This is a genomic window from Paenibacillus sp. QJM3NY_38 (assembly GCF_056173265.1).
This window is the reverse complement of record NZ_CM149665.1, coordinates 1,100,172-1,157,842: the sequence shown is the minus strand read 5'-3', so window position 1 is coordinate 1,157,842 and position 57,671 is coordinate 1,100,172. Positions and strand designations below refer to the sequence as shown.

Sequence of the window (57,671 nt, the reverse complement as noted above, 5' to 3'; positions counted from 1 at the left end):
TAACACTATTAATATCACTATTATGGATTAACTCCCAATCCCCCTTAGGATTAAAAAGTTTCATTGTAATGTGACCTGGGCTTTCAGGGATTATTGTGAATGTATACACACCTCTTAATAAAACAAATTGCACTGTGATATCTACGTTTTGCCCCTCGAACTCTGTTGGAAGTTCTGTTGGTTTACCCATAATGTAATTAAGCTCATATAGTTTGTGTTTGATTCTTTTATACCTACTTATCTCCTTATCCATCTTGTCGATTATTCTCTTTGCATGATTGAGATTTTGGTTCATTAACTTTTCAACATCAGATAAATCATCCTCGATTACTTGCAAATCCACTTCACCTTTTAAATAATCTACTGAGCATCCATATAATTTCGAAAATTTTACAAGTAACTCATCATCAGGGAGCAATTCACCACTTTCTATCTTCTTCACTTCTGACTGTTTAAGATGTAATATATCTGCTACTGTGGTAATCGTATACTTTTTTTCTTCACGACGCACTTTAATTGTTTCACCAACGGTTAAACTCAAATTTTTCACTCTCACTTTTTGAACAGAATATAGTATATATCGGAATAAATATCATCTATTAATATATCCAGTGAGTGTTTAATTGGTTGTTACTAAACTCTTACCCTTCTGAATCACTTTTCTCTCCCTACTATGTCAAAGTCCTAAATAGTCTTCTCACCCATGTCACTTTTCCAATATCCCAATAACAATCAACTCTCCAGTTATTCGTAATCTACCTTCTTTTTGAATCCCTACTTTGATAACGAACAATAAAGTTCAACGCCCCTTCCAATTCCCCAAATCCCACGCCCCACAAGGATTCTCAACCCCCTCCTCCAATTCCCTCTCCTTCATACCTGCACGCCATGTTTGACGGAAAATCTGGGGAAATCATCGGCAATTTTATCGGGGAAAATCATGAATCGAACCGTAAAAGTTTGACGGAAGATCAGAAATAGAAACGGGGGAAACAAGGGGTTAGGGAAACAGGAATATGACCAGGGAAAAGGGTTGAATCGAGAAAGACCAGAGCTCGCAAGGGATCGTCAGTGTAATGATCGGGGAAAACAATCGGGGAATAAACGAAAAAGCCGAGTGAGATCAGGAGAAAATGCCTGAAATCAGATCGGCTTGCAGTTAAACTTTATAAGCTTTGTGCAGAGTTTATATGGTGGGCGTTAAAGTTTGTTAGATGTAGACAATATTGCTTATTGCTCAGGATGGTAATATACATGATGTTACGAACAGACAAAGGAGAGAGATAGGATTGGAGAGTTTGACTGATCTTGAACATCTAATAAAAGAATTTGCCCATGCAATTAAGGCAGTGGAGGATACAGACACCACTGGACTGCGGAGTTCCGAGGGTGTACAACGTGCAACAATCGTTTTTGTCGACAATACCAAGCTATATGTTACCGAGCGTCTCAATGAAGGCTATTCGTATGATTGGATTTCGAAAAATGGAAAGTTGCTGTTTCATCACGACAATGAGGGTAAGGCACCGAACTATTACCATAGGGATGTATATTCCATAGTAAGAGGGATCGTCACTTTTCACCTCATGATAAGTAACGACCAGAAGAAATAAGGAATCAATTGTCTAAGAAAAAAAGCCGATTGAAATTAAGAGAAACTTCCTAATTCAACTCGGCTTACTTCTATTAACATATTTATGAAAATTGATAATCTGTCTGATCAATTAATGTGACCAGCAGAGTCTCTTCCAAGTAATTATTATATAATCTCATCGCTGACCCTCTCTGCTTAATCAAATTAAACCAATCTCTATCGATATTCAGCTCCGCCACCCCAGAGTACTCGTCCGCCCGTGTGAGCAGAATTGGCATGCTCCTCTTCAGCAACTAATTCCATATGTCCTGGTTCCTCAGCATGATGCCATACATAACCTTCAGGTATTTCACCGTTCTGTATCTCTGCTATCTGTTCGGAAGTAAAATTAGCCGCCAGATCAGGATCATTCGCAATGTCATTAGCTAATTGATCGTTCAAATAAGAAAACTGAACATCATCGGTTTGAAGATAAAGGCTTTCGGGAAGATCATAGCCGTACACCTCATTAAAGTCAGGGAAAACACCTTCGATCCATTGTCCATGGGGTAGCTGAATTGTTTTAGTTTCGTATGGCACACCCGTTTCTGAATGCTCCATACCTGCTAAATCTGAGTTAATGGTATCAATCACTTCGACATTCGATGGTATCCCGGTTGTGTCAGCCAAACCGTCTATGCCCACTTCTGAATGCCCCGTAACGAATGTATTAGCATTTATACTATCGGCATCCGTTGGGGTTTCTGCCGCTTCCGCCAAGCCATCTACGCCATCAACCACTTCGATTATTCCGACAGCTAACACACTTACTGCCGCAACCATTCCAATCCTTTTCGCACCATCTTTAACCTGATCCATATTCCCTTCTTTGAATCCAACTGCAACATTTTTACCGTTCTCATAGACATAGCCAATACCCTCTCCAACGCCTTTTGCTGTGGTTACTACTGCATCTCCAAGTTCATTGAACCCTTGTTTAACCTTGTATTCATCCTTCTGGAACAGTCCAACTCCAACATCAACTGTACCGCTTGCTACCTTTCCAAGAAGCTCTCCTGTTTTTGCCGTTGCCCGCTCTGCTCCATCTCCAATTTCCTTAATCGTCTGGCTATTGGTTATCTCTCCTACAACTCGAACAGAGCCTCCAATTACTTTTCCAGTTACTTTACCAGCGATTGACCCCAATTCATTTAAGAATCCCATGTGATGCTCCTCATTTTATTTCATATGTTTTAAACGGAATATTTTGAGAGTAACTGTTATAATTTGATAGCCATGTAGAACTAATTCTAATTCGTTATGTTATGATCTACTCAAAAAACCGAACGAAAATCAGGAGTTGATCCTAATAATCGTTCGGCTTGGTGTCAAACTAATTTGATTAAGAAGCAACTTTTTGTCATACCTGAAGAACTAATATAACTTTCAATAAGTTATCTATTAGAAATTAGGACTTTTGAACCGATTAGTATTTCCTTTGCCATTCAGAACAGCTACTCCAAGCCTTCATATTAAACGATCTTTTAAAACATACTTGAACTTCCTCTGGATCATACTCCATCACATTTCTCATTCCAACTTTAGGTATAACTCTAATGGCACCCTTATAACCATTCCAATGCTGACACATTGCACAAATTCTTGTAGTCGGAGAACAATTTTTTATAATCACTAAATCAATCTTCTTCTCTCAGCTTCTTCACGTGCAAGATTACGAGCATATTCCTCGGTAGCATTATATACAGCATGAAGAACTTGTTCATCTGTCATACCTCTTAATCGTGATCTTAATCTTCTTTCACGTTCTTCTGCCTGTTGTTGAAGATATTCTCCTGTAGCTTTAGCAAAATTTCCTGCCTTTTCCCAGAAACTCATATTACACGCCCTCTATTCTTAGATTTAGCATTTTCGACAAGCCTTAAATCCACCCTTCTGGGTCACACACGACTTGCATACGAATTTATCACAATACGAGCAAGAATCTAAATCGGATACGAAATACTTTTTTCTACACTCAGTACAAAGAGCGTATCCTTTTTCATCCAAGTGATTTGAATTCAATGATATAGTCCCCCCTCTCTCAGCAATAGTTCCAACTATGTATTAGATATAGTTCCATATTACTATAAACACCTTTCCAAATTCCAGAATTTCTTATTACTTATGGAGATTCGACAGTTATTATAGACTCCCTTCATCCTGCTACCTGCGAATAAATTTGTACGCCACTAATTTTTGATAGGACTTTTTGTATCACCATAGTGACCATTATTATGAAGATGTTTTACTACCCCTGAAAAGATTGACTCCACGACTGAGTTTTACGACTATAAATTATGAAACCCCCTCCGATAACTAACGGAGGGGTCCTGGATCATCTTCTATTTTATTTATCATTTATTGTCAAAGGCTTAGTAGCAAACTTATTTTGGGTGAGTGTGTGGGATAGTTGGAGGCTAATTTTATAGCTAAATTTATGAAATGCTATTAACAATATTGATTGATCTTATCAGCCAATACTTTACGATCCCATAAGGTGACTTTATTGGAGTTAGCTAATTCAATCGCAGAAGTCGTGAAGTAATTATTAGTAACCACAATTCCTTTATTTGCTTGCTCAAGGGCAACATAAAAGTGTTGCCCCTTTTTAAAACTTCCGAAAAGGTATCTTTTCAGAAGTTTATTTAATGGTTACTTTTAAAAACTCATAACCAAAAAATACGAGAAAATTTTTATTTCGCTCAGCTCTATTTTATTATTCATCTATGATAAGGCATTTTTATTGCTTGTATTTCGAAACTGCAATAGGACTTCAACATTATCCTTTTTCTCTTCATTCAAAGTCCCCTTTTCGAGATTAAGCAAATATTCGGCAATATCTTGTGTAAGATTTAATCCATCAGCTTCAATAATATCCTTGGGTCTCAATATATCAGCCTTTAGTAGCATATCCACCGCTTTATTAATTAACTTTGGTCGTGGAACGCTAAGAATATCATCCAGGGGTTCTTTCTTACGCATATTTTTTTGATTCATTTGCTTCATAAGATAGGTGTACTGATTGTAGTTGATCGCCTCTAAGTGAAATGCTCTAACTATCATCGCTTGAATAGATACTTTCCATTTTTTCTTCAAGTCAATGTAGAAGCTAAGATTATTAGGATAATGAAGATCTTTCAAAAATGCATTTTTGGGTAAAAGGAATGCCCCTGCAAATGAATCTGCTTGATGCTCAATTAAGCGATGCTCTTCAAGATAAATGTCATTGCAATCGGTGTTCCAATTGTGAAGAAGCATGTGTCCTAATTCATGGGCTGTATCAAACTGTCTCCTACTTGCTGATTGCTTTCCGTCCCCAAGAATAATCACATATCTCTCGCGATTATTAATCATCTGCCTTTGACTGAAAGCATCTATTTTATGCGTATCCGTTGCTAACGAAGTTATAACAAATCCATTTTTCTCTAACAAGAAGACAATATTAGATATCGGATCTTCATTTATTCCCCAATGTTTTCTTAATGATAATGCGATTTCTTCGATATCTTCACGCTCCAATAAGCTGGGGGTGTCTAATTTATCTTCAGGCAAGTTAACAAGATCTCTAACATTAGGCAAGTTTATTAGAGGAAAATCAATGTACTTTTCGAGGTAATCACAAAGTTTAGAAAAGTATCTTGTTTTTTCAATTTGTGATAATCGTTCCTTTTTAGACGTTGATACTAACGATCTAAAAAATGTGTTTCCAACCTGTATTTCCTCAAGGGTATCTGATTCATAAAAATACTCTCTTGGAAATTTAAGAACATACATCAACTTCATGAGTGTTTCTAAAGTAGGTTTAGTTTTACCATTCTCAAATTGTGAAATCGCTTGTTTAGATACACCCAAGAGTTCTGCCAACTCGGATATCGTAAATCCTGAGAATACTCTTGCTGATTTTAATCTGTCCTTGTTAAAGGTACTTACGATAGCCATAGCTAACTCCTTTCTCAGATTTTATTTTTCACTCATCTTGATCCTTGTGTTTTCTTTTGAGTTTAAGTAAGCCTTGAATCTCCTGATCTTGTTTTTGATCCGAAATGCCTGAATAATTTGATTCAACTACAAAACCAACAGTATCATCTTCGTTGTTGTATCCAACAATGTAGTGACTTAAGTCTTCTTCATAAATTGGGGTTAAAGTTATGTCTGGATGAAGAACCCTACTCTTAGCTGAAGTAACTTTTCCATGAACAACATTGTAGGTAATAAGTTGCACTACTTCTACCTCCATATTCTTCATGACCATATTAGCTTTATTTTGAATAAGCACATCTCTTGCTGAGACTATTTCCCCTTCAAACATTTCTAATTGACCTCTTACTGGAAGAGGTTCATTAATTAAGTACTTGTTTTTTATGGCATAAGCATACAAGTAATGAATACTTTCATTTTCATCGTCAGCCCTATCAATTTGTTCCTGAAATGTACTCTCTCTCAAGATTACATACAAGTGTTTGTTGGAAGTTGAGTAAAGCCGTATATGGTCGTACCCATTTTCTCTATAAGTATCAATGATATACATATCTTTGAATACTTCATATACAAGTTGATTAACTTCATCGGAGTTGGAGTTTCTATACTTATTTTTGGTTATACTATTGTCTGCATTCTTTTTTTCACTGTTCACTAAAGTTCCATTTACAAAACACTCAACCAATTTTCTCTTCTCATTAAAATCGTGCAAGGTAACAGTCTCCAAAAAATACCACTCCTCTCGTATATATATAACTTACTATTTTACTCTATTTTTGTCCAGTGTTTTCCGATATCTTCTAAAAAACATCTATAATATTAAAGATTTTTCTTTACATACCCAATCGTGATTCTATTCAAAATAGATACGTTATCATTTTAATTCATTCGCTATTTTAAAAGACAAGGAGCCTTGCTAACTTAACAATAAGCTCATTCTTCAATACAGATATTTAGACACGGATTGGTACTTCCACTCTTCCTCTCGCCACAAACTTTCCCTGTTTAAATATAGTGATCAATCCACCGTTGACTTTATTCTTTCCTAATACTTATCAAATAGTGTTCAAAAAAGGCTGAATTTATTCCGAAAAGTCTTTTCTACATAAATCCAAATAGCCGAGTAAAAACAGGAGTGGATACCTGAATTTTCTCGGCTTTTAGGCTGACTGTTTAGGGTTGGAGTGAACTTTGATAGCTATTTACAGTTAGTGCGTCAAATATGTAGAGATTTCGATGTAAGACCTAAAGAGTAGCACATCAAAAGGTGCAACAATTGCGAAAAACCTTAAACTGTGAGAGGAAATAGTAAAAAGTTTATTGGTACAGTAGAGGATCAGATTGAGGATGAATCCGGCGACACACGAGAGCAGGGTGATAACTTTGTGTAACTTTAATAATTAGTACGTCAAAATGGGATAGACTCAACGAAAAAGCGTCTTTGATTGTTGTTTGATTTAATTTACCCCAAAAAAAGTACGACGAAATGGGATAACTCAACGAAAAAGCACCTTTGGCCGTTGTTTGATTTAATTTACCCCAAAAAAGTACGACGAAATGGGATAAACTCAATGAAAATGCACCTTTGGCCGTTGTTTGATTTAATTTACCCAAAAAAAGTACGACGAAATGGGATAAACTCAATGAAAACGCACCTTTAGCTGTTGTTTGAATTAATCTACCCCAACAAAGACCTTTAGCTTGGATAAAACCGTTACTCAAGGCAGAAATACATGATAATAACAATCGTCTATAAATTTCCGAATAGACATGTTTTCAAAATGTCTGTTTCCTTTTTCCATCCCTAAGCTAACAGACTCATTACAATCAAAAACACTTTTGCTTTCCCTACTATGTCAAATTCCTAAATAGTCTGTCCACGCATGTCAGCTTCCCAAAACTCTCTCGACCTCACAGTCACAAGGCTCCCAGCCATTTCTGCCCCTTTCACCAAATTTCCTGAGTAATTAAAGTTTGCAGAAGAACAGAAAAGAAATAATGTCTGCCTAATGGCAAAGGTAAAAAAGGAAGCAAATAGTGGATGGAGAAGTCGAGAAAAAGCCTGGTATAACAAGAAATTGGAGTGGTTTAGGACCTTCCCTTCCCCCTAATCCCTCTCCCCTGTATATAAAAAAATCCGAGAAAAACAGGAATGATACCTGATTATCGCTCGGCTCTTAGGCAGACTTTTTAGACTTTGGGTATACTTTATTTGCTATTTACATCAACCTCAATTTCTCCCTACTCCCTTTTTTCCCCTATTCCATCCCTACTATGTTCAGAATAAATAAACTCCTGCTAAAAAAAACTCCTCAAACCCGCATTCCACCGTTGCTCTCATAAATAAACTCTTGCCACAAAACAGTCATTCCCCCTATTATTCACTCAACTTTTTCTGTCACAACTTTATTAAAATCTGAATAATGTCTTGATAGAAAAACAGGGGAAAGGCTTGATGGATCTGGGTATCCCCCTTCTCCATTCTTCCTCTCCCCGATTTCATCACGTCTTTATTCAATTTTTAGCACAGGTTTATTATGAATAGCAGCGGTTTATTTTGGGGTTACAGTATTTCTTATAAGCGACACACAGCTCTCCACATGCACCGTATGCGGAAACATATCCACCGGCGTAACCTCTACCGTCCGGTACCCGCCCTCTTCCAACACCCGCAAATCTCTCGCGAGCGTAGAAGGATTACAGCTCACGTACACCACGCGCTCCGGCTTCATCTCAAGTATCGTCTCCAGCAAACGAGGATCGCACCCTTTACGTGGCGGATCGACCACGATCACATCCGCCTCAATCCCCTGCTCTTTCCAGCGCGGAATCACGTCTTCGGACGCGCCGACTTCAAACTCCACATGCTTCATACCGTTCAGTTCTGCATTGGCACGCGCATCCTCGATCGCTTCCTTCACGATCTCGACCCCATACACCTTCTTGGCATGCTGGGCCAAGAACAGGGATATCGTCCCGATGCCGCAATAGGCGTCGATCACGGTCTCCTTACCCGTCAATCCCGCATATTCCACCGTCTTGCCGTACAGCACTTCGGTCTGGGCCGGGTTTACCTGATAGAAAGAACGCGCTGAAATGGCGAACTTCACATCGCCTATATAGTCATGGATGACCTCACGTCCCCACAGGACACGAGTTACATCCCCGAAAATAACGTTCGTTTTACGTGTATTCACGTTCTGGCAGATACTCACCACAGCCGGGAGCTCCTCACGGATCGCAGAGATCCACTCGTTCACCCGTGGAATGCTCTCGCCATTCGTAACGAGCACAATCATCATTTCCCGGGTAGCAAAACCGATCTTCACCACCACATGACGAAGCAGGCCTTGGCCTGTCTCTTCATTGTAGGCGGTGATGCCTAGCTTCCGCCCTATGGCTTTGACGCGGCTGACGACCTCGTCGTTCTGTTCGTGCTGGATGAGGCATGTCTCCATGTCCACGATCCGGTGGCTGCCGCGGGCATAGAAGCCGCCGACCAGGCCGCCTTCCGTTACGCCAATAGGCACCTGGGACTTGTTGCGGTAGCGCCAAGGCTCGTTCATGCCGAGTGTCGGACGCACGAGGATCCCCTCTTGATCTGAATCAACGCCGGACACAGCAGGATTCGCCCCATTGGTTTTAGTATTCTCAATGTCCCTTCCACCATCTGTGCCACTCCGCTCATCGTCCACACGCGTCTCTCCAGCACCTTCCGCCTCATGCACCACCCGCAGCTTCCCGATCCGCTCCAGGTTGTCCACCACCAGCTGGCGCTTCCACTCCAGCTGACCGGCATAATTCATATGCTGCAGCTGGCAGCCGCCGCATTGGTCGTATATCGGGCATGGAGCCACGATGCGGTTCGGGCTTTGCTCGACCAGCTCCAGCAGCTTGGCGTAGCCATACTGCTTCTTGGTCTTGAGCACCTTCACCCGGGCCTTCTCGCCCGGCAGGGCGCCCTGAACGAACAGGGTATAGCCGTCGGCACGGCCGACCCCTTCCCCGTCATGGTTCATTCCTATAATATCGATCACGACCTCGTCGTTCTTGGCCACCGGCAGGTCCAGGAGGGCCGCCGAAGCCGCCGGCTTGCCGCTGCGGCGCGTGTCGCTTCCCTTGCGGTTCTTCTTCATGATGTGCTGTTCACTTCTTTCCGTTCAACTTGTCCCTTACCACTCTATATTCCCAATCGGAACACCATCCATAATAGAAGTTGTTCAAAAAGCTCGCTTTTGATCACGAAGTGAATCAGGAAGCCACTCGGCATCGAATCTTGAATTCAGCCGGGCCTTCCGGTGCTCACGTACTCAAGCGTACGCTCCACTCCTCAGTCCCTAGCTTCATCCAACCTTCTCGGTGCTGAAAACCGACCTTTTTGAACACGCACTTAATAGCGGATGATCTTCCGTTAACCTTCATTCGCTTAAACAACAAAAAGCTCCCCCAAGGGAGCTTAGCGCACAAGCTCACGTCCATCATTATACGGGAGCCTCGTATGTTATTCAATCCATTCAGCCTGCAAATCCAATCATTTACTTACAACAACGTAAAGCCTAAGTGGCGATCCTCGGCCTGTTCCATCTCGATCCATGGCCCATCGCCCCAATCGCCTATCCATCGCTAATGCGATCAGTCCCCGCTGAGCCATCGGCAGCAACCACCACGCCTTACGCGCGCCCCATGCCTTCCGCCTCTCTACCATCCACCATCTCAGCCAAAAATCCGCAAATGCTGCGGCAGAACACGGAACGTGCCCGGCAGGACGCCGCCGAACTCGCCGTCCAGGTTCAGCTGAACCGGTCCCGGAGAGACGACCTCCATATAGTCGGTGCGGAAATGCACGACCCGCTTGTCGTTGATGTGCTCGCCACGCAGGGCGAGCGTAGCCACGCGTACGAACTCCGCCAGATTGCACTTGCGCAGCGCAATGACGTCGAACAGGCCGTCGTCGATGCTTGCGCCCGGCGCGATTTTGTCGAAGCCGCCGACCGAGTTGCTGTTGGCAATGAGGAACACCATGAATTCGTCATGGATCGCCGGATGGCCGCTAGCATTGATGATGAGCTCCTGCGGCGCGAGGCTGACCATTTTCTCGATCCCCTTCAAATAATACGCCAGCTGCCCGATCATCGTCTTCAGCTTGCTTGGTACCTCATATGTGAGCTCGGTCAGCGTACCGCCGCCCGCAATATTGATGAAGTAACGATCATTCGCTTTGCCCACATCAATCGGACGCGTCTCGCCCCGAATGACCAGATCGCAGTACTCCTCCCAGTTCTTCGAGATGCCGAGCGCCCGCGCAAAATCGTTCGTGGTCCCCAGCGGGAAAATACCCAGCGGAGGGAGATTATCCCTGCCGGCCATCCCGTTGATGACCTCATTGAGCGTACCGTCTCCACCGGCTGCGATCACAAGATCGTATCCGCGTTCGACGGCATCTGCCGCTTCACGGGTCGCATCCCCCTCTCCGGTCGTTGCATGACAGGAGGTTTCGATGCCAGCACTGTCCAGACGGTGCAATATATCAGCAAGCCGACGCTTCATTTCCTCCCGGCCGGAGGTTGGGTTATAGATTAACCTTGCATTTCTCATTAACGATACGCCACCTACTTATGATTTCAAGGATAGAAGAAGAAGTTTGGCCTGCGACTCCATCCACTGCGGCAGCAGCGGGTGCGGAAGCAAGGTTCTGCCGGAATATCGACAATCCAGCCCCTCGAGCCGATCGGGTATAACCTTCTCCGTAAAATACCCCTCACTCAAAAAAAGCGGAGCTACGATCACATCGCAGCCGCGCTCCATCCATGCTGTCACCTTGTCCCGAACATTGCCGGGACTGAGTAAAGCATAATCCGCGCTTGTTCCGCTTATCTCGCTAACTCGCTGTGCCAAAGAGTTAATACCCTTTTCCCAGCGGCTGCGAAACAGATCATGCCGGCTGCCGTGTCCGACAAGAAGAATAACCTCCTGCGCCGGGTTCACGGACAGCTCTCTCACCTTATCCCATACCATGGCCGCAATCTCGGGGGCGTCGTCCATCGGCGTGCCAAAATGAACCCGGGACCGGACCCGAAACGGCGCCAGGTCCGTCTCCATGTCCGGAACGGCCTTCGCTCCTATAGCATAAGCTATTTCGTCGACATGTGTGCTGCCGGACGAGACAAATAGAGGAATGACCACAATGTCGGTGACACCCTGGTCTTCCAAGGCCGTGATGCCGTCCTGAATCAGACGGCCCTCTACCAGTTCCAGGTACGAAGAGACGACCGGTATATCCATACGGGACGCCAATCTGTGGACGGCTTCGTCCACAAGCGACACCCATTTCTGTTCACGCGAACCATGACTAATAACCAGCACACCCGGCTTCGTCATAAGTTTAACGTCCTAAACGCTCCAGCGTCATTTTATAACCGTCATTGCCGTAGTTCAGGCAACGCTTCACGCGCGAAATCGTTGCGGTGCTGGCTCCCGTTTCTGCTTCAATCTGGTTGTATGTGCATCCCTTGCCCAGCATGCGCGCCACTTCCAGCCGCTGCGACAAGGACTGAATTTCGTTAACGGTGCAGAGATCATCGAAGAATACATAGCACTCTTCCACACTGCCCAGGGTTAATATCGCTTCGAATAATTGATCGATGCTTTTATCATTTAGCTTCTTTAATTGCACTGGATGATCATCCCCTATTGTTACTGTGTATAACACTCGCACTCCCATTGTACCCGAGCGGAACTAGTATTTTCAAGCATTAACGATTTCACGCACTACAGGACAACCATCACCCAGAGGCAGCATCCCTTATATACGCTCACATTTCACCGCCCCAGCACTCGCCAAAATCTTCCTGGGCTACCGCCCGATTCCGCTCCTATCCCGAAAATCGGGACATCCGCCTAAACCCATCGCCCGCCCGTATCATACAGTATAGTATCTTAACTCAAAAAGGAAAGTGATATCATGACGCGTCATTCTCACTATTATCACCGCCGACCCACTAATAACCAGCGCTCCCTCAATGAATATGAATCACTGCCGCAGACGCCATCGCCATACCCTGGCATCACGCCATACACCGATTATCCGGAAGTGGGTGAAACCGCGTTATATCCATATACCGACGGCGTAACCGACATGGAAGCTTCAGCTTCGGCTCTGGCTCCATCCACGAATTCCGGCGGCAGCGGTCTGGCAGGTCTCCTTGGCGGAGGAGGCGGCAGCGGCGGTGGAGGCGGATTAGGCAAGCTCCTCGGCGGGCTCGGGGTCAACAATATGAGCGACATCAAGGGCCTCATCGATCGGATGGGGGGCATCGACGGCATCGTCAACAACATTGGCAAGGTACAAAAGGTCATGCAGGGCTTCCAGCAGCTTGCGCCTATGGTTTCTCTGCTTGCAGGCGCTCTCGGCAAGAAGAAAGGCGGAGGCGGCAGCGGATCCTCTCCAAGCGCATTTACGGACCAGAATGAAGACGGCTACGAATATAAACCGCGAAGACGCCGTTCCTCGGGAAGCCGGCGCCGCTCTGGCTCGCGCAGAACATCCGGCTCTGGCAAAAAACGTCGTCGTTGACCTATGTAAATGGGTAAACTTTAAACCTACCGTGCGTTTCACAAAACACGGCAGCCTCTGATCATCAAAGGATATGTGCCTCGATGGGTTTAGCAGATAAGTCCCTAAAACTCACCATAGGCGGAATCATCCGAAACATCATACATCATGCAGTTGGCTCCAGTCGGTTACCCAAGACTGGAGCCATATCCTTTTATCAACCTATGATATCCTCATCAGCGCGTCCAGTCCCCTTCGGGACCGGCTTCTTTATTCTCGGCGCTTTCGAGTGATTTTAACCGAAACCAATAGGATCCGCGCAGACCGGAACGCAGCAGCATCATGATGCTGCCCATCAGATACAGCACGGTCGGGATCCGTTTCATATGGGGATAGAACATGAGTATGCTGCCAGTGATGAACAACAGGCCGGTCGCAATCTCGCTGATGACCATGCCCACCTCATAGCGGTTCGTCACGGCGAGCTTTCGTTTTCGTTTCCAAGCCAAGCGAAGCATCCGGCGCAGCAGCCGGGAACGCAAAGGCTCATCTGGTTGATGCGATGAACGCTTCTTGGGATGTGGTCTGAGCCTGAGTTTCATATGCAGTCCCTCCTCTGCAAGCCTTTACCCCTTACGGAGGAACAAGAAACGACAGCGATTTAGCATTCGCCTTATGATGCAGGACAACCTTACCACATTTTAGGTAACCGAATGGCAGGGACTTGGGCCGACAGATACTCCCGGCTGGCATCCTCTACCTTACGAATCGCATCACCATTTTTCACGTTAACCTATACTCAACAATGAACCTCTCTATTTAAACCAGCCTCTGCGCATAAACCACAACACCATGCCCCCGCCAAGCACGAACATGAGAAGGAGCACGAAGAAGTATCCATAATGCCACTCCAGCTCCGGCATGTTCTCGAAATTCATCCCGTAAATCCCGGCAATCAAGGTAAGCGGCATGAAGATGGTCGTGATGACCGTCAGTGTCTTCATGATGGTGTTCATCCGGTTCGAATTCACCGATATGTAGCTGTCCCGAAGGTCCGCCGTCATCTCGCGGTCGGCTTCGATCATGTCCGCCAGCTTCAGCAGATGGTCATAAATGTCGGAAAAATAAGCATGGTGCGCGTGATGCTGCAAATGCTGCGAGTTCACGATCCGGTACAGCAGATCCCTCATCGGCACGACCGTCCTCCGCAGGCGAAGCAGTCTGGAACGAAGCGCGAACACCTGATTCATAAGATCCTCGACCGAATCCTTTTCCCCATGGCTTTCCAGCTCGGCCAGCTCATCCTCGATGGCAAACAGGCTTGGAAAGTACTGATCCACCAGCTTATCCATGATCGTATAGGCCGTGAAGCTCGGGCCATCTTGACCCAGCGGTCCCTTACCGGCGACCGAGAGCACGCGGTCCCAAGCTTCATCCATTTCGCGCATGGCTTTCTCGTGAAATGAGACAATATACGAAGGTGCCAGAAACAGATCCACCTCGACGACACCCAGCGTATCCGGCTGTAGGGCATGTAAGACTAAGAACTGCATCTGTTCGTAATAATCCAGCTTCGGCCGCTGCAGGATGTGCATGCAGTCCTCCACCGCCAGCGGATGAAAATGAAAATAGCTATCCAGCATCCGCGCCTCCTCCGGCGTCGGCTCACTGAAATCGACCCAGATCCAGATATAGTCCTCCATTCGAATCTCTTCGAGTGGAAGCCCGATTACCGCTTCATAGCTTGGGGTAATGGCTAACGTGCGAATCATGATAAGCTCTCCTTCCAGCACCTTCGGTTTCGTTCAATAAAAAAAGCCAATCGATTCCTGATTGGCCCCACAACTATCCATGATCTATGTGTAATTACGTTTTTAGAAAAGAATTTTAAAGATGACTCCTGCCAGTACGGCCGTAATCGGAATCGTAATAAACCAGGTCACTACGATGCGTCCTGCAAGGGACCATTTCACAGCGGAGAAGCGTTTCGCTGAGCCTACGCCGAGAATCGCCGACGTAATGGCATGCGTCGTACTGATTGGCAAGTGAAGCAGCGTAGCCGAGAAGATGACGGATGCAGCCGAGAAATCCGCTGCGAAGCCGTTGATCGGCTCGATTTTGAAAATTTTCGTACCCATGGTTTTGATGATCTTCCAGCCGCCTACCGACGTACCGAGTGCCATCGCTGTCGCTGCCGAAATTTTAACCCAGAGCGGAACTTCCATCTCAGTCAATTGACCGGAAGTAACCAGAGCAAAGGTGATAATCCCCATCGCCTTCTGTGCATCGTTGGTACCGTGCGTGAAGGATTGCAGTGCTGCCGTAAAGATCTGCATCGTACGGAAGCCTTTATTCACCGTATGCGGACTGCGCTTGGCAAAGATGAACTTCAGCAGCTGCATAACCACATAACCGATCACAAACGCAAGGATAGGCGACAGAATCAGCGCTAATACGATATCCTTAAATCCGCCATAATTCAGCATGTCGCTTCCCGCGCCGACAAATACCGCACCGGCCAATGCCCCGATTAGAGCATGGGAAGAGGATGATGGCAATCCGAACCACCAGGTAACCAGGTTCCAGATGATGGCTGCAAGCAATGTTGCAATAACTACCTCGATCCCGTTATCCAGCTTGGTCGGATCCGCGACGCTGCCGCCGATGGTTTTGGCAACGCCCGTGAACATCATCGCGCCGACGAAGTTCATGCTCGCTGCAAGCAGTATGGCTACCCGCGGCTTCAGGGCCCGGGTCGAAACCGACGTTGCGATAGCATTCGCCGTATCGTGAAACCCGTTGATGAAGTCAAATGCAAGCGCCAAAAAAACAACAATTACTAATACTAACATCGTTGTATCCATTGTTCAAAGACTCCCTTACGAGTTGCGCATAATGATGGATTCCAGCATATTTGCCACGTCTTCGCAGGTGTCCGTGGTCGTTTCAAGACGTTCGTAAATCTCTTTTTTCTTGATCAGCAGAATCGGGTCAGAGACGGTGGCGAACAGATCCTTGATACAGATGCGCAGCAGCTCGTCGCCTTGGTTCTCCAGATCGTTCAAGCGGATCGTGTACTCACGAATAGCCAGAAGTTTTTTCTGAGAGAGCAAATGAATGGCCTTCTGAATTTCGTAAGCCGATTGACGCAAAATTTCGGCAAACTGTACCATGTACTCGTCAGGTTTCCCCAAATTGTACATATAGAAACGGGATGCCGTTGCTTCCAATCCGTCCATCACATCGTCCATGCTGGTTGTCAGGTCCATAATATCGTCGCGTTCGATTGGCGTGATAAACGTTTTGTTGAGCTCAGTGATGATGGTATGTGTATAGGTATCACACTGGGACTCGTATTTTTTCATTTCATTGGCAAATTCAAGCACTTCTTGAAGATTGGAAACGTGCTGCGAAAAATAATCTGCGGCTTGTACCACCGTATCGGCCATATTCTCCAACGTTTGGAAGAATATATCCTTCTTCTTCAATTTCATACTCTTAACCCCTTTTTTCGATAAATTGCCGCGAACGCCCTTATAAGATAGACAACCTTGACTATCTTATCACATCCATGGCAGGGTGTGTATAGAAAAGTAACACTCAAAAATGTAAGGAACTAACAAAATAGAAGATGCATGGATATCGCTTCATTTCCCTTGCCTATTAACATCTCCGTCTGCGTGCAAATTATCCCGATATGCATCCAACATCCACCTCTTACACATCAAGGATTCGTAATGGTCACATGGCTTTCAAAAGAAGGCGAATTCGGCACAATATTGAAATACGTCGTTCCCGGCACCAACGGCACTTCCTTGCCGTCCTTCACAAAACGGATCGCATCGCCCGCTGCGCGTACCCACTGCCCCTCGATGGCCTCTCCGCGCTGGAACAGCATCGCTTTCCCGCCCGCTTCCACATTCACGGCAAGCCGGCCCACATCATCCAGCACCTTATGATCCGCCCCCAGCACGATGACATTCGCGGCTTCAAGCTGGACATTATCGTTAAGATCCACATGCGGCGATCCATTGACCCACCGTTTGTACGTATTGGACGAACCGTCATACTGATAAGCCACCACATAACTGTCTAGTAAAAATTTGATTTCTACCTTCTCTCCGGGTTCACCGGAAATAACCTCCACAGGCGCCGTTCCTTCTGCACCTTCGCCGCTTGCAGCCGTCGGCTCCGAATAGAACGAATATTGCGGCACCTTCACGTCATTGCCATAGTTAAGCTTGGCCGCTCCTTCACGAAGCTTCTCGTCGCTGGAATACAGATTATGCGGCGCTTTGCGTTCCTTGTCTCTCCAGAAGAAGGAGCCGGCATTTCCGATCTCGTCCATATCCTGCTTGCCTTGCTTCTGGATGATGCTATAAGCTTCAGGGCTGCCGCCCGCGTGGACCAGAACGCCGCCGTAGCTCTCGCCAAGATTGATGAGATAAGGACGAATGCTGCGAATCGGCCCGATCTTCTCAATGCCGCTCTGGCTTTGGAAAATGCCGATCAGTCGCGTGATCCCTCCCTCCGCCAGCACTTCATATACCATATCCGCTTGTCCCAGACCCGACTGCGGCCTTGCCGCCGGTGCGTTATTGATCATAACGGCCAGCGGCCGCTGCGTCAGAGACGCTTCTAACGGCAATCCTGTCAGCGGTGCCTTATATGGAGAGGACGTTTCCTCTTGAGGCGCTTCGACCGGCTGCTCGATCGGAGCCTCCACCACCGGTGCCGGAGCAGGCTCCGCCTGCTGCTTATCGCCGCCGCAGCCCGACAGCATAAGAACTGTCGCCATCGACATTAAGCTTGTCCTCCAGGCGAATTTTTGGAAAGACAAAGACCCTTTGCTAAACATATGGTTTCCCCCTATGAACGCTCCCATTACTTATTACCCTAAATTTCCAACCTATTTCCCCAAAATTTCCAACCAACAATCAACTTTAGTTTACATTTAATCACAAAATCCGTGCTTTGTCTGTATATAGAAGGGATACAATCCTTTCATGAATAACCTTGGCAGCAGTTCCAACTCAAACCATGATGAGGTTCTTAACGACCCGGTTTGTGACATAAAAAAGTCTCTTAGAAGGCATACGTATAGTGTGTATGCCTTTAAGAGACTTCCTGCTTCCATGAATTTATTTTAGCCGCAGAAGTTTCCGAAGGGAAACGAGATGCCGATTGTCATCCGATCCGCAAACCAATATTGCCAAACTGCTCGCCCGCCGTCATCCGCCGGAACGCATCCAGAATCTCATCCAGCGGGTACATCCGGTCGATCAGGGGCGCAATGGTGTGCTCCTCCATGAACCGAAGCATCTCTCCGAACTCCTCGCGGCTCCCCATCGACGTACCGATCCAGGACAGCTGCGGAAAAAATAAAGCTCTCAGCGGAACCTCGACCGCATCGCCGGAGCTGGCCCCAAAGCTGACGATCCGCCCATTCGGCTTGATCACTTCCAAGTATTGGGGAAAGGTAGCCGGACCGATACTATCCAGAATCACGTCCACCTTCTCCCCTTGCAGCTCTTCGTTCCAATCCCCGCTGCTCAAAAAAGCCCTATACACAGAATAGCGCCGCGCTTCTTCGAGCTTGGCTTGGCTTCGGGAAGTGACGCTGACGACAGCCCCCGCAGTCTGGGCCATGAGCATGGCGTAGGTTGCAACCCCGCCTCCTATACCTGGTATAAGCACATGCTCGCCAGGCTTGATATGCGCCCTCGTAAACAGCGCACGGTAGGCCGTTAGCGCAGATAAAGACAGTACTCCCGCTTCCTCCCATGTCAGGTATGTCGGCTTTCTGAAGACATTGTCCGCTGGAATGACGACCATTTCAGCAAACGTACCGTCCGTGGGTCCGCCCAGGATCTGCGGCACCACGGGGACCTCTTCGGTGTTATCCCAACCGATCGTCGGATGGATGATGACTTCCGTGCCGACCGTCAGACCCCCCACTCCTTCACCCACGGCATCAATGATGCCTGCTCCGTCTGAGCCCAGAATGAGCGGAGCATCCGCCGCATGACGTCCCTTCATCAGAAACAGATCGCGGTGATTGAGTCCGGCCGTCTTTAAACGGACCCGGATCTCACCGGGACCCGGTTGTTTCGGTTCCATATTGCCGACCCGAAGTCCGTCCAGACCGCTCCGGCCGCGATGAATGGCTGCTTTCACATGAATCTCTCCCCTTCTTCCGGCTTGTGTAGGCCATGTTAGGTTCAATTGTATAGTTCGCCTCGGAGCATGTAAAATGAGTAGTAATGAATATAGCATTCAGTCAGAATGAAGTCAGGAAGGTGAGACTAATGGAAAGCGGAGATTTACGGATATTCCGCGCAGTAGCGGAGGAAGGCAGCATTACGCGGGCGGCCCAACGCCTGCAGTATGTTCCCTCCAACGTCACGGGCCGGATCCGCCAGCTGGAGGACAGGCTCCAGACGGCCCTGTTTATCCGAAGCAATCGAGGGATGGAACTGACCCCGGCCGGCGAGCGCCTGCTTGGATACACGCGTCAAATTTTAAATTTGCTAGATGAAGCGGAGAAATCCGTACAGGCAGAGGATACGCCGCGGGGACCGCTACGAATCGGTGCGATTGAATCCACCGCCGCTGCATATCTGCCAGGACGCCTGGCCGACTATTATGCCCGTCACCCCGAGGTCAGCCTGTCCCTCACCACGGGCAACTCCAGCGTGCTGATGCAACAAGTGCTGGACCGCGAACTGGACGGCGCTTTCGTGTACGGACCTTTGACGCATCCTCTGCTGAAACAGGTCCCTTCGTATAATGAGGAACTGGTGCTCATCTCCGAAGCCGGAGCGGCAAGCCAGCAGGAGCAGCTGCAGAAGCCCATGCTTATTTTGTCGACAGGCTGCACTCACCGATCCAGAGTGGAGCGCCTGCTGGCCGAAGCTGGCGTTCAACATCCGCAAATCATAGAGTTCGGTTCGCTCGAAGCCGTGTTAGGCGGGGTTGCTTCGGGTCTCGGCGTAGCGCTTCTCCCGAGGTCCAATGCCGTTTCGCTTTCCAACGAGAAAAACATTGCAGCCATGACACTGCCGGAGTCCTACCGCGAGGTCGTGGTGTATTTTATCTATCACCGCGACGTGCCGCTGAGCAGCGCCCTTCGAGCTTTTCTGGAGCCGGAGAATCAAAAATGATTGAAGTTTGACCCTCAAAGCGGGCACATCGGATCGAATGACCACAGCGTGAGAATCCCTGCACTCCTGAAAACAAAAAACGATTGAGTAATCTAGTCAATGGGAGGATTCGATTGAACGTTCACAACTTTGTGATATTTATCACGTATAATGTGAATATTTTCACTTATAATAAAGACATAGAGAAGGTGATCACTTCCCAAGGCAGCAAGAATCGACAACATCGCATCAGAAACAACGTTGTAACCCGTTAACCCAAAAATCAAAACCCATTTAAGGAGTGGTTTATATGTTTAACAATTGGCTGAGAACGAACAAAGTTGCAATGTGGCTGCTGACCTTCATCCGGGTCTATATCGGTTATGAATGGCTGACAGCAGGTTGGGGCAAATTGACAGGCGGCGGATTTGACGCTGGTGGGTTCCTCCAAGGCGCGATTGCCAATGCAACCGGCGATCACCCCGCCGTCCAAGGCTGGTGGGCAGCATTCCTGGAGCATGCGGCATTGCCGGGCGTGAAGCTCTTCAACTTCATCATCCCGCTCGGTGAGTTCCTGGTAGGTCTCGGACTCATTCTCGGTACCTTCACCACCTTCGCTGCCCTGATGGGACTGGTCATGAACGCCGCGTTCCTCTTCTCGGGCACCGTGAGCACCAACGCCCAAATGCTGCTGCTTGAAGTGCTGATCATCGTCGCTGCGGCCAACGCCGGTAAAATCGGTCTTGACCATTGGGTTCTCCCTTACCTTCGCGGCCTGTGGAATAAAATGACCCACCGTGATCATGAACCCAAAGCACCGACAACTCATCTGAAAAAGCGCACGGCTTAACCTTATAACAACCATAAAAAGACGTTGGAGAATTTCGGTTCTCCATCGTCTTTTTTTCGTGCCAAGAACCTATGCCAAATCGCAGCCTATGCGAATACTGTATTTAAATACAGATTTTTGCAAATATGAATAATTTGTTATGATGCGACATTATATAGATCGTTGCTGTTTTTTCGGCTTCCGTCGTGATTACAATTTTCAAATTCGCGAAAATCTGAAAACAAAAAAGAGAATGATTATTCATTGGAGGAGTGGTGCTGATGTTTATTCAATGGTTGCAATCAAGCAAAATCGCAATGTGGCTGCTGACGGTCATTCGGGTGTACGTCGGGTATAAATGGCTGACGGCAGGCTGGGGCAAGCTAACGGGAGGCTTCGATGCGACCGGATTTATGCAAGGGGCCATCGCCAAATCCACGGGTGAGCACCCTGCGGTTCAGGATTGGTGGGCCGTATTCCTGAAGCATGCCGCGCTGCCCGGCGTCAAATGGTTCAACGTCATCGTTCCACTGGGCGAATTCCTCGTCGGACTTGGCCTCATCCTCGGCACATTCACTGTGTTCGCAGCGCTGATGGGGCTCGTGATGAATGCTGCATATCTCTTTTCCGGTGCCATCAGCATCAACGGTCAGCTCCTGCTGCTCGAATTCCTGATCATCCTCTCGGCCGCCAACAGCGGAAAGATCGGGATCGACCGCTGGCTCATGCCCTACCTCCAAGATAAATTCACGCGCAAAGCAAAAATCAGCAGTGACCCCTCCTCTCTGCAGAATCAGGCGGTCTGATCTTACAAGGAATGTGGGAGATTAGGGACAGTATAATCACAGAATAAAATCAAGCAGATCGCTTTATTCCCCAGTAATATGAATGGGCTGCTGACCCTCAGATCCTCAGTTGAGACCGACACTTACGTCATGTCTAAAAATGAATGATTGATGCTTCTCCTCTCTCCGACCTCTTACAGCTTGATTTACCTTTATAAACCAACGGGTGACCGATGCCACCGGTACCGGTCATCCGTGTCATATAACCATTTTGCCCCAAATAACGATTTCACACCGAACCCAGCGGTGCTAGCGCTATGCTATCTCCCAATGCGTTGCATCTTTATCTACATCGCACCAGGTACTAGGTACTGCTTTGCGCATACTGCTTACAGCTTGCTGGATTTTCTTTGCAGGCTTTGTACTTACTGGCTTTATTTATTCCTTGCTGGCCATTCTTGCTTACTCACTCTGCACGTCTGCACAGAATATTGTCACTCATATTACTTACTAACTACCTGCTTACTACCCATTTAACTTACTCCCGCAATACTTCTGACACCATGCTTAACACCACATTACTTACTAATTACTCGCTTACTACCATCTAATCTATTAACCTACTCCCCCAAATGCTCCAGATACCATGCTTTACCACCACATATCCTAGTGCGTATCTTCCCCTCACTGTCCCGTGTTTCTCCTACGTCTCCTCTATATATTGCACCTGTTCGCCCTCTCGCTTATCATCTGTCACTTCCCCCTGCGAACTCACAAATTAAAAGTTTTTTATGATTTTTATCACGAATGTGATTTTAATCACATATATTGTGATTTATTTCACTTATAATAAAGACATGAAAGAGATGATCATCTTCCTAAAGAACAACATCATAGAACTTCAGCACATCCGCGAATTGGCAGGAAGCTTTCATAAAAAAGAAATGATACTTTTAAGGAGTGGTTTATATGTTTAACAACTGGCTGAGAACAAACAAATTGGCAATGTGGCTGCTGACCTTCATCCGGGTCTACATCGGTTATGAGTGGATGACAGCAGGTTGGGGTAAATTGACGGGCGGATTTGAAGCAGGCGGCTTCCTGCAAGGCGCGATTGCCAAAGCGGCCGGCGATCACCCCGCAGTCCAAGGCTGGTGGGCGGCGTTTCTGGAGCATGCGGCACTGCCGGGAGTGAAGCTCTTCAACTTCATCATCCCGCTCGGTGAGTTCCTCGTAGGGGTCGGGCTGATCCTCGGTACCTTCACTACCTTCGCCGCTCTGATGGGACTTGTGATGAACGCCGCATTCCTCTTCTCGGGTACGGTGAGCACCAACGCCCAGATGTTACTGCTTGAAGTGCTGATCATCGTCGCTGCTGCCAACGCCGGTAAAATCGGCCTCGACCATTGGGTTCTCCCTTACCTCCGCGGCCTGTGGAACAAAATGACGCACAGAACAACTAAAGGCGATGGCACCACGCACACACCTTTCAAAAAACAAACGGCATAAACATGGTAAGCATCTACAACCAAAAAAACTAACCTATTGATTACACAGCCCGACTTGAGCAATCAAGCCGGGCTGTTTTTGTTGGGGTATACGTTGGAGTTCTGGCATATGGGTCGGGCACCGTCATACATTTGAGCTTTGTGATACATTTGAGCTTTGTGATACATTGAACTTTGTCTTACATTGAGCACTGTCATACATTGAACTTTTTGTGATACATTTGAGTGCCATACATCTGAGCGTTGTACTTACCTTCTAGCGTCGTACATAAGTTCGAGCGTAGTTCATACGGGCACTGCCTAGTCACTTACTATTTTAGCGGACTCAGCGGACCTTATTTTGTCCAAAAGAACCCTTTTTTTAACACGAACGGACCACAGATCCGTTATTCACCTAATGAGGTCCTCATTTTGCCGATTATCCGCTACTTAACGGATCGTGTGTCCGATAAACCCTTCAAAAGCGAGCATATTGCGAAAATAGCGGATCTGTGGTCCGATACTGCTGGGCCTAAGGACTGACCAAGTCACTGATCGGCAACTTATCGGGCTCTGTGTCCGGTAACTCCTGCAATACCGTGCCGTTAGCGAAAATAGCCGATCTGAGGTCCAAGAGCGTCATACTTACGTTCGAGTGTCGTACTTACGTTCGAGTGTAGTCCATACGGGCACTGCCTAGTCACTTACAATTTTAGCGGACTCAGCGGACCTTATTTTAACTAAAAGCACCCTTTTTTAACACGAACGGACCACAGATCCGTTATTCACCAAATGAGTTCCTCATTTTGCCGATTATCCGCTACTTAACGGATCGTGTGTCCGATAACCCCATCAAAAGCGAGCATATTGCGAAAATAGCGGATCTGAGGTCCAAGAGCGTCATACTTACGTTCGAGCGTCGTACTCACGTTCGAGCGTAGTTATACAGGCGCTGCCTAGTCACTACGATATTAGCGGACTCAGCGGACCTTATTTTGACCAAAAGCACCCTTTCTTTAACACGAACGGACCACAGATCCGTTATTCACCAAATAAGGTCATCATTTTACGGATTATCCACTACATAACGGATCGTGTGTCCGATAAATCTTGCAATACTGTGCCAATAGCCAAAATAGCGGATCTGAGGTCCGATACTGCTGGGCCTAAGGACTGACCAAGTCACTGATATGCAACTTATCGGGCTCTGTGTCCGGTAACTCCTGCAATACCGTGCCGTTAGCGAAAATAGCCGATCTGAGGTCCGAAAGCGTCGTACTCACGTTCGAGCGTTGTACTTACGTTCTAGCGTCGTACATAAGTTCGAGTGTAGTCCATACGGGCACTGCCTAGTCACTTACGATTTCAGCGGACTCAGCGGACCTTATTTTGTCCAAAAGCACCCTTTTTTTAACACGAACGGACCACAGATCCGTTATTCACCAAATAAGGTCCTCATTTTGCCGATTATCCGCTCCTTAACGGATCGTGTGTCCGATAACCCCATCAAAAGCGAGCGTATTGCCAAAATAGCGGATCTGTGGTCCGATACTGCTGGGCCTAAGGACTGACCAAGTCACTGATCGGCAACTTATCGGGCTCTGTGTCCGGTAACTCCTGCAATACCGTGCCGATAGCCAAAATAGCGGATCTGAGGTCCGTTACGGCCAGGCCGTAACTCGTTTGACATACCATTCCCTTAGCGGTTGTATAAAATAGCCCATGCAATCCTACTTCCAGGACTGCATGGGCTTACCCAAGACCAAAGCTTGCTCAAAATATTATTTCTGCACCGCTGCTTTCAGAATATCGATCTTCTGTTCCCTGGACATATCCCATGTGGTTGAAATGCTGTATTCAAAGCCACCTTCATGCCAAAACACGTATTTTGGATAGACATGCGCCGGGAAATCATCCTCAAAGAACCCTTTCTTCTTACTTCCCTCTGGGTCCAATGTATATTTAGAAATGGCCAGTGTGTCCTTCCCGTTCGTATATTCAAGACGAATGGTTGCCGCCTCTTTCCAGTCTATCTTTTTCGCGTAGATGGGTTTTCCGTTCTCCTTGCCTTCGGCCCTTATTTCATCAAGGAACTTTCCTTCGGTTGGACCTTCAATTCTCGCTTTGGAAAACTTATAACCCTCCGGCAAGTTGGCAGGCTGCTTCAGAATAGAACCCTCCAGCGTGGAAGCTCTATTCAAGTAGTCCTCGTAAGCAGTGAATTTTTCTATACCTCCCCAATAACTTAGGTCGAATCCGCTGTTAAGATCCTTATATTTATGATACAGAATATACATATCGCCTGTCTCTTCGCTTAGCTTCTTCACTCTATTGGTCTCAGCTTCGATATACTTCTTATCCTCTGGAGTTAGAGCCTTGGCTGCTGCTTCTGCTTTTTTTTCGGCCTTTTCCAGCTCTTTTTTGTAAAGCTCGCGGTCAATATCCCCCTTGGGATAGATAATATCCGGCACGTTATTGACAACAGCTCCACCCTGTTCCGACTGCACGGAAGCCTTTGACGTTACGTTTCCTGCATCGCTTTCCTTAGCATTAACCAATGTCACGCTGCCTAGCGCGAGAATCATCGCCATCCCCAGAATGGACAGGCGATAGGATTTTTTGTGAAAATGTTTAATCATCGTAAGTCTCCTTTTCATTTGTTTATGCGTGGCGGACAGGCCGGCAAGCCCCGGCTGACGTTGGTTTCCTGAAAAATGGTCCAACACATGGATGATCGTTTGTCCGTATGCATTGTTTTGCTGCGGGCTCATCCGATTCAAGGCGTATGCATCGCAGGCCATCTCCTGGTCTTGTCTCGCTTTATGTACGGCTAGCCATAATAACGGATTAAACCAATGGATGATCAGGATGATATGCATTAACCAGTTCACTGCGACGTCCCGCCGCTGAATATGTGCGAACTCATGCGCCAGAATATATTGAAGTTGATCCTTTTGCAGCGTGATGAGCAGACTGGGCGAAATGACGATCGCCGGTTTGTTAAAACCGACCACGGCAGGTCCAGGAATTCGCTCACTGGCTACAAACTGCACGGTTTGCTTCACGCCTAATTGCTGTTTCGTCTCGTGAAACACGGCCGATAGAAAAGGCGTATCTATTTTTCGGCCCGTGCGCAGGGCTTGTTTCAATCGAAGCTGGTCGTATACCGTTTTGACGGCAAGAAGCAGCACACCCGCAAGCCAAACCGACATCAGTATATTGGTGAAGCCTATCTGCTTGAACCCATTCCACCAATAACCGCTGTTCTGCACGGGTCCCGATTCAAGGGATGGAGCAGGTACTTCCGAAGTTCCGCTTGCTTCCGGGTGTATAGAGCGCTCAACATGAATCGCCGAGCTTATTCTCCCCGTTTCCTTCCAAAGCGGTGAAACTTGAGTTTGTTGATGAATGCCGGGCACTATGGCCTCCAGAGACAAAACATTGTATAGGCTAAGCGAGGATTCCGGGGCCCAAGGGAGCAGCAAGCGAATGGCCACAGGAAACCAAAGCCAGTATCTCCATCTGGCTTCAATCTTGTTTTTTAGTAGAAATTGCAGCATCAGGACAAGGACGATCATGATGCCGGCCATGAACGATCCGCGAATGACCCAGCCGAAAAACAACAATAAATTTTCATGCAATGTATGACTCATCAGGGCTCTCTCTTTTCTGTTTCCCCGTCGCTGCTGTTCTCGTCAAACAAAGCCTTCAGATCCTCGATTTCTTGCGCATTCAGTTTTTTATCCTGCAGAAAGTTGGCCAGCATCGGCTTTAAAGCTCCCCCATAAAGTTTTTTCATGAAGGATTTGGTTTCGGACTGCAGATACTCCTGCTCGCTGATGATCGGATAAAATAGTTGGGTGCGCTTTGAACCCTTTTCCAGTTTCGCACCCGCTGCTTCCTTCTGCACCAGACGACTGAGAAGCGTCCGAGTTGTATTGGGGCTCCACCCCATCAGATCCGTCATTTTCTTTACAACCTCGCTGGAAGGACAGTCCGGATTAGCCCACAATACGCGCATAATTTCCAGTTCTGCATCCGTAATCGGTGGTATTTGATTCATGCATGAAACCTCCAATGTCAATTCAATAAAACTACATGTGTAGTTATGTTAATGCTACGATTGTAGTTTGATAATGTCAACATGTTTGGTGAAGAAAATTTTCTCGGTTTAGTTACATGCAGTATACTTGTACCGCTTGTGGGAATGTTGATCTGCAAAAGAACTCATGCCATCCTATTTCCAGAGCTGTATGGCCTGTCCGCAAGTCCTGCAGCTGACGCAAATGTTATTTTTTCACAGCTGCTTTCAAAATCTCGACCTTCTGTTTCCTGGACATATCCAAAGAGGAGGTTGAAATGCTGTATTCGAATTTGCCGCCATCATACCAAAAAACGTATTTTGGAAAGACATGCGCCGGCAGCTTATCGTCAAAGAAACCTTTTTTCTTGCTTCCCTTCGAATCTACCGTATACTTGGAAAAGCCCAGCGTGTCTTTTCCGCTCGCATATTTAAGACGGATGGTTGCCGCTTCTTTCCAATCGATCTTTTTCACATAGATGGGCTTTCCGCTCTTCTTGCCTTCGGCCCTTACTTCATCAACGAACTTTCCTTCGGTCGGACCTTCAATGACCGCTGTTAAAAACTTGTATCCCTTTGGCAGGTTGGCAGGCTGCTTCAAGATGGACCCCTTCAGAGTTGAGGCTTTTTTCAAGTAGTCCTCGTATGAAGTGAATTCATGTATCCCTCCCCAATAGCTAATATCAAATCCGCTATTTAATTTTGGGTACTTATGATACAGAACGTACATATCACCCGACTCTTGGGCCAACTCCTTCACTCTCTGGATCTCATCCTCGATAAGCTTTTTTTCCTCTGCAGAGATAGACTTGGCTGTTTCGGCTGCTTTCTTGACAGTAGCTTTTGGGGCTTTTTCGTAGGATTGCGCCTTCGCCGCGAGGTTTACGGAAGAACCCATTAATAAAATGCTGCTTAGTGTCGCGATTGCTACTTTCGTTGCTGCTTTCATTTGGTAATACTCCTCTCCGATAATTTTTATTTACAAACTACAGATGTAGTTTCAATACAATACTACGACTGTAGTTCAATAATGTCAACACGGTTTGTGTAGAAAAATTTTTTGGGGTTTGGTTGAATACAAAAAAAAGAGCCGCAGCGCCTGCGGATCATGGCGAAAAAAGAGCCCATGCAATCTTATTTCAGACTGCATGGGCTTGTGTATAAGATCTATGGCACTACGTTCTTGTTCTCCGGCAAAATCAATCGAGCTAAGGTGCATCCCACCACCCCGCCTGAACATCTCATTTTTATCGGCCCACAACAAAAGCCGAGCTTGTAAACCAAGCCCGGCATCTCATTATTCGAATGACCAGCAGTTCAGACTCAAACTGCCATATTGGTAAGATTGAAACAATCGCTTTGCCTTACGGCCGTTGTCGGCAGCACCCATTGCGTAGAACAAAGGGACAAAATGCTCCCGTCCATAAGAAGGGACAGCATCGCTGGCATGAGGCGCTTTTTTGTCAAAAGCAAACAGATTATTCAGATTCCATTCCGTCAGCTGCTCCGCGATCCATTCATCGAATGCAGCCGCCCATTCATCAGGCTCATCGCTCTCGTGCACCATCCGCAGATTGTGCACCAAACCGCCGCTCCCGATAATCAGGATGCCTTCTTCACGCAAATCGGACAGCATCGTACCGATGGAATATTGTTCGTGCGGCGAGCGCTTGGAGTCCACGGACAAGGCCACCACGGGAATATTCGCATCGGGGTACATTTTTCGCAGAATGACCCATACGCCATGGTCCAGACCACGGCCGGTCACAGCTTTGGCATGCAGATTGTTAGCCTCAAAACGCTGACGAATCTGAGCTGCCAGCTCTGAGCTGCCTGGAGCAGGATATGTGATCTTGTACATTTCCTCGGGAAATCCGTAAAAATCATGCATCGTGCCATGCTCGGCGTCTTCAGTAAGCCGCTGATCCGGATCGTCCCAATGGGCAGAAAATACAGCTATGCCCCTAGGCGTAGGCAGCTCCCGCCCCAACTGCTCAAGGAAGCGGGTGTACTCGTTGTCCTCCAGGGCCATCATCGGCGAACCATGGGCAATAAATAAAGCAGGTAACGTCATCGATGCCACCTCCAGCTTCAAAATCAAGGGACAACTCTATTGTACCGTTAAATCGCCCATTATGCCAAATAACTCCCTTAAATCATCCAGTGCTGCCATTCCTGCTGAATGTTCTCCTGCTCGTTCAACCAGTCCCGTGTCCGCTGAAGCAGCAGCTCGCGCTGTGGTCCGGCGGAGTACGTGTGATCGGCCTGGAAGATAATCTCCTTATCGCAGCGGCCTTCCTGGCGCATCCAGAACACTTTTTGGTACAAAAATGCGTAATCCACCGGAATGACCTCATCCGAGGTACCATGTATCACCAGCACATTGCCCGTAAACTTGATTGCTTCCTGGAAAGGCTGACCCTGTGCCAGCGATTCGAAAAAGACCGGGGTAAACGAGTACCCCAAATAATCGGCGGAACCCGACTTGACAGACGTGTCGTATACATCGCGACCGGTGATTTTGACGATATCGTTGAACGGATATCCTACCGCAGACCACAGGATCAGATTCTTCACCCGCCGATCCCGAACGGCGGTTTGCAGGGCGACGGCGCCGCCCAAGCTATGCCCGATGAGTGTGATGCGCGTCGGATCGACATCGGTGCAGCTGAGTCCATAATCGAGGACGGAACGCGTCTGGGCAATCATCGAATCGAGACCCTCGCTGCCATAATTGCCCGAGCTCTCCCCGCATCCGATGTAGTCGAACCGGATCACCATGTACCCGTCTTCGGCAAACGCACGTGCCGTTTTGACAAACAGCCGGTCCACGCCGATCCGGCTTCCAACGAAGCCGTGGCAGATAATGACCAGCGGGATCCGATTGCACCGGCCTCCTTGAGCCGCTTCCTTCAACGGGTAATGGATGGTTGCCGTAAGTTCCTCTTGATTATGCCGAATTGTAATTTGCCGCTCCATGCCGATTCCTCCTTGCGATAACACGCCGTAATCATAATATAAATAATTCCGATAAGTTTAATGTGAATTAATTAAACTTATCTTAGCATCGTGATTATGGATTGTCAACGCATGGCAGATCGACAAACGCGGCATATTTCTTCACGCCTGAATTAATTGTTCCTTCCAGCTTCGCGCCGCACCCTCAGCCCTACTCGTAGCTCTGGCGAAACATGGCATGGGTCTCTTCGCGCCCGCTCCAATCGTTCATCCAGGTCTTCCCGACGGGGTCGTTCTCCCATAAGCTTGATGCGGACAGATCTGTTTCATCACCCTCGGAGGCGTATCCCCCTTCAGGCTGGCCAAATCTCCCATCCGCTGTACTGCTGCCTGCAACAACCTCTTGCCCATTGGCCGGCACAGCGTCTCCCCCATGCAATTCATCGTCAAAAAAGTTAGCACTCACCTGAGAACTCCTCCTTCTTATCCCTAAAGTGATTAGGGTGTCGTCTATAGATTCAGAATGCTTATTATTGTGAAATAGGAACGGCGGAATTATACCTAGTTCACGAATACGACATGGAATTTTCAAGCTACCTTGCATTGCAAGTGTGTTGTTGGTATGATATATTGCATAACAAAGTAGTCGACAGTGACGTATTTGTAGGGTTCAAGGTGCATATTGGCTATGGCTATGGCTATGGCTATGGATGGCTATGGCTATTGACTATTCGGCATTAGCTATTGCCCATTCGACATTCGATCATTCGCCATTTGTCATTCTCATTCTTCACTCGTCATTCATCATTCCAATTGGCAGCCCCAGCCTCCATTTGCCCAACTACCTTGCATAGCAATATACTTGAAGGAGGATAATCCTATTCATGACCACCCAAAGTCAGATGCTAAAAGGCATTCTCGAAGGCTGCATTCTCTCGCTCATGGAGCATCGGGAGGTATACGGTTATGAGCTTAGCACGCTGCTGGAAGACAGCGGGCTAACGTTTGTGAGCGAAGGCAGCATTTATCCCCTGCTGCTTCGCATGCAGAAAGAGCAGTTAATCGAAGGGACACTTCGGCCTGCGCCCGGTGCAGGGGGGCCCCCACGCAAATACTACAATTTAACCGACAAAGGCCGACAGGTTCTTCAACAATTCAAGGGGCATTGGGGAACGCTTAAAGATAGTGTGGACCACATTCTAACCCGCGGAGGACAGTGAACATGAATACCAAACAGATGATTAAAGAGAACAATCGACTCCAGGATGCCATGAAACCAAACAACCTGAGCTATTACCAGGACATGGTGGTCTATATCCGCAGCAGCTCGGTGCAGGAGCAAAAAGGCGAGGAGCTGCTGCTCGAAATCGCCCAGCATCTGCTGGACGCCCAATCCAAAGGCAAAAGCGCCGAGGACGTATTCGGAAGCGATCCCGAATCCTACTGCAAAGAGCTGGTAGAACAGCTGCCAAAAATGAAGGGCCTCAGCAGTCTCCAATATCATCTCATGATCCCGTGGATTGCTTTAACCTGGTTTTTCTTCGTCCAAGCGCTGGTCGGGTTTATCACGATGTGGGCCGGGGGACCGGTTGAACGCATGACGCAGGTCCGTATTTCTACCCTGATTCTGATAGCAGGCGGTTCCTATGTGCTGATCCACGCATTGTTAAGATCGATGAAGAGCGACACCTTCAAGCCGGAGGAGGACAAGCGCAAGATTAATGTCCGCAACATGGGGATTTATGTCGCCATCACCGTATTGATTCTGGTTGCCGGCGTGTGGCTGGGGCGGCTGCTCCCGGTTCTGACGATTGCGCCATGGATCAGTCTCGTCATATTCCTGGTCGGAATCGCCGGGACGAAGCTTCTTTTTTCGAGCAAATAATACAAACTCGTCATGATTTCGCGGCTTGCGCATAACAAAATCTTTAATATTTTTTCGTATATTGTAAACTAATGTTCTATAGAAGATGATAGGATAAGGGTAATGTGTGGTAAGGGAGGAATATATATGTCAAAATCCAAAAAATCCGCGATTGCTGCCATCCTTGCACTTATTCTAACGATCCAGACCGGCGTCATCGCTAACGCAGCACCTGCATCCGTATCCCAAGCTGGTTCAACCGCAGTTTCAAGCAAAGCTACCGCCTTCGGCAATGCGGTGTACAACAAAGCGAGTAAACTTCTGAAGGAAACTGACGTGGCTTATGCCAAGGCTTACATCACCAAGCATATCCGCAGCGTTACCCCGTATCAGGCGACCCTGCTGGTGCTCAAACTGGAGAACGCGATGAATGATGCACTCCCGGCAAAAACCGATAAGGTGTATGAAATCGGCATTCAGGATAAGCTGATGAACCTGTACAAATTCGGGGAGCCGATTAACACGACCATTAACAAAGCCAAGGACGACACGCTTCGGAAGGTGCTCATCAATCTGCGGGACAGCGGCTACAGACTGTATACGACCGAAGGCGTCATCTTCCCGATTATCGACTATACGACACTGAAACCATATAAGCCTTACATCAATAAGGATCTTCAAGCCTACATCGACATCATGATTGTGGAGTCCGAGAAGCCTGCGGTCAGTGATGCCGCCTTGGTCATCCCTTGGTCCGAGGTCATTGAACGTGGACTCGCGCAGGAGGCTTTTATCACGACATATCCTAAATCAAACCGGACCGCTGACGTGAAGCTGAAGCTTCGTTTTACGGAGCTGAGTTTATTCTACGGTTATAACAATACGCCGCTATTCAAGTACGAGGACAATCTACTTGATCCGGAAGTGCGGCAAGCCTTCGATAGCGTACTCAAGGACAGCGACGCCGTCTCCAAAAGCGCTCTCCTGAAAAAGCTGAAGTCCTGGTCTGAAGTGCTTGAGAGTAACAAGGACAAGTTGACCCAGGAAGTGGAGCAGTATCGTGCGAAGGCGGTTCCGCTCGACTAGACGAACGAACCACAAATTCACCAACGTTAAACAAGATCGACAACCTAATGAATAGCTTATGAAAAAAAGCCGGATTCCCGTTTGTAGGAGAATCCGGCTTTTATACGTGGCCTGTGCCTATTTATCGTGGCCTGTTACCTCTTAAATCAGCAGATTGAACAGGTTCATGTTCTTGTTCAGCTCTGTATAATCCAGACCCTTGCGCTGCATCCGCTCTACCAGCGGACCGTAATCCTCGGGCCTTAACAGCTCGATGCCCACCAGGGCAGGCCCGTCTTCCTTGTTATGCTTCTTCGTGTATTCGAAGCGTGCAATATCGTCGTCGGGACCCAGCACTTCTTCCAGAAACTCGCGGAGTGCTCCCGCACGCTGCGGGAAGTTGATCATGAAGTAATGCTTCAGCCCTTCATAAATCAAGGAACGCTCCTTGATTTCCTGCATCCGGTCGATATCGTTATTGCCGCCGCTGATGATGCATACGACCGTTTTTCCGCGAATCCGGTCCCGGTTCATATCCAGCGCCGCCACGGCCAGCGACCCGGCAGGCTCTACAACGATTGCATTTTCGTTATACAGCTCCAGGATGGTGGTGCAGGCTTTTCCTTCCGGTACCGTCACGATGTCATCGACAAGCTCGCAGCAGATATCGTAGGTCAGCTGCCCGACACGCTTAACGGCTGCGCCATCCACGAATTTGTCGATCTCGTGCATGGTGACCACCTCACCCTGCTTCTTGGCCTCGATCATGGACGCTGCGCCGAGCGGTTCAACGCCAATGACCTGCGTCGTTGGGCTGACGGTTTTGACATATGTTGCTACGCCTGCGGCAAGACCGCCGCCGCCAATGGTGACAAACATATAATCAGCCGGAGCGTCCAGCTCCTCCATAACTTCCATCCCGATCGTGCCGTTGCCCGCGATGATCTTCGCTTCATCGAACGGGTGAATAAAGGTCATGCCATACTCATCACAAGCTTTGATCGCTTCAGCATAAGCATCGTCGAAGGTATCGCCTGTCAAAATGACCTCGACACTGCCCCCGCCAAAACGCTTCACCTGCTTCACCTTCTGATTCGGGGTTGTACTCGGCATATAAATCTTGCCTCTAATATTCAGCGCATTACAGGAGAAAGCCACCCCTTGCGCATGGTTTCCCGCACTCGCGCACACGATCCCGTTACCACGTTCCTCGTCCGACAAGCTGCGAATCATATTGTAAGCGCCGCGGATCTTGAAGGAGCGAACCACCTGCAAGTCCTCGCGCTTCAAATACACTTCGCAGTCATACTTGGCTGACAGCACAGCGTCGCGCTGCAGTGGCGTCCGCACGATCACTTCACGAAGCACGTGGTGTGCGCGTACGATGTCCTCCATGCTGACTGCCCGTTTTGCCGTATACGTCTCTTCCATTCTCTCGATCACACTCCCACTTCGCTGCCAGGTAAACGTTGATCCTTCCGCTACCCTCATTTACGTATTTCTATCATTGTATCACTTTTCATGAAAATATCCCGCCCTTTTCTGGCAAGCTTTCGTAAACTGGAGATATTTTCAAGATCAGGAAGCCTGAATTCCAGTCGAATTCAGACCGCCCGCTTCTCTGACGCATTCCGCGAAAGCGGCAAACGCCTTGCTGCGGAATGATTCATTGCGACGAAGTAGCCGGGTCGTGGCGCTGCGATACTCTTCCGGTACGGGGTAGGCCGTTAATCCTGGATCGGACCAAGGAATCGCCGATGCCGGCAGAAGCGCGCAGCCCAGCTTGGCCCGTACGCAACTGAGCATCGTTTCCAATGTGCTGATTTCGATCATGTTCGCTGCGGCGATCCCTTCGCTGCTAAGCCATTCTTCGTTAGACTTCCGGAACGGACATCCCTTGGGAAATACGATCCAAGAAGCACCCGTTAGTTCGAATGCCTTGAATGCCCCCTCTTCTTCGGATTCCTCCGACGAAGCGAGCAGCGACACCTCCTCCCGGATTTCCAGCTCGCTCACAAGCAGCGACATATCATAATCACCGGTAATGAACGCACCGTCCAATCTACGGCTGAGCATGCCTTCATAATGCTGTGGAGATGTTCCGCTAACAAGAGATAGCGCGACCTCCGGATAGGTTCGTTGAAAGTGGGACAAGGCCTGAATAAAGGATGGTGATGTCGCCATTGTCTCCACGACGCCGATCACAAGCGGACCGCATGGATAGGGCGGCTCCTTCACGGCGGCAACGGCTTCCTCAGTCATGTCTAGAATCTCCTTGGCATATCGATAGAGAACGAGCCCCTTTTCCGTGGGAGTGACTCCTTTGGGGTGCCTATCGAACAAAGGAACACCCAGCTCGGACTCCAGCTTGCGAATGCGCGCCGTCACGTTGGATTGCACATACCCCATCTTCTCGGCAGCACCTGATACGCTGCCTTCCTCCACGATGACGGCGATCGTCCTCAGATCCGTTAAGTCCATCCAGCACACCTTCTTGGTATCATTTTTTTTGATACATGTATTATTTTCTATCATTTTACAGTATAGACCATGCGAAATACAATCAGAACATACCCACTAACAAGCGTCGGTCGCCATAAGACTGATCAACCAATGAGGAGGACAAAACCATGCATTCATATCCCAACCTGCTAACCGAAGCTTCATTAGGATCTTTGAAATTGCCCAATCGGGCCGTACTCTCGCCCATGACTAGAACGAGCGCGGGGCCGAATGGCTTGGCAAACGACCGAATGGTCCGATACTATCAGAGATTCGCAAAGGGCGGGTTCGGTCTGATCATTACGGAAGGCCTTTATCCGGATGACGTACAGAGCCAAAGCTATCTCAACCAACCCGGCATGGCCAATGACCAGCAGGCCGCGTCCTGGAAGCCTGTCATCGAAGCCGTTCATCGGGAGGGAAGTAAAATCATTGCGCAGCTGATGCACGCCGGGGCCCTGGTTCAGCATGAGCGATTCATCCCGGTCGCGCCTTCAGCGGTGAAGCCGGTGGGCGCCATGCTTGAGGATCATGGAGGAAGCGGGGAATTCGCCACCCCTCGGGAGTTAACGCAGCCTCAGATTAAACAAACGATCCAGGATTTTGCGCAAGCCGCACTCCGCGCCAAGGCTGCTGGATTCGACGGGGTTGAAATCCATGCGGCAAACGGCTATCTGCTCGATCAATTCATAACCGATTACACCAACCGCAGAACGGATGAATACGGCGGATCCACGGAGAATCGGATTCGAATTGTCGTTGAGGTGTTGGAAGCCATTCGGGCAGCCGTTGGCCCGAATTATACCGTTGGCGTGCGGATTTCCCAGGGCAAGGTGAACGATTTTCATCATAAGTGGGTACAGGGAGTTGAGGATGCTAAGACAATTTTCGGTAAATTGAGCGGGGCCTCACCATCTTACATTCACACGACGGAGTACAAAGCTTACGCCCCCGCTTTCGCTGATGGCGAGACCACCTTAGCCGAGCTTGCCGCAACATACGGCGGCGTTCCCGTCATCGCGAACGGCAAACTCGGCGAGCCGGCGGTCGCAGAACGAATCTTGGCTTCTGGCCATGCGCATTTCGCTGCGATCGGCACCAGCGCCTTGGTCAACCCGGATTGGGTGAATAAAGCTCGGGCAGGGACAGAACTGCGGCCCTTTAATCACCAATTTCTGCAGCCCATCGCCACGATCAGGGAGGATGAGGTGCTTATATGAAGCGCACGAAAGCCGGGGTTATCAATCCCCCGGCTTTTGTGGTTTAGATTTATATGAAGGCGAATGAGGGCATGCCCTTCAGTCCATCGGAATCACGATGACTTTCCCCGTCTGTGTCGTTATTTCAATCTCACGCTGGCCAATCTCTACACCCAGACCCTTTGTTACGGTAACCATGGAAGGCTCTTCAACGACGTAAGGACCTGGATCGCCGTGTACAGCCGATATGAGCCAATGGGTTCCGGGTTCTAGCGCCGCCATCAACGTAGGAATGACGGTGCGGGGACGCAGGAGATTGGTATTGGCATGGGGATAGATGAGCTCTGCCGTATCGTAACCGAGCATGCCATAGATGGCGCTCGTACCGAAGGTGCCGGAAGCTGATGCTGCCCCTTCTCCCGCCATGGAGCTGTTTAGAGATCCCAAGCCTAAAGCAAACCCGCCTTCTGCAGCATCAAGCATTCTTCCCGTGCTGATCCGATGGATGCGAATATGCCAAGGGAGCCCCGCAGCTATCCAGGTCCGGACCTCCACGTCTCTCCACGGCTTCCATTGTGAATACAGCACATGCTCCTGAATCCATGTTTCTTCGCATAAGCGCTTGACCCGGAACAGCCGATCACCTTCGCTAAGCGCCAGCATGGAATCGTAAGCCCCCTGGGCCAGTCCCCATTCCGCCCTCGGAACGCTGAATGCAAAGGCGGTTGAGTAAACAAACTTCTCGTACTTGGCGGAAGTATGCGTATGCTCGTTCGTAGACGGATGGCCCGTATTGAACGCGGCCACATGGCCGGTCTGCTGATCCCGGCAAAACACCAGATGCGCTTGCTCCTGCACCGAAATTTCTCCCGTCTCCGGCAGTTCCTGCTCCTCGGCCGTCCAGAACGGATGCTCGTCCGGCAAAGCCAGGATCAGGAACGTCTTCAGCGACCAGTACACGGAGCCGGCCGCATTATAATTCTCCGACATGATCCGGTTTGGGTACGCGTAGCCGATCGTCAACACGCTGTCCCGGTCGAATATAGGCTGCTGAAACCACCATCTGAGATTTCTCAGGATCAGCCCTTTTAGCTCACCCGGACGAAACCCTTCCAGCCCGGCATAGGCCGCAGCCGACCAGAACGCCGACTGGGCAAAGCGGTACGTCAAGCTGCGCCCATAAGGAACGGCCGCCCCGTCGGGGGCAAACCAGTGAACGAAATCGCGGGCAAACAACGCTGCCCGCTCCCTGTAGCGCCCGGCGCGTTCCGGGTCCTCCTCTCCCATCAGCTGCGCATAGATCAGGCCGTAGAAGTGAAAGGCATACGGCACGTAATAATCGCTGTGCCCCCCGATTCCGTCGCTGTACCAGCCTGCTTCCAGATAAAATTCCTCAATGCGCTGGAGATTGTTCCCCAGCTGCTCAGCATCGTACGGCAAGCCTGCTTTGAGGAAGCCAACGTTGACAAAAACATGGAAAAATAGCCAATTGCAATCATGACAAGGGTGATAATTGATCTGATCGAGCCACTGGTAGAGGTTGGTCCTCTCCTTCTCGTTCAGCGGCTGCCAGATTCGCTCCGGAATGAGGGCGAAAGCCAATCCGAATACCGCCATCTCCACCAGCCGTTGGTCATAATCGTTCACCTTTCCCCAATACTCCGCATGCGTCGGATCCGTCCCTGAACGTATCCCTTGGAGAGACAGCTCCCACAGATCCCCATGGGATCCGCCGGCAACGGCGGGTACGAGTCCCCACAGGACTCGCGAGAAACCCTCCATCTCCGCAATATCGGCATAGGCGTCGGCTCCCGATCGTTCAAGGATTAATCGTGCTCGCCCCTCGCTGTACCTTTTATTCAGAGGCTCGAGCAGTTGGGTGAGTGCTTCCTGCACATCGTCTCTTGTTCGCAGCGGATTCCGGGCAACCGGATGGGTCAAGCCGCCATCGGGATTCCCCGTTGCCTGTATGCTCATCTTCCATTCTCACTCCATTTCCGGCATGCTTCTCTTATTCTGTAGAATCTACCTTACTATCCATTTCCCAGTGCTTCTTCTTCTCTTATCCTCTTACTCGCATGTACTTTTTTTACGTCATTCCCAGTAAAACGGCCCCTTCCCTCTCAGCCGCGCCACGCCTTCCACAAAGAAAAAGTCGCCATAAATTAAGGGCACGTCGATATTCCGTCCTTCCGGGTAATGACTGGTCCCATGAAGAATCAAGCCTTCCTCCCCATCGTTGTCCCATGTACCGTAATTCCGGTACAGCGATTCCAAAATCCGGACCGCGGATTCCCGGTATACGGCTGCCTGTCCCTGATCCACCTTGTCGGCCAGAAGCAGCAGCCCGCTGGCGGCGCAGGCTCCGGCGGACGAATCCCGGTAGATGCGGGCTTCATCCGGCGCGCGGAAGTCCCAGTATGGCACATGGTCTTCCGGAAGGTTCGCCAGGAAGAAATGCGCCACCGTTTTGGCGGTATCGAGGTATATCGACTTGCCCGTATGATGGTAGGCAAGCGTTAAGCCGTAGATCGCCCACGCCGTCCCCCTGGACCAGGCGGATTCGGGAGCAAAGCCCTGCCCGCCGATCCCTTCCACACGTTCACCGGTAACCGGATCGTATCGAACGATATGATATACGGAACCGTCCGGCCGGACGAAGTCCCGGACCACCGTGTCCATATGTGCTTCGGCAATATGCCGGTAGCGGGGATCACCGCTGATCTCGGAGGCCAAAAACAACAAGGGCGTATTCATGGCGCAATCGATGATGGCAAGCCCGGCGTTATCCTCCCCTTCCGACCATGGATTCCAGGCTCGAATATATTGGCCCTTCAGGTTGAAGCGTGCAGCCAGGTAGTTAGCCGCCTTGAGTGCGCGTACCTTGGACTCTTCGCTGCCGGTCAGCTTGTAGGAAGCCATACTCGTTAACGTCCACATGAAACCGAGATCGTGATCCAGTCGTACATATTGGTTCAGCACGTCATCCAAAATGAGCTCGCACTGCTCGGCGGTTGTTCTAAACTCCGCCCGGCCGCTGTCATTGTACAGAAGCCACAGCATCCCAGGCCAAAAGCCGGCCGTCCACCAATGCGGCGGCTCCAGCTGGTAGACTCCATTCTGGCTGGCATGCGGAAACCCCGCCCCAATCCGCGTTACGTTTCGCCGCGTCTTCGCAACCGACTTCTCCCAGGCCTCCGTCAACCAATCCAAAGCGATTTCTGTTTTCATTCCTCTCCACTCCTCTGTTCATATGAATTGAAATCTAAAGTCGATATTCGCATGTAAACCAGGGGTCTTCACTTTAAAATCAACGGCATACCAAGATGATTCCTGGCCGAAGTGGTCACGGAAGACATGGCTTGTCAGCTCAGGCTCGACAAGCCCGCTGTCATAGTGGATCAGCATGCCGGGCCTGTCATTTAAGGCCTGAACAACTTCTGATCCTCCTGCCTCTGCTTGCTCATAAGTACCCGGTGCCCGCAACCTAACAACCTGCCAGCCATCCATCAGCACCAGCTCGGGCTGTATCCTGGTGACGATCCGCTCCACCAGACTCTCCGGGGGTGAATCGAACGTAAACCGGTCGCTCAGCGTCAGCTCTGGCCGATTCCCCTTCTTGTTCCACTCCAGCGTCCTCGTGAATGCACGAAGCGCCGGAACCCGGTAGGCCGAGGTCAGCTCAAGCGCAAGCCGATCCACGGCTTCGCCATTCACCGCTTCGAGTACGACCGCAGCGCTATCCGGGCCCTCTCGCTGGTAATGGCCGTCGATAATCGGCACGGAGTGTCCTTGGGAGCCGTTGCAATCATAGCCATACCGTCCTTCGCCGAAATACTCCGCCGTGTACTCGCCGCAGCCGAGGTCCGAGCACCATACTTCCCCGGCGCCGTACAGAATAAAATGCCCGAGATCATTATGGTTGTGCGGCTCGCCGTTGCTGCCGCCCTTGGCGGCAAACGCGTACACTTCGTCTCCATGGGAGCTGCGAGAGATCAGCCACTGGGCATCAGGCAAATAATAACTCGCCTCTCCCCAATCGCTTCCCGCCAGCAAGGGGTTCCGCCAGATCAGGTTGCGCAAGGCCGGAGCCCAGCGGCTGCAATGGTCGTCGCGGTAAGCCGACCGGAGAGACTGCGGCGGAGACTCGAAGTCTCCGTACAATCCGGCCTGATAATGAGACAAGCCGATGTGCACCTTGCTTTCCGGTTGCGAATCGGAGAAGTTGACGACGGCCTTGCCTGCCAAAAAGCCCTTTTGCTGAAACAAGGCGATGCGGCCTACCTTCTCGGCACGGAACCAGTCCATTTCGCCTCGGGTGCGCTTGCGCAGCAAATCGGCATAATACACGAAATACCCGAACCCGTAATTCCAGTATCCCAGCCCTTCCAGACAAGCTCCATCGGGGCCAAAGCCCTGCAGATAATAGTCCATGCACCGCTCCGTCTTCAGCAGAATCTTCGCAAGAGATTCCCCTCTTTCCATAAGCAGCAGCGCGGCAGAGCCGATGGAACCGGCACAGACGGCAGACCAATTATGCGTCGCGGTCTCCCAGCCGTGCTCATGACTTAGGAAAGGGGTGAACAACCGCGCTTCAACCTCCTCCTCGATTCTAGAGATCAGCAGCGAAGGCAGATGGTCCCGCAGCAGCATGCGGATTTCGCTGAGGGTAAACCCGGTCTCGGCGCTGAACAGATCAATTGTCCCTTTGATGCCGCCCGGCGATTCCGCGTTCAGATGCGCCGGTAAACACCAGGTATACTCATCGCAGATGGACCAGATCATCTCCTGGAGAGCCGTCCGGTACCCTCCCCTATCAGGCTCGAGAAGGGTCAGCAGGGCAAACGTATTCAATCGGAGCCTTCGCTCGAAATAGACCTTCTCATAGTCCAGCCTCGTTCCATGCCGGGCAAACCGGGTGAATAAGTCATAGGTCAGGGGCGGATTCGGGACAGACAGCAGCCGTTCCCCTTCCTCGCGAATCTCGGATATGTCCTGCTCGTAATCTCCGCTTCGCCGAATGCCTTCCCAGAAGGATCTCTGGTCCCTGCCTTGGTAATACATCCGCCGATCGGCGGGAGCCATCCCGTTCACAATCGTTGTCAGCTTCTGCATCCTGTTCATCGGACTAAGGCCTCCTCCCCATTTCGGCGCCCGTTCAGACGCCCATTTTATCTCCCGTTCAACCGTTCCGGAACTCTACAGGGGTCACCCCCGCATAAGCCTTGAATGTCTTGCTGAAATAACTCACATTGTCGTAAGCCAGACTTTCGCAGATTTCCCCGACCGTGCGGTCCGTCTGCCGCAGCAGCTCCTTGGCTCGCTCCATCTTCATCCGGGTGACGTATTCGATGAAGGTGACCCCCGTTTCTTTCTTGAACATGCGGCTGAAATAGCTCGGATTCAGGTGCAGACAGCCCGCAACTTCATCCAGCGTGATCCTCTGGTCAAGCCGAAGGGACACGTATTTGCAGGCCTCCGCCACTTCCGATCTTCTGCTGCCCCCGAATCCCCGATCCATAGCCTGCATGGTGGATTCCAAATAATCGTGAAGCCAGGATTTCAGCTCGTTCAAGGAATCCATGTCCATGATCTCTTTGTGCAGTGCATCGGCCGTATAAGCGGGTGACAGCGAATGCAGAAGATGAAGCCTCAGCTTCAGATCCAGCAGAAGCTTCAACACCCAGTCCTTGACCGATTCCGGTGCGTACCGCTTGCCTTGAATCCATGCGATCCACCGATCGACCGTATCGCGCACCGCGCCGGAACCCTCTTTGCCGAGCAGCGATTCCCGCAGCTCCGAGCTGGCCCGGTCATAATAAATGAAGAGATCGGGATCCCCATGCAGACTGTTCTGTTCAAGCGCTCCGTTCAGTTTCGATATCTCCTGCGGCTCCAGATAGAATCGTTGCTGCCGGCTGGCCAACAGTCCATTGAGCCCTGCCTTTAAACTTTCTGGATCAGCGCAGCCCCGGCCGATCAGGAACGACATGCGGATTCGCAGCACGCGCTCGAGCGTCCGCTGCACCTCCTTCAGGCAGGCGGCGGCATCATCGTAAATGTTGCTGCCCAAGCCGGGTCGATACGAGAACAGGAGCAGCGAAGACTTTGCATCGTATATGACATGGACCGCACTCGGATTCAGCTGCTCCAGCACCTCCCGCAGCACGTTGCCCAGGGCAAAATGCAGCGTCTGGTTGGAGGCGAAGCGGTGCTTGATATCCCGGATATCCTCCAGATGCCCGACCACCGGAAGGCAGTGAGAACCCGGCTTCAATATCCCGTACTCCGCCAGCTCATGCCGCCATTTTTCGGGTGACAGCAGGGGCTGGTGTATGAAATTTTTGAGGCTCTGCTCCTTCCGCAGCTCCTTGGATTCGTCCACCAGATGGATCATCCGCGACCGCTCCCAGCCCTTCTGGGCTTCCTCGTCCATTGCCTGCTTGAAGCGCTTCAGCAGCTGTGCCAGCTCCTCGGGGTCGAGCGTGTCCTTCAGCAGATAATCCTGCACGTTCAGGCGCATAGCCTGCTGGGCATATTGGAATTCGTTATGGCAGGACAGAATGGCGATCCGCACATCGGCTTTCACTTCTTTGATGCGTGCGGACAGCTCGAGCCCGTTCATTTTGGGCATGCCGATATCCGTAATCAGGATGTCCGGAGGCGAAGACCTCGCATCCTCCCAGGCACTCATGCCGTTCTCATAACTTCCCATCAGATTCAAACCCAGCTCATTCCACGATATGGCCTCCGACAACAGCTCGATGACGGGATAATCATCGTCCACCAGCATCACGTTATACATCCGCATTCCCTCTTTCCGGTATAAACATCTCGATCACCGTTCCCTGGCCAGGCTCGCTGTAAACGTGACATTGAAAAGCCTCGCCGAACACCATACTCATCCGTTCCATCACATTTTGAAGACCGATATGGGAGAAGCTGCCTCCGCTTGCCTCTTCCTGCGTCGAGGAACCGGCGGAGCCGCCTTGGATTCTGCGGGCAATCGACTCCCTGATGGCTTCATCCATGCCGATGCCGTCGTCCTTCACCGCCAGCACGAGGTGCCTGCCCTTCATGACGGCTGCAATCCGGATCATCCCTGCCTGCTGGTTGAGCCCATGGATTAATGCATTCTCCACGATCGGCTGCAGGAAAAAGCGCGGCACCTTAAAGAGGAAAGCCTCCGGCGCGATATCCAGCTCCAGCCTGACCTCCTCCTTCTGCCGGAGGTTCATCAGGGCCACATAATGCGAGATCAGGTCGATTTCTTCGTGAAGCGCAATCTCGTCCTCCTCGCGGCTGATCGTCATGCGGAGCAGCACGGACAGGGAGCCGATCATCTTGGCGCTTTCGGGATCGCCCCGTTTCATGACCTTCATCCGGATCGAATTCAGGACATTGAACAGAAAGTGGGGATGGATCTGGGCTTGTAGCATTCGGAGCTCCGCTTTTCGTTTTCTCGCCTGGTTCTCGGATATTTCCGAAATCATGGCTTTGAACCGGTCCAGCATGTCGTCGAATAAATGACCGAGCCGACCAACCTCATCATTGCCATGAACATTCGACCTTACTTCCAGATTTCCGCGCTGCACGGCGGTTGCCACCTTGCCGAGCTTGACCAACGGCTTCGTAAACGCGCGGACAAGGGCAATGAGCAGCAGCAGAAAGATCAGAAAGAAGCACATCTGAAACCAGAACACCTGGTTAAAAATCGAGTTGATATTGACGATCGCATCCTTGTACGGCTGCATCAGCACCAGGCGCCATCCGGCAAACGGAATGTCCTGGTGTACCATCAGCTGCTTCTCCCCCTTCATCGGTACGATCGAATACGGCTTCTCTTGGTCCAACTCATCAAGATAAGCAAAGGTCGTTCCGATCTGGTTCTGATGACTGCCGGAAACGATCGTTCCCTTGGCATCCAGCAGCACCATATCGTTGCCTTCCGAAAGGGAGTTGAAGATCCCGCTGATCTGATCCTCCATGAACGTTACGATTACGTAGCCGTATATCTCGGAATCCGGCAGCCTGAGCGTGCGCACCACCGATAGCTGCGTCGGATGATCGATTTGGTCGGGGAGGAACATCGTGGCCTCCGGCTCCGTCCATAGAGACTCCAAGCCTTGCAGCTCCGAAATTCGGCTGAACCAAGGCCGCTGCCTGTAATCGAGCGGATTGTAATCGCTTACGGAATAATTCATGTAATAGGAGCCGTTCTCCAGGATGACGGTCACATAACTTTTCTCTCCGACGACCGTCAAGCTGTCTAGATGCTCCAGTACCCGGTTGGAGTCCATAAATCTGCGGTAAGGATCCGGGTCTTCGTTGCCGGAGACCACCTGCTTGAAGTAAGAATTCAACCCGGAATTCATCTGTATATAGTTGGCGATATTGATTTTGCTTAAAAGCAGATTCGTCACCGATCCGCGGACCAGCTGAAGGGCATCGCTTGCGTTGGATACCGCCTGCTGCCTCAAGGCTTCCTTCGTTAACGAATTATACAGAATCAAGCTGACGATGGCGGGAACGACGATGCAGGTGATGGCAGCTAATATCAGCTTATGCCTGATGGAGCTCGGGATCAGGCTCTTGAGTCGTGCGGGCATAGGATCCACCTCGGGTATGGCGTGACGGGAATGATGTACGCGAATTCAAAAAAAGGGACGAATAATTCCGTCCCGATTTTTTTGTCTATTATACCAGATCATTTTTTGTTGGATTCTATAATTTTGTTCACTCGGTCCTGCGAATTCGCAACGGTCTGGTCGATATCCTGATTGCCCAGGATCAGCTTCTCGTACTCCTCGTTCACTGCCTCGTACACTTCCGCCTGATAAGGTGCCGGAGGCACGATGGCAGAGGCCTTCGAAGCGACCAAGGTGTCCACAAGCGATTTCTTGTCTACCTTCTCTGGACTCTTCGTGGCCGACAGAATGGTGTCGATGATCTCTTCCACCTGTTCGGTTTTCACCTGCTGCCAGGCCGGAATGTTCTTGCCCTGCACGATTTGCCCTTCCGTTGTGTACCAGCGGACGAATTTATAAGCTTCTTCCTTATGCTTGGACTTAGCCGCCACCGCCACGTAATCCGTGGTGACCGGCGTAAGCCCCGTTGGATCTCCTTTCTCGTTTTTCGGGAATGGGGCAACGGCGACATTGAAGTCCAGCGGCACTTTATCCGTTCCGCCGATCTCCGTGTTCATCCAGCTGCCAATCGTGATCATACTTGCGGATTGATTGAAGAATTGCGTCCGGTAATTCAGCTTCTGGGAGATCATATCCGTGTACGGCACCGAGGATTGGTCCTCCTTCTCCATCCGCACGCGCAGCTCCAGCGTCTTCCTGAAGGTCGGGTTATCCAGATTGGAAGAGCCGTCGGCCTTCAAATAATCGGTATCTTGAGGCTGATTTGCCATCATCAGCTTCAGAAACTCCAGCCATCCTCCCCCTTGCGGACCATGGAAGTATGTTCCGTAGCGCTTTGACGCTCCTTCGCCTTGGGTCAATTTTTTGGCATAATCCGCATATTCGTCCCAGGTCCAGTCCGTCGGAACCGGCAGTCCTGCTTCCTCCAGATGATCCTTGTTCAGCAGCACATACCACGGGTTGAACTTGCCGGGCAGCGCGTAGACTTTGCCGTCGAGGCGGGTATCTACTTTATAATCCGTTTCCACGCTGTAGCCGTCCTTCGCGATAAAGTCATCCAGCGGCTCGGCCATGCCGAGCGCCACCCGCTGCGCGTAACCCGCCGGATCGCTGAACATCAGAATGTCCATCTGGGCCGAGGATGCCGCCTCCAGGTCGAGCTTCTTGAACGCCTCCTGCGTATCCCCCTTCTCGCTGAGCTGGACCAGCTCAATGGTCACGCCCGGCGTTGCCTCTTCATAGGCCTGGATCGTTTTCTTCCAATTGTAAGCTTCCTCCGTGCCATAGGTGTACAGCCTCAGATTGGTCTTGCCCCCTCCTTGTTCGGAACCCTCTTGCGCCGCATTCTCCTTCGCTCCGCCGCAGCCGGACAGCAGGCCGATCACCATTGCAGCCGTAAGAACGCCTGACCACCATTTCTTGTTCATCATTGTCTATAACCCTCCCCATTGATATCAATATCGGTATGTAAGGTCGTGACGATTCTAGCTGTAACTATCCCCATTATATAGAGCGCTTACATCTTAACCATAAAACAATCTTTACTGATGTTGGAACTATTTTTACCCCATTCATTCCCGGGGCTCTTAACCCTTGACCCCGCCCAGCGCGATGCCCTCGATGACACTCTTCTGACCGATGATAAAAACGATCAGCAACGGGAAGATCGCCGACACGGCAGCAGCCATAATCAGGGAATAGAATTCTCCGCTCAAGGACGTGAATTTCTGCATCGCCAGCGGAATCGTGAACAGCCGGTCCGTCCGCAGGAAGATGAGCGGATTCTGATAATCGTTCCACGTCCAGATGAAACGCAGGATCGCATACGTGGCAACAGCGGGCTTCACCAGCGGCAGTGCAATCGACCAGAAGATTCGCGGATGGTTCGCGCCATCGATTTTGGCGGATTCGATGAATTCCTGATGCACGCCCATGAAGAATTGCCTGAGCATAAACGTTCCGAGCACGCTGAAGCTTCCCAGCATAATGAGGCCGAAATGGTTATCGAACAGCCCGATGTTGCGGTACAGAATAAACTGCGGGATCAGGATGGCCTGGCCCGGAATCATGTAGGTCACCAGCACGATGATGAACAGCCAATTGCCGGCGGCGAACCGGATTTTGGAGAAGCCGTAGGCCGCCAGAGCGGATACCATGGCCGAGATGATTGTGGTCAGTATGCTGACCTTGATCGAGTTCCAGTAATAGAGATAGAAGGGATAATCACCGAACCATACCTCCTTATAATTCTCGATGGCGTTCCACTCCCGCGGAATCCACTGGATCGGATATACGAATACGTCTTTCTCCACCTTAAAGGATGTAACCAGCATCCATATAAAAGGAAGGAGAAACAGAATGCTCACCGCAAACATCGCGATCGTAACGATGAGCTTGCGCCAGTCGACGCCGACTCTTGTCCCCATATAGCGCCCTCCTTCCTAGTAGTTGACCCACTTCTTCTGAGCAGCCCACTGACCCAGCGTAATCAGCATGACAAAACCGAACAGAACCGCGGCAATGGACGATGCGTAACCAACCTTCAGGTTAACGAATGCCGTATCGTATAAATACCAGACCATCATCGTCGTCGATCCGATCGGTCCGCCTTGGGTCATGACAGCAATGATATCAAAGACCTTAAACGTGGAGATGACGCCCGTTACCAGCAGGAAAAATGACGTTGGCGACAGCAGGGGCAGCGTAATGCGTCTGAACTTGGTCCACCCGTTCGCTCCATCGATATCCGCCGCCTCGTACAGATCCTTCGGAATGGACTGGAGCCCGGCGATATAGATAATCAGATTGAAACCGATGGAGATCCAGATCGATATCAGCATGATGGAAATCAGCGCGAAATTCGGATCTGCGATCCACTTGGGCGGATCGGATATCCCGAGCGTCCGGAGGATTTCGTTGATCGGCCCGTAGGACGGCTGGAAGAGCACCTGCCATACGACGGCCACCGCCACGATATTAGATATGTAGGGCATGAAGTAGGCCACTTTGAAATAGCCCTTCATATAGACAAACCGGTCGATCAGGATGGCCAGCGTCATCGAGATTATCATGTAGACCGGAACCGTCAAGAGAAACAAGATGTTGTTACGCACCGACTTGATAAACATGTCATCCTCCAGCAGCTGGCGGAAGTTCTGAAACCCGACCCACTGAATGCCATCCCAGCCTTGAACGAAATTCCAATCGGCAAAACCCAGCACAAGCGTTGCCAATATCGGAAACAGCACCAATATGATGACGCCGATCAGCATCGGGCTTACGAATGCGATCCCCCATAGGTTCTCACCCCGCTGCAAGGATCCCCGGGATCTGTGTCCCCGCGCAGGCTGGGTGCCATGCTTCTTCATCGTCTCCATTGTCTGTGCCATGTCGGACCCCCCTCGATTCTTATTCGATGGGTTTAGTATAAAAAAAATACCGCCAGCGTTTTGACGGTATTTTGATCATATTCGCTTTCATTTTTACTTATTAGGTAAGGAATGCATGGTGCTTGTATATCATGGCACCCTTGGTATTAGAGGAACTTCTCCTTAAACCAGGCAGCGGCCATCCCAACCTCTGCACGGCTCAGCTGATGCCCCCCGTTCTCCCAATGCAGCTTCACGTCCGCCCCTGCCGCACTTAGCATTTCATTCAGGTCCTCGCTCTCCTGCGGGGTGCACATCGGATCGTGACGACCGGCCGCGATGAAGACGGGAATGCCAGTCAAATCCGGTAAGGCCTTATCCCGCAGCGGAACCATCGGATGGTGGAGGATAGCCCCTTGCAGTGCATCTCCCTCGTGGAACAGCAGGCTTGCGGCAATGTTGGCGCCGTTCGAATAACCAACCGCTACGATACGGCTGCGGTCAAAACTGTATTCGGCGGCTGCCCAATTCAGGAATTCATTCAGGTCCTGCGTGCGTTGCACGAGATCTTCTACGTCGAATACGCCTTCAGCGAGACGACGGAAAAATCTTGGCATGCCGTTCTCCAGTACATTTCCGCGAACGCCGAGCACATTCGATGCGGGCGAGATCATCTCGGCCAGCGGCAGCAAATCCTCCTCATTCCCCCCGGTACCGTGCAGCAATAGTAAGGTTGGTGCCTCCGGAAAAGTTCCTTGGCGGTAAATATGCGTATGTTCCATGTGTATTGTCTCCTTTCGATTGGTTATATGTTAGATTCCGTTATACAACCATGAATGTTAGAATTCCCCTGAATAGCCCAATAGGACCATAGGCTACCCTAAAAATCACATTATAAACTAGGCTGCAGTCCCTATAGAGACTGCGCTAGAATCCCTCATTAATATCTTTAATTTAAGATTCTTTAAATACATAATACCACGGAATTATAAAAATGCAACAACATCCCTTCCGCATACCGGTCAGAGTTGCATTCGGAAATGCTTTGTCGCCAGTTTCCTCAGCCTTTGATAAATGAAAAGAGAGGAAGCCCCCATATGGAAGACTTCCTCTCCTGTTTGTATTCTCTATATGATTCCGTACGTGTTCCCCCGTAACATCACTCATTATATCAAAAGATAGGTATAATGTCAGTGGATGTTTTGGCATTTCCCACAATTTTTTTGTGATTTCATTAGGTATTATTCCAATTGTCTGGATGTAAAAGCATATAATTGGAAAAACTGTAATCGTTTAGTCAATGCACCTCTCGGCACGGCAAAGGCTTGTGCCCGCTTGAAGTTCACCGGAGCCCCCCTTACAATCGTGAGCGCTTTGTAATATTCGATAAACGGGAAGCCATACGTTTCCCCACGCGCATAAGCATACACGTTCATGGCTCTCACCCAAGTTTCATAGGCTTCGTCCGGAATATCGATAAACACCTCAGGGTGAAAATCGTACGGGTCCTCCCAATTGTCCGCATAGTATAAATGCTGGGCATAATGGGCCGGAAGCTCTCGTTCAATCGTCTTCAGCCCTGCATAGAAGCGGGCGTCCTCCACAATGTAATGGGTATTGGAGTGGTCCTTGTGGATGCTCTCCTTCCAATGCGTGATGATGATATCGGGCTTCACTTCCCGTATGACGTCCGCTACCTGATATTTCACTTCCTCATCGAGCGGCAGCTCGGCATCCTTGTAAGCAAGGAAACGGACATCCGCGCCAACGATATCGGCAAATTGGTGAGCCTCGTCAATCTTCTGCTTCGCGTATTCCTCCGGCGTCAGACGGGGGTGTCCCTTCTCCCCTGGCGTTAAGTGAAGAAACGTTGCTTTGTGGCCAGCTTGTGTGTATTTGGCGATAACGGCGCCCGCCGTAAGATCCATATCGCCCGCATGTCCGCCAATCGCCAAAATATGATGCTGCTTTGCTTCCGTCAAATCGGATCTCCCCTTTGTATGAAAAGTAGTAGAAACTATTGGAGCGTTTTGCTCATAATATCGAACCGGCGCGTCACATGAAATCCGGCCTTGCGGTACAGATGCCCTGCCGGGCTTTGTTCGCCCGTCCAGAGGAACCAGGCTCCATGCAGCCCCTGCGCACGCATAAGGGCGAGGCAATCATATAACAGAATTTTCCCAAGGCCCTTCCCTTGCATCGACGGGTCCACGCCAAACGGTCCAAAGCGTTCAGCCACGCCTTCATATCCGTTATGCAGGCAGAATCCCACCAGCTTTCCTTGATCGCGCGCGATCAGGATCTGATCCGTTGTTAATCGCTGCAGCAGTCCCTCGCGAATCGCCCGGCCCCAATCCGGGTTAAACACATCCGTCGCAAAATCGATCAGCTCCACCAAATCGCTGTCCTGAGCCAGCATAAAGGTGAAGCCTTCTTGCTCACGCTGCCGCTTTAATTCCGCAACCTCCGGCGGCATACGAAAATCGACCAGGGAGCGATCCATCGCAACCGCCGTATAATTGCGGGTAAAGCCGCTTGCCGCAAGCCACGCCAAGCCCTCCGGATAGCGCTCGCCATCGATTCCAGGAACGATATAATTCGGGGCATACGAGGAAAAAAAGACTTTGCTGCGTCCATGATCGCGAAGATAGTCTTCGCCGTCCTGCAGCAGCCGCGATGCCACACCCTGTCTCCGAACCGATGGATCGGTATAAAAGAAGGTGATCCACCCGCGATCCGGCTCCAGTTCGGTTCCGATCATCGGCAGCCTCCGGCGTACCGCATACAGGACGCCTACTATACAGCCCTCCTGCTCCGCAATCCGCAGTCCTTGCGGATCAAAGTTCGGATCAAGCACCAAGTTCCGAAAGCGAAGCCGAGTCATGGGATCTCCCGGTAGACAGGCATTCCACAGGGTAGTGATAGCGTCTTCGTCTCCAGGCCGGTAAGCCCTGTAGGCTAAACTCGTCATTGCGTATTCCCTCCTTATTGTCGTAATGCTTCAGATTTGCTTGGATTCGCTTCCATTGCCGCGAAACGATGCCGAATCGAACACGGCTCATTCCCATCTCACCATGTTACGGCTCCCGTCAATGCGTTGTGGACTTGGGCCCGCAGCTGGGCGACACTGCTGCTCCGTCCCCCGTATACGCGGTTTGTCAGCAGTACGACCGCGAGATCCAGCTCGGGATCGATCCACATGCTGGTTCCGGTAAATCCGGTATGTCCGTAACAGCCCGGACCCATCCAATCACCCGAAGCGTCCATTTTGTCCCCTTTCAGTACCCACCCCAGGCCACGGTTGGAGCCATGAATATGCCCCGTATGGGTACGAGTAGCCGTAATCGCCGCCGCCCTGGATAAGACGCGGAATCCGCCGCCTCCTGTCTCTGGCCTCACCGTTGCGGGGATCGCCCCTTGTGCCAGCCACATTCGGGCGTATTGCAGCAGATCGCCTGCGGTCGCAAACAAGCCGGCATGACCGCATACACCACCCAAGGCCCGTGCCTTCTCGTCATGCACAATTCCGCATAGATGATCCTGGATGGTATCCTCATACTCCGTTGCTGCATAGCGGCCGGCCTGTTCCGGCGCAGGAGTCAGCGTCGCATGACGCATGCCGAGCGGATCCAACACCCGTTCCTTTACTGCCTGCTCTAAAGACATTCCCATGACCTTCTCAATCATGCAGCCGAGCGCCAAATATCCCAGATCACTGTAAATCACCTCGGTATCCGGCTTGGTCACGAGCGGTGCGGAAAGAACGGCATCCCACATCTGCTCCGTATCCCAGCCCTGCGAATGCAGGTTCATGTCCGCCTGGAGCCCGGAGGTATGCGTGAGCAGCTGTCCTACCGTAAGCTCTTCTTTACCGGCCGTTCCGAATGGAGGCAGAATGTGACTTACTTTTGTGCTTAAGGTCAAGGCTCCCTCATCGATCAATTGCAGAATCAATGGGAGCGTAACCACCACCTTCGTTAAGGACGCACAATCGTATAACGTATCCGTGCTGACCGGCACAGGCTGACCCTGCATTGGTCTAGGGTTGGCATAACCGGCACTATAAAACCACTGCTTGCCTTCATGCATGACACCCAACACGGCACCCGGCGTCGTACCCGCGGCTATTTCGCGTTCAATGGCGGTGCACGCCGCCTTCACTCCCTTGATTCCCAAGCCCAGCTGCTCTGCACCGACTTCCGCGCTGCTCGCCATCCCATCTTCCCTCCTTTGCTGCAAGTCCTTAAGTTTGAATACTAAATAACAGACACATCATTTAACTCCACAGTACCTTTGAAAATGTAAACGTTTCCTAAATCTATTATATGACCTGTAAAATTTTGTTTCAATATTAATTAAAAATTATAAAATTTAATTTCATCGCATTCTACATAAATTCCCCTTTTATTTGGATATAACATATTGACACTTGAATACGCTTCCATTTACAATAATGTTGAAATCAAACACTCGCATAATTTAAGGGCCATGCATTCCGTCACCGCACACCCGGTATGGAACAACCCCGGTTTCTCTACAGGAGATTCCGGGGTTTTTTGTTGCCCGATTTAGTATGGGAGGTGATGCAAGCAGCCGATAAGCTAGTAAAACCAGCCTTCTCTATATCAGCTACATAGGAGGAATTACGATGAAAAAGTTTTACAAACTGACAACTGCTCTTGCCCTTAGCTTGTCCCTGGCCTTCAGCCTTCTCGGCCCTGCTCATGCGGCCCCGGATACTTCGGTGTCCAATAAACAAAATTTCAGCACGGATGTCATTTATCAAATCTTTACGGACCGTTTCTCCGACGGCAATGCGGCCAACAACCCGACCGGACTTGCCTTTGACGGTACCTGTACCAATCTGAGGCTATACTGCGGCGGTGACTGGCAAGGGATCATTAACAAAATCAACGACGGCTACCTGACCGGCATGGGCGTTACCGCTATCTGGATCTCCCAGCCTGTTGAGAACATCTACAGCGTCATCAACTATTCCGGCGTGAACAACACCGCTTATCACGGCTATTGGGCCAGAGATTTCAAGAAAACGAACCCGGCTTACGGCACGATCGCCGATTTCCAGAATCTCATCGCAGCCGCTCATGCCAAGAACATCAAAGTCATCATCGACTTCGCACCGAACCACACCTCTCCCGCTTCCTCCGACCAGCCTTCATTCGCGGAGAACGGCAAGCTGTACAACAACGGCACCCTGCTCGGCGGATACACGGGCGATACACAGAATTTGTTTCATCATAACGGAGGCACCGATTTCTCAACAACAGAGAACGGGATTTACAAAAACCTGTACGACCTTGCCGACCTGAATCACAATAACAGCACCGTGGATACCTACCTGAAGGACGCCATCAAAATGTGGCTCGATCTGGGCATTGACGGCATTCGAATGGACGCGGTGAAGCATATGCCATTTGGCTGGCAGAAGAGTTTCATGGCTACCGTCAACAACTACAAGCCGGTCTTCACCTTCGGCGAATGGTTCCTCGGCGTGAACGAAGTAAGTGCCGAGAACCATAAGTTCGCCAACGAATCCGGCATGAGCCTGCTGGACTTCCGTTTCGCGCAGAAGGTACGCCAGGTATTCAGGGACAACACCGACAATATGTACGGTCTGAAGTCCATGCTGGAGGGCTCGGCAACCGATTATGCGCAGGTGGAGGATCAGGTTACGTTCATCGATAACCATGACATGGAACGCTTCCACAATAACAGCGCGAACCGCCGTAAGCTGGAGCAAGCGCTGGCCTTCACGCTCACTTCCCGCGGCGTGCCGGCCATCTATTACGGAACCGAGCAATACATGTCCGGCGGCAACGACCCTGACAACCGGGCAAGAATTCCTTCTTTCTCTACAACGACGACCGCTTACCAAGTAATTAAAAAGCTGGCGCCACTGCGCAAATCCAATCCGGCCATCGCCTATGGAACGACCCAAGAGCGCTGGATCAACAATGATGTGCTGATCTATGAACGCAAATTCGGCAGCAACGTGGCGCTTATCGCTGTAAACCGCAACGTGAATACGCCGGCCTCCATTACCGGATTGGCGACTTCATTGCCTGCAGGCAGCTATGCCGACGTGCTTGGCGGACTTCTGAACGGCAACAGCTTGACCGTTGGCACAGGCGGAGCAGCTTCCAACTTTACGCTCGCTGCGGGCGGTACGGCCGTATGGCAATATACCACGGCCGTGACTTCGCCAACGATCGGGCACGTAGGACCGATGATGGCCAAACCAGGCGCAACCATCACCATTGACGGCCGCGGCTTCGGCGCAACCAAAGGCACGGTATACTTCGGCTCAACGGCCGTAACAGGCGCTAACATTACGGCATGGGAGGACACGCAGATCAAAGTGAAGATCCCTGCGATAGCCGGTGGTGTATATAACATCAAAGTCGCCAATAGCGCTGGCACTTCAAGCAATGTACACGACAACTTCGAAGTGCTGACCGGGGATCAAGTCAGCGTCCGGTTTGTGGTGAACAATGCCACCACTGCGCTCGGACAAAACGTGTACCTGGCTGGCAGCGTAAGCGAGCTCGGCAATTGGGATCCTGCCAAAGCCATCGGACCGTTGTACAACCAGGTCATCTACCAATACCCAACCTGGTACTATGACGTCAGCGTACCGGCCGGCAAAACCATTGAATTCAAATTCCTAAAAAAACAAGGCTCGACGGTAACGTGGGAAGGCGGCTCGAACCATACCTTCACGGCTCCAACGAGCGGCACGACCACCATTAACGTGAACTGGCAGCCTTAAATCCATAAAAACGCACCATTCCTCTACTGCTCCGGCAAACGGCCAACCACCATGAATGCGGAGCAATGGCCGCCGACCATAAGCTTTTGCCGAAGAGTGCACCTACAACAAAACCAGCTCCGGGACAGTTCCCGGAGCTGGTTTTAATTCATGCAGTTCATAATTCCAGCAGACAGTAGTCTGTTACGCACAAAGTAACCGATTGATCCCTGTCCCTGCACAACATAAAAAGCGATTCCCAAAGGGAGAGAGCGCGTGGTCAGCAGGCAGTAACTCAACAAGCGTACGAGGTAACTCAACGACCCGCGCTATGTTCCAGCACGCCCGAACACCACTCCCACCAGCAAAAAAGCGGATGAAGATATTCCCCCTTCATCCGCTTTTCCCATCCCCCACACCTTAGCGTAAATGGTTGTGCGCATGCACGCAGCAGCGAAGAGGACGAATCGATTCCGGAAAAACGATAGTGGTCGCCTTTGCCCCCGATTTTCTACCGCAGAATTATAATTCCAAGAAAATTGGGGGCAACAGCGATTGGAGGAACGATACGTACTCGCAGCGCCTCACTTCAATGGAGCATGCGGAGTGCTGCATAGCCCACATCATTTTCACGCAACAATCGAAAACCATTTACGTCCTAAACATCACCAATGACTTGCGCAAGCCCTCCGACAGCTCCTCCAAGCGTGAAGACAGGGCAACCAGCTTCTCGCTCACCTTGAACTGCTCGGATGACATCGAAGCAACCTCCTCCGTGGCGGCGCTGGTCTCTTGAACGATCGAGCTGGCCTCCGAGATCGAGTCGGTCAGGGTAAGCTGAGAACCGATCAGTACCTCTACCGACCGGGTCGATTCGCGGATCTCGGCTAATAGAGCATCCATCTCGTCGCGTACATGATCGAATACGCCCTGGGCTTCCTGTACCGAATGCAGCTGCTCGTCAAAGAGCGGTGATGCCGACGTCAATGCATCAACGGAGCCTTGTACTTCAGAGCGGATATCCTTGATCATCGCGCCTACGGTCTGGATCGATTCCTTGGAACGATCCGCCAAGCTGCGCACTTCATTGGCTACGACCATGAAGCCGCTGCCTGCTGCCCCCGCACGGGCCGCTTCAATCGTCGCGTTAATGGACAGCACGTTGGTTTGATGGGTGATCTCCGACATCAGCTCCAATATTTTGTGAATCGACGCGGTGTTATCCTTCAGCTTCTCCGCATTCTGGACAATGGCCCGGTTCACTTGATTAATCCGCGTGGATTTCTCCACCAGGTTGTCCATATGCCGTGCGCCCTTTCCCGTCACCTGAAGCACGCGATCAGCCGCGGCCTCCATCACTTGATTCGAATCCGATACCTTACTCATCTGAACGCCAATGTTCTCAGCCAGCTGATTCTCCCGTTCGGCCTCCATCGCCAGGCTTGCGCTTCCCTGTGCAATCTGCTCCATGGCCGATGCAATTTCACCAGCCGTCAGCGAGGTTCCCTTCGATACTCCCGCCAGTTCCTCCGCCGTGGCCAGCACTTGCTTCGCGGAAGCATTCGTCTGATCGACCAAAGCCGAAATTTGCCCCATCATCCGGTTGAAGCTGTGGCCGAGACGACCAATTTCATCCGCACGCCGGAACTCGGTCCGAACCTTCAGATTCCCCTGCTCTCCCTCTTCCATCAGACGGCACATCTGATTCAGGGGGCGGCCGATGGAACGCAGCATATAATAGCCTAGCAGTATCGCAACCAGAACCGCAGCCACAATAACCCCGAGCGTTACAACCAATAGCTTGTCCGTGG

Annotated in this window: 48 protein-coding genes (2 of these 48 cut by a window edge); 11 read left to right on the top strand and 37 right to left on the bottom strand. The window is 50.1% G+C overall.

All coding sequences use genetic code 11. The features are described 5' to 3' along the window. Nucleotides 1-541, bottom strand: partial view of a helix-turn-helix domain-containing protein gene (locus AC0VZ8_RS05070; RefSeq protein WP_475486213.1) — the 5' portion only. The gene continues 104 nt to the left of window position 1, outside the view; 541 of the gene's 645 nt are visible here — the first part of the coding sequence; its start codon is at nucleotides 539-541; the stop codon falls past the left edge of the window. Between the two features lie 748 nt (nucleotides 542-1,289). Between AC0VZ8_RS05070 and AC0VZ8_RS05065 the strand changes: the two genes are divergently transcribed. Beyond that, nucleotides 1,290-1,613: a toxin-antitoxin system TumE family protein gene (locus tag AC0VZ8_RS05065; protein WP_475486212.1), complete on the top strand. Its 324-nt coding sequence runs from the start codon at nucleotides 1,290-1,292 to the stop codon at nucleotides 1,611-1,613. A 197-nt stretch (nucleotides 1,614-1,810) separates the two neighbouring features. Here the strand turns inward: AC0VZ8_RS05065 and AC0VZ8_RS05060 are convergent, their stop codons facing one another. The 9 genes from AC0VZ8_RS05060 to AC0VZ8_RS05020 all read right to left on the bottom strand — a co-directional run bounded on the left by AC0VZ8_RS05060 (nucleotide 1,811) and on the right by AC0VZ8_RS05020 (nucleotide 12,284). Further along, nucleotides 1,811-2,797, bottom strand: coding sequence for an HNH endonuclease (locus AC0VZ8_RS05060; RefSeq protein ID WP_475486211.1), 987 nt, complete (start codon nucleotides 2,795-2,797; stop codon nucleotides 1,811-1,813). Nucleotides 2,798-3,265: 468 nt separating this feature from the next. Then, the gene (locus AC0VZ8_RS05055) at nucleotides 3,266-3,469 is read right to left on the bottom strand and encodes a hypothetical protein (RefSeq protein WP_475486210.1); all 204 of its coding nucleotides are present in this window, start codon (nucleotides 3,467-3,469) and stop codon (nucleotides 3,266-3,268) included. A gap of 612 nt (nucleotides 3,470-4,081) precedes the next feature. Then, a complete protein-coding gene (locus AC0VZ8_RS05050) occupies nucleotides 4,082-4,192 on the bottom strand; it encodes a restriction endonuclease (protein ID WP_475486209.1) in 111 nt (36 codons plus the stop codon). A 165-nt stretch (nucleotides 4,193-4,357) separates the two neighbouring features. Beyond that, the gene (locus tag AC0VZ8_RS05045) at nucleotides 4,358-5,572 is read right to left on the bottom strand and encodes a helix-turn-helix domain-containing protein (RefSeq protein WP_475486208.1); all 1,215 of its coding nucleotides are present in this window, start codon (nucleotides 5,570-5,572) and stop codon (nucleotides 4,358-4,360) included. 28 nt (nucleotides 5,573-5,600) lie between these two features. Then, entirely contained in the window at nucleotides 5,601-6,338 is a 738-nt protein-coding gene (locus AC0VZ8_RS05040) for a hypothetical protein (protein ID WP_475486207.1), read from the bottom strand. 1,825 nt (nucleotides 6,339-8,163) lie between these two features. Next, nucleotides 8,164-9,747, bottom strand: coding sequence for a 23S rRNA (uracil(1939)-C(5))-methyltransferase RlmD (gene rlmD / locus AC0VZ8_RS05035; protein WP_475486206.1), 1,584 nt, complete (start codon nucleotides 9,745-9,747; stop codon nucleotides 8,164-8,166). A gap of 577 nt (nucleotides 9,748-10,324) precedes the next feature. Then, nucleotides 10,325-11,206, bottom strand: coding sequence for a diacylglycerol kinase (locus tag AC0VZ8_RS05030; protein ID WP_009592325.1), 882 nt, complete (start codon nucleotides 11,204-11,206; stop codon nucleotides 10,325-10,327). Between the two features lie 18 nt (nucleotides 11,207-11,224). Then, the gene (locus AC0VZ8_RS05025; RefSeq protein ID WP_475486205.1) at nucleotides 11,225-11,989 is read right to left on the bottom strand and encodes a sirohydrochlorin chelatase; all 765 of its coding nucleotides are present in this window, start codon (nucleotides 11,987-11,989) and stop codon (nucleotides 11,225-11,227) included. Between the two features lie 4 nt (nucleotides 11,990-11,993). Beyond that, nucleotides 11,994-12,284 (bottom strand): YerC/YecD family TrpR-related protein, encoded by a 291-nt coding sequence (locus AC0VZ8_RS05020; protein ID WP_053489879.1) that lies wholly within the window; start codon nucleotides 12,282-12,284, stop codon nucleotides 11,994-11,996. A gap of 288 nt (nucleotides 12,285-12,572) precedes the next feature. Between AC0VZ8_RS05020 and AC0VZ8_RS05015 the strand changes: the two genes are divergently transcribed. Next, complete coding sequence (locus AC0VZ8_RS05015; RefSeq protein WP_475486204.1) at nucleotides 12,573-13,184, top strand: hypothetical protein; 612 nt, start codon at nucleotides 12,573-12,575, stop codon at nucleotides 13,182-13,184. Nucleotides 13,185-13,399: 215 nt separating this feature from the next. On the opposite strand, the gene AC0VZ8_RS05010 is transcribed toward AC0VZ8_RS05015, so the two are convergent. From AC0VZ8_RS05010 to AC0VZ8_RS04985, 6 genes are all read right to left on the bottom strand, one after another. Further along, a complete protein-coding gene (locus tag AC0VZ8_RS05010; protein ID WP_071221505.1) occupies nucleotides 13,400-13,765 on the bottom strand; it encodes a YrhK family protein in 366 nt (121 codons plus the stop codon). Between the two features lie 213 nt (nucleotides 13,766-13,978). Next, nucleotides 13,979-14,935 carry a magnesium/cobalt transporter CorA gene (gene corA, locus AC0VZ8_RS05005; protein ID WP_071221506.1) on the bottom strand — a complete coding sequence of 319 codons (957 nt, stop codon included), beginning with the start codon at nucleotides 14,933-14,935 and terminating at the stop codon, nucleotides 13,979-13,981. Between the two features lie 102 nt (nucleotides 14,936-15,037). Beyond that, nucleotides 15,038-16,027 carry an inorganic phosphate transporter gene (locus tag AC0VZ8_RS05000; RefSeq protein ID WP_071221507.1) on the bottom strand — a complete coding sequence of 330 codons (990 nt, stop codon included), beginning with the start codon at nucleotides 16,025-16,027 and terminating at the stop codon, nucleotides 15,038-15,040. 15 nt (nucleotides 16,028-16,042) lie between these two features. Then, entirely contained in the window at nucleotides 16,043-16,657 is a 615-nt protein-coding gene (locus AC0VZ8_RS04995; RefSeq protein WP_475486203.1) for a DUF47 domain-containing protein, read from the bottom strand. Between the two features lie 230 nt (nucleotides 16,658-16,887). Further along, nucleotides 16,888-17,967, bottom strand: a complete 1,080-nt coding sequence (locus AC0VZ8_RS04990; protein ID WP_475486202.1) for a DUF3048 domain-containing protein — start codon at nucleotides 17,965-17,967, stop codon at nucleotides 16,888-16,890. 383 nt (nucleotides 17,968-18,350) lie between these two features. Beyond that, on the bottom strand, nucleotides 18,351-19,340 hold the full coding sequence (locus AC0VZ8_RS04985; RefSeq protein ID WP_475486201.1) for a zinc-binding dehydrogenase: 990 nt from the start codon (nucleotides 19,338-19,340) through the stop codon (nucleotides 18,351-18,353). A 131-nt stretch (nucleotides 19,341-19,471) separates the two neighbouring features. Between AC0VZ8_RS04985 and AC0VZ8_RS04980 the strand changes: the two genes are divergently transcribed. From AC0VZ8_RS04980 to AC0VZ8_RS04965, 4 genes are all read left to right on the top strand, one after another. Then, nucleotides 19,472-20,326 carry a LysR family transcriptional regulator gene (locus AC0VZ8_RS04980; RefSeq protein ID WP_260065072.1) on the top strand — a complete coding sequence of 285 codons (855 nt, stop codon included), beginning with the start codon at nucleotides 19,472-19,474 and terminating at the stop codon, nucleotides 20,324-20,326. 289 nt (nucleotides 20,327-20,615) lie between these two features. Then, nucleotides 20,616-21,155 carry a DoxX family protein gene (locus AC0VZ8_RS04975; RefSeq protein ID WP_475486200.1) on the top strand — a complete coding sequence of 180 codons (540 nt, stop codon included), beginning with the start codon at nucleotides 20,616-20,618 and terminating at the stop codon, nucleotides 21,153-21,155. A gap of 260 nt (nucleotides 21,156-21,415) precedes the next feature. Then, on the top strand, nucleotides 21,416-21,940 hold the full coding sequence (locus AC0VZ8_RS04970) for a DoxX family protein (RefSeq protein WP_071221512.1): 525 nt from the start codon (nucleotides 21,416-21,418) through the stop codon (nucleotides 21,938-21,940). A gap of 948 nt (nucleotides 21,941-22,888) precedes the next feature. Next, nucleotides 22,889-23,428, top strand: coding sequence for a DoxX family protein (locus AC0VZ8_RS04965; protein ID WP_216532958.1), 540 nt, complete (start codon nucleotides 22,889-22,891; stop codon nucleotides 23,426-23,428). Between the two features lie 1,759 nt (nucleotides 23,429-25,187). On the opposite strand, the gene AC0VZ8_RS04960 is transcribed toward AC0VZ8_RS04965, so the two are convergent. From AC0VZ8_RS04960 to AC0VZ8_RS04935, 6 genes are all read right to left on the bottom strand, one after another. Next, complete coding sequence (locus AC0VZ8_RS04960; protein ID WP_475486199.1) at nucleotides 25,188-27,059, bottom strand: M56 family metallopeptidase; 1,872 nt, start codon at nucleotides 27,057-27,059, stop codon at nucleotides 25,188-25,190. Continuing rightward, nucleotides 27,059-27,469, bottom strand: coding sequence for a BlaI/MecI/CopY family transcriptional regulator (locus tag AC0VZ8_RS04955; RefSeq protein WP_071221516.1), 411 nt, complete (start codon nucleotides 27,467-27,469; stop codon nucleotides 27,059-27,061). Before AC0VZ8_RS04955 ends, AC0VZ8_RS04960 begins: the two co-directional genes overlap by 1 nt. A gap of 226 nt (nucleotides 27,470-27,695) precedes the next feature. Then, a complete protein-coding gene (locus AC0VZ8_RS04950; RefSeq protein ID WP_260069126.1) occupies nucleotides 27,696-28,436 on the bottom strand; it encodes a hypothetical protein in 741 nt (246 codons plus the stop codon). A 348-nt stretch (nucleotides 28,437-28,784) separates the two neighbouring features. Next, nucleotides 28,785-29,561, bottom strand: coding sequence for a DODA-type extradiol aromatic ring-opening family dioxygenase (locus tag AC0VZ8_RS04945; RefSeq protein ID WP_216532955.1), 777 nt, complete (start codon nucleotides 29,559-29,561; stop codon nucleotides 28,785-28,787). 77 nt (nucleotides 29,562-29,638) lie between these two features. After that, entirely contained in the window at nucleotides 29,639-30,466 is an 828-nt protein-coding gene (locus AC0VZ8_RS04940) for an alpha/beta hydrolase (RefSeq protein ID WP_071221519.1), read from the bottom strand. 190 nt (nucleotides 30,467-30,656) lie between these two features. After that, nucleotides 30,657-30,911 carry a hypothetical protein gene (locus AC0VZ8_RS04935; protein WP_475486198.1) on the bottom strand — a complete coding sequence of 85 codons (255 nt, stop codon included), beginning with the start codon at nucleotides 30,909-30,911 and terminating at the stop codon, nucleotides 30,657-30,659. A 418-nt stretch (nucleotides 30,912-31,329) separates the two neighbouring features. Between AC0VZ8_RS04935 and AC0VZ8_RS04930 the strand changes: the two genes are divergently transcribed. The 3 genes from AC0VZ8_RS04930 (at nucleotide 31,330) to AC0VZ8_RS04920 (ending at nucleotide 33,395) form a co-directional block, all read left to right on the top strand. Next, a complete protein-coding gene (locus AC0VZ8_RS04930; RefSeq protein WP_475486197.1) occupies nucleotides 31,330-31,665 on the top strand; it encodes a PadR family transcriptional regulator in 336 nt (111 codons plus the stop codon). Between the two features lie 2 nt (nucleotides 31,666-31,667). Next, nucleotides 31,668-32,330 carry a DUF1129 family protein gene (locus tag AC0VZ8_RS04925; protein WP_071221522.1) on the top strand — a complete coding sequence of 221 codons (663 nt, stop codon included), beginning with the start codon at nucleotides 31,668-31,670 and terminating at the stop codon, nucleotides 32,328-32,330. Between the two features lie 126 nt (nucleotides 32,331-32,456). Continuing rightward, on the top strand, nucleotides 32,457-33,395 hold the full coding sequence (locus AC0VZ8_RS04920) for a hypothetical protein (protein WP_475486196.1): 939 nt from the start codon (nucleotides 32,457-32,459) through the stop codon (nucleotides 33,393-33,395). A gap of 141 nt (nucleotides 33,396-33,536) precedes the next feature. Here the strand turns inward: AC0VZ8_RS04920 and ilvA are convergent, their stop codons facing one another. Further along, entirely contained in the window at nucleotides 33,537-34,805 is a 1,269-nt protein-coding gene (gene ilvA, locus AC0VZ8_RS04915) for a threonine ammonia-lyase IlvA (RefSeq protein WP_071221525.1), read from the bottom strand. 147 nt (nucleotides 34,806-34,952) lie between these two features. Further along, nucleotides 34,953-35,855, bottom strand: a complete 903-nt coding sequence (locus AC0VZ8_RS04910) for a LysR family transcriptional regulator (RefSeq protein WP_475486195.1) — start codon at nucleotides 35,853-35,855, stop codon at nucleotides 34,953-34,955. 149 nt (nucleotides 35,856-36,004) lie between these two features. On the opposite strand from AC0VZ8_RS04910, the gene AC0VZ8_RS04905 reads away from it, so the two are divergent. Continuing rightward, entirely contained in the window at nucleotides 36,005-37,096 is a 1,092-nt protein-coding gene (locus tag AC0VZ8_RS04905) for an oxidoreductase (RefSeq protein ID WP_475486194.1), read from the top strand. Nucleotides 37,097-37,174: 78 nt separating this feature from the next. Here the strand turns inward: AC0VZ8_RS04905 and AC0VZ8_RS04900 are convergent, their stop codons facing one another. From AC0VZ8_RS04900 to AC0VZ8_RS04845, 12 genes are all read right to left on the bottom strand, one after another. After that, a complete protein-coding gene (locus AC0VZ8_RS04900; protein WP_475486193.1) occupies nucleotides 37,175-39,052 on the bottom strand; it encodes a DUF2264 domain-containing protein in 1,878 nt (625 codons plus the stop codon). Nucleotides 39,053-39,169: 117 nt separating this feature from the next. After that, nucleotides 39,170-40,306: a glycoside hydrolase family 88 protein gene (locus AC0VZ8_RS04895; protein WP_475486192.1), complete on the bottom strand. Its 1,137-nt coding sequence runs from the start codon at nucleotides 40,304-40,306 to the stop codon at nucleotides 39,170-39,172. Nucleotides 40,307-40,324: 18 nt separating this feature from the next. After that, nucleotides 40,325-42,199 carry a heparinase II/III family protein gene (locus AC0VZ8_RS04890; RefSeq protein WP_475486191.1) on the bottom strand — a complete coding sequence of 625 codons (1,875 nt, stop codon included), beginning with the start codon at nucleotides 42,197-42,199 and terminating at the stop codon, nucleotides 40,325-40,327. Between the two features lie 58 nt (nucleotides 42,200-42,257). Next, nucleotides 42,258-43,880: a response regulator transcription factor gene (locus tag AC0VZ8_RS04885; protein WP_475486190.1), complete on the bottom strand. Its 1,623-nt coding sequence runs from the start codon at nucleotides 43,878-43,880 to the stop codon at nucleotides 42,258-42,260. After that, nucleotides 43,873-45,684 (bottom strand): cache domain-containing sensor histidine kinase, encoded by a 1,812-nt coding sequence (locus tag AC0VZ8_RS04880; RefSeq protein ID WP_475486189.1) that lies wholly within the window; start codon nucleotides 45,682-45,684, stop codon nucleotides 43,873-43,875. Before AC0VZ8_RS04880 ends, AC0VZ8_RS04885 begins: the two co-directional genes overlap by 8 nt. A 98-nt stretch (nucleotides 45,685-45,782) precedes the next feature. Then, the gene (locus AC0VZ8_RS04875) at nucleotides 45,783-47,153 is read right to left on the bottom strand and encodes an ABC transporter substrate-binding protein (RefSeq protein WP_071221535.1); all 1,371 of its coding nucleotides are present in this window, start codon (nucleotides 47,151-47,153) and stop codon (nucleotides 45,783-45,785) included. Nucleotides 47,154-47,309: 156 nt separating this feature from the next. Further along, nucleotides 47,310-48,149, bottom strand: coding sequence for a carbohydrate ABC transporter permease (locus AC0VZ8_RS04870; RefSeq protein ID WP_113061534.1), 840 nt, complete (start codon nucleotides 48,147-48,149; stop codon nucleotides 47,310-47,312). A 15-nt stretch (nucleotides 48,150-48,164) separates the two neighbouring features. Beyond that, nucleotides 48,165-49,112, bottom strand: coding sequence for a carbohydrate ABC transporter permease (locus AC0VZ8_RS04865; RefSeq protein WP_475486188.1), 948 nt, complete (start codon nucleotides 49,110-49,112; stop codon nucleotides 48,165-48,167). 146 nt (nucleotides 49,113-49,258) lie between these two features. After that, nucleotides 49,259-49,873, bottom strand: a complete 615-nt coding sequence (locus AC0VZ8_RS04860; protein WP_475486187.1) for an alpha/beta hydrolase — start codon at nucleotides 49,871-49,873, stop codon at nucleotides 49,259-49,261. A gap of 459 nt (nucleotides 49,874-50,332) precedes the next feature. Continuing rightward, nucleotides 50,333-51,073, bottom strand: a complete 741-nt coding sequence (locus AC0VZ8_RS04855; protein ID WP_475486186.1) for a PIG-L deacetylase family protein — start codon at nucleotides 51,071-51,073, stop codon at nucleotides 50,333-50,335. Nucleotides 51,074-51,108: 35 nt separating this feature from the next. Beyond that, nucleotides 51,109-52,062 carry a GNAT family N-acetyltransferase gene (locus AC0VZ8_RS04850; protein ID WP_475486185.1) on the bottom strand — a complete coding sequence of 318 codons (954 nt, stop codon included), beginning with the start codon at nucleotides 52,060-52,062 and terminating at the stop codon, nucleotides 51,109-51,111. A 98-nt stretch (nucleotides 52,063-52,160) separates the two neighbouring features. Continuing rightward, nucleotides 52,161-53,306 (bottom strand): serine hydrolase domain-containing protein, encoded by a 1,146-nt coding sequence (locus tag AC0VZ8_RS04845; RefSeq protein WP_475486184.1) that lies wholly within the window; start codon nucleotides 53,304-53,306, stop codon nucleotides 52,161-52,163. A gap of 433 nt (nucleotides 53,307-53,739) precedes the next feature. Between AC0VZ8_RS04845 and AC0VZ8_RS04840 the strand changes: the two genes are divergently transcribed. Beyond that, nucleotides 53,740-55,881: an alpha-amylase family glycosyl hydrolase gene (locus tag AC0VZ8_RS04840; protein ID WP_475486183.1), complete on the top strand. Its 2,142-nt coding sequence runs from the start codon at nucleotides 53,740-53,742 to the stop codon at nucleotides 55,879-55,881. A gap of 630 nt (nucleotides 55,882-56,511) precedes the next feature. Here AC0VZ8_RS04840 and AC0VZ8_RS04835 read toward each other — a convergent pair. After that, nucleotides 56,512-57,671, bottom strand: the 3' portion of a protein-coding gene (locus tag AC0VZ8_RS04835) for a methyl-accepting chemotaxis protein (RefSeq protein WP_475486182.1). The gene runs 877 nt beyond the window's last position; the window shows 1,160 of its 2,037 coding nt (coding positions 878-2,037); the start codon falls outside the window, past its right edge; its stop codon occupies nucleotides 56,512-56,514.

Coding starts and splice junctions, on each gene's coding strand:
- AC0VZ8_RS05060 (WP_475486211.1), bottom strand. CDS start 2,797: ATGGGATTCTTAAATGAATTGGGGTCAATCGCTGGTAAAGTAACTGGA.
- AC0VZ8_RS05055 (WP_475486210.1), bottom strand. CDS start 3,469: ATGAGTTTCTGGGAAAAGGCAGGAAATTTTGCTAAAGCTACAGGAGAA.
- AC0VZ8_RS05045 (WP_475486208.1), bottom strand. CDS start 5,572: ATGGCTATCGTAAGTACCTTTAACAAGGACAGATTAAAATCAGCAAGA.
- rlmD (WP_475486206.1), bottom strand. CDS start 9,747: ATGAAGAAGAACCGCAAGGGAAGCGACACGCGCCGCAGCGGCAAGCCG.
- AC0VZ8_RS05030 (WP_009592325.1), bottom strand. CDS start 11,206: ATGAGAAATGCAAGGTTAATCTATAACCCAACCTCCGGCCGGGAGGAA.
- AC0VZ8_RS05025 (WP_475486205.1), bottom strand. CDS start 11,989: ATGACGAAGCCGGGTGTGCTGGTTATTAGTCATGGTTCGCGTGAACAG.
- AC0VZ8_RS05015 (WP_475486204.1), top strand. CDS start 12,573: ATGACGCGTCATTCTCACTATTATCACCGCCGACCCACTAATAACCAG.
- AC0VZ8_RS05010 (WP_071221505.1), bottom strand. CDS start 13,765: ATGAAACTCAGGCTCAGACCACATCCCAAGAAGCGTTCATCGCATCAA.
- corA (WP_071221506.1), bottom strand. CDS start 14,935: ATGATTCGCACGTTAGCCATTACCCCAAGCTATGAAGCGGTAATCGGG.
- AC0VZ8_RS05000 (WP_071221507.1), bottom strand. CDS start 16,027: ATGGATACAACGATGTTAGTATTAGTAATTGTTGTTTTTTTGGCGCTT.
- AC0VZ8_RS04995 (WP_475486203.1), bottom strand. CDS start 16,657: ATGAAATTGAAGAAGAAGGATATATTCTTCCAAACGTTGGAGAATATG.
- AC0VZ8_RS04990 (WP_475486202.1), bottom strand. CDS start 17,967: ATGTCGATGGCGACAGTTCTTATGCTGTCGGGCTGCGGCGGCGATAAG.
- AC0VZ8_RS04980 (WP_260065072.1), top strand. CDS start 19,472: ATGGAAAGCGGAGATTTACGGATATTCCGCGCAGTAGCGGAGGAAGGC.
- AC0VZ8_RS04975 (WP_475486200.1), top strand. CDS start 20,616: ATGTTTAACAATTGGCTGAGAACGAACAAAGTTGCAATGTGGCTGCTG.
- AC0VZ8_RS04970 (WP_071221512.1), top strand. CDS start 21,416: ATGTTTATTCAATGGTTGCAATCAAGCAAAATCGCAATGTGGCTGCTG.
- AC0VZ8_RS04965 (WP_216532958.1), top strand. CDS start 22,889: ATGTTTAACAACTGGCTGAGAACAAACAAATTGGCAATGTGGCTGCTG.
- AC0VZ8_RS04960 (WP_475486199.1), bottom strand. CDS start 27,059: ATGAGTCATACATTGCATGAAAATTTATTGTTGTTTTTCGGCTGGGTC.
- AC0VZ8_RS04955 (WP_071221516.1), bottom strand. CDS start 27,469: ATGAATCAAATACCACCGATTACGGATGCAGAACTGGAAATTATGCGC.
- AC0VZ8_RS04950 (WP_260069126.1), bottom strand. CDS start 28,436: ATGAAAGCAGCAACGAAAGTAGCAATCGCGACACTAAGCAGCATTTTA.
- AC0VZ8_RS04945 (WP_216532955.1), bottom strand. CDS start 29,561: ATGACGTTACCTGCTTTATTTATTGCCCATGGTTCGCCGATGATGGCC.
- AC0VZ8_RS04940 (WP_071221519.1), bottom strand. CDS start 30,466: ATGGAGCGGCAAATTACAATTCGGCATAATCAAGAGGAACTTACGGCA.
- AC0VZ8_RS04930 (WP_475486197.1), top strand. CDS start 31,330: ATGACCACCCAAAGTCAGATGCTAAAAGGCATTCTCGAAGGCTGCATT.
- AC0VZ8_RS04925 (WP_071221522.1), top strand. CDS start 31,668: ATGAATACCAAACAGATGATTAAAGAGAACAATCGACTCCAGGATGCC.
- AC0VZ8_RS04920 (WP_475486196.1), top strand. CDS start 32,457: ATGTCAAAATCCAAAAAATCCGCGATTGCTGCCATCCTTGCACTTATT.
- ilvA (WP_071221525.1), bottom strand. CDS start 34,805: ATGGAAGAGACGTATACGGCAAAACGGGCAGTCAGCATGGAGGACATC.
- AC0VZ8_RS04910 (WP_475486195.1), bottom strand. CDS start 35,855: ATGGACTTAACGGATCTGAGGACGATCGCCGTCATCGTGGAGGAAGGC.
- AC0VZ8_RS04905 (WP_475486194.1), top strand. CDS start 36,005: ATGCATTCATATCCCAACCTGCTAACCGAAGCTTCATTAGGATCTTTG.
- AC0VZ8_RS04900 (WP_475486193.1), bottom strand. CDS start 39,052: ATGAGCATACAGGCAACGGGGAATCCCGATGGCGGCTTGACCCATCCG.
- AC0VZ8_RS04895 (WP_475486192.1), bottom strand. CDS start 40,306: ATGAAAACAGAAATCGCTTTGGATTGGTTGACGGAGGCCTGGGAGAAG.
- AC0VZ8_RS04890 (WP_475486191.1), bottom strand. CDS start 42,199: ATGAACAGGATGCAGAAGCTGACAACGATTGTGAACGGGATGGCTCCC.
- AC0VZ8_RS04885 (WP_475486190.1), bottom strand. CDS start 43,880: ATGTATAACGTGATGCTGGTGGACGATGATTATCCCGTCATCGAGCTG.
- AC0VZ8_RS04880 (WP_475486189.1), bottom strand. CDS start 45,684: ATGCCCGCACGACTCAAGAGCCTGATCCCGAGCTCCATCAGGCATAAG.
- AC0VZ8_RS04875 (WP_071221535.1), bottom strand. CDS start 47,153: ATGATGAACAAGAAATGGTGGTCAGGCGTTCTTACGGCTGCAATGGTG.
- AC0VZ8_RS04870 (WP_113061534.1), bottom strand. CDS start 48,149: ATGGGGACAAGAGTCGGCGTCGACTGGCGCAAGCTCATCGTTACGATC.
- AC0VZ8_RS04865 (WP_475486188.1), bottom strand. CDS start 49,112: ATGGCACAGACAATGGAGACGATGAAGAAGCATGGCACCCAGCCTGCG.
- AC0VZ8_RS04860 (WP_475486187.1), bottom strand. CDS start 49,873: ATGGAACATACGCATATTTACCGCCAAGGAACTTTTCCGGAGGCACCA.
- AC0VZ8_RS04850 (WP_475486185.1), bottom strand. CDS start 52,062: ATGACGAGTTTAGCCTACAGGGCTTACCGGCCTGGAGACGAAGACGCT.
- AC0VZ8_RS04845 (WP_475486184.1), bottom strand. CDS start 53,306: ATGGCGAGCAGCGCGGAAGTCGGTGCAGAGCAGCTGGGCTTGGGAATC.
- AC0VZ8_RS04840 (WP_475486183.1), top strand. CDS start 53,740: ATGAAAAAGTTTTACAAACTGACAACTGCTCTTGCCCTTAGCTTGTCC.